The organism is Mycobacterium sp. E2699, from assembly GCF_001666745.1.
In the GTDB taxonomy this organism is placed as follows: domain Bacteria; phylum Actinomycetota; class Actinomycetes; order Mycobacteriales; family Mycobacteriaceae; genus Mycobacterium.
Genome location: NZ_LZJH01000084.1, coordinates 1 through 53,793 on the forward strand (window position 1 = coordinate 1; position 53,793 = coordinate 53,793).

General features: G+C 67.9%; 58 protein-coding genes, 1 tRNA gene and 2 pseudogenes (1 of these 61 only partly in view). 32 read left to right on the forward strand and 29 right to left on the reverse strand.

The annotated features are described in order from the left end of the window. The 3 genes from A5696_RS14185 to A5696_RS14195 form a co-directional block, all read right to left on the reverse strand. Window positions 1-592, reverse strand: a 592-nt coding sequence (locus A5696_RS14185; protein WP_197516978.1) for a protein adenylyltransferase SelO family protein, incomplete at its 3' end; no start/stop codon positions are given. A gap of 27 nt (window positions 593-619) precedes the next feature. Further along, a complete protein-coding gene (locus tag A5696_RS14190) occupies window positions 620-1,186 on the reverse strand; it encodes a hemerythrin domain-containing protein (RefSeq protein WP_067879716.1) in 567 nt (188 codons plus the stop codon). A gap of 114 nt (window positions 1,187-1,300) precedes the next feature. Continuing rightward, window positions 1,301-1,576 (reverse strand): WGxxGxxG family protein, encoded by a 276-nt coding sequence (locus A5696_RS14195; RefSeq protein ID WP_067879720.1) that lies wholly within the window; start codon window positions 1,574-1,576, stop codon window positions 1,301-1,303. A 211-nt stretch (window positions 1,577-1,787) separates the two neighbouring features. Here A5696_RS14195 and A5696_RS14200 point away from each other — a divergent pair, with 211 nt between their 5' ends. From A5696_RS14200 to A5696_RS14210, 3 genes are all read left to right on the forward strand, one after another. Beyond that, window positions 1,788-2,294, forward strand: a complete 507-nt coding sequence (locus tag A5696_RS14200) for a hypothetical protein (protein ID WP_067879723.1) — start codon at window positions 1,788-1,790, stop codon at window positions 2,292-2,294. Between the two features lie 75 nt (window positions 2,295-2,369). Then, complete coding sequence (locus tag A5696_RS14205) at window positions 2,370-3,290, forward strand: CoA ester lyase (RefSeq protein ID WP_067879978.1); 921 nt, start codon at window positions 2,370-2,372, stop codon at window positions 3,288-3,290. A 16-nt stretch (window positions 3,291-3,306) separates the two neighbouring features. Then, a complete protein-coding gene (locus A5696_RS14210; protein WP_067879726.1) occupies window positions 3,307-4,002 on the forward strand; it encodes a DsbA family protein in 696 nt (231 codons plus the stop codon). Window position 4,003: 1 nt separating this feature from the next. On the opposite strand, the gene A5696_RS14215 is transcribed toward A5696_RS14210, so the two are convergent. Then, window positions 4,004-5,254, reverse strand: coding sequence for an HNH endonuclease signature motif containing protein (locus tag A5696_RS14215; protein WP_067879729.1), 1,251 nt, complete (start codon window positions 5,252-5,254; stop codon window positions 4,004-4,006). A gap of 49 nt (window positions 5,255-5,303) precedes the next feature. On the opposite strand from A5696_RS14215, the gene A5696_RS14220 reads away from it, so the two are divergent. Next, entirely contained in the window at window positions 5,304-5,651 is a 348-nt protein-coding gene (locus A5696_RS14220; protein ID WP_067879732.1) for a DUF488 domain-containing protein, read from the forward strand. 33 nt (window positions 5,652-5,684) lie between these two features. Beyond that, window positions 5,685-6,314 carry a GNAT family N-acetyltransferase gene (locus A5696_RS14225; protein ID WP_067879735.1) on the forward strand — a complete coding sequence of 210 codons (630 nt, stop codon included), beginning with the start codon at window positions 5,685-5,687 and terminating at the stop codon, window positions 6,312-6,314. On the opposite strand, the gene crcB (A5696_RS14230) is transcribed toward A5696_RS14225, so the two are convergent. Beyond that, window positions 6,315-6,689, reverse strand: a complete 375-nt coding sequence (gene crcB, locus A5696_RS14230) for a fluoride efflux transporter CrcB (protein WP_067879738.1) — start codon at window positions 6,687-6,689, stop codon at window positions 6,315-6,317. Next, entirely contained in the window at window positions 6,686-7,081 is a 396-nt protein-coding gene (gene crcB / locus A5696_RS14235) for a fluoride efflux transporter CrcB (RefSeq protein WP_067879741.1), read from the reverse strand. The genes crcB (A5696_RS14230) and crcB (A5696_RS14235) overlap by 4 nt, the downstream gene beginning before the upstream one ends. Before the next feature lie 133 nt (window positions 7,082-7,214). On the opposite strand from crcB (A5696_RS14235), the gene pgm reads away from it, so the two are divergent. The 3 genes from pgm to A5696_RS14250 all read left to right on the forward strand — a co-directional run bounded on the left by pgm (window position 7,215) and on the right by A5696_RS14250 (window position 9,818). After that, a complete protein-coding gene (gene pgm / locus A5696_RS14240) occupies window positions 7,215-8,852 on the forward strand; it encodes a phosphoglucomutase (alpha-D-glucose-1,6-bisphosphate-dependent) (protein ID WP_067879743.1) in 1,638 nt (545 codons plus the stop codon). Between the two features lie 61 nt (window positions 8,853-8,913). Next, a tRNA-Ala gene (locus tag A5696_RS14245) sits at window positions 8,914-8,986 on the forward strand. Window positions 8,987-9,155: 169 nt separating this feature from the next. Then, window positions 9,156-9,818: a trimeric intracellular cation channel family protein gene (locus A5696_RS14250; RefSeq protein WP_067879745.1), complete on the forward strand. Its 663-nt coding sequence runs from the start codon at window positions 9,156-9,158 to the stop codon at window positions 9,816-9,818. 1 nt (window position 9,819) lies between these two features. Here A5696_RS14250 and A5696_RS14255 read toward each other — a convergent pair whose 3' ends face one another. The 3 genes from A5696_RS14255 to A5696_RS14265 all read right to left on the reverse strand — a co-directional run bounded on the left by A5696_RS14255 (window position 9,820) and on the right by A5696_RS14265 (window position 12,577). Next, window positions 9,820-11,085 (reverse strand): M20 family metallopeptidase, encoded by a 1,266-nt coding sequence (locus A5696_RS14255; protein ID WP_067879748.1) that lies wholly within the window; start codon window positions 11,083-11,085, stop codon window positions 9,820-9,822. Between the two features lie 60 nt (window positions 11,086-11,145). Further along, complete coding sequence (locus tag A5696_RS14260; RefSeq protein WP_067879751.1) at window positions 11,146-11,973, reverse strand: DUF1906 domain-containing protein; 828 nt, start codon at window positions 11,971-11,973, stop codon at window positions 11,146-11,148. A gap of 121 nt (window positions 11,974-12,094) precedes the next feature. Next, window positions 12,095-12,577, reverse strand: coding sequence for a MarR family winged helix-turn-helix transcriptional regulator (locus A5696_RS14265; RefSeq protein ID WP_067879754.1), 483 nt, complete (start codon window positions 12,575-12,577; stop codon window positions 12,095-12,097). A 97-nt stretch (window positions 12,578-12,674) separates the two neighbouring features. Here A5696_RS14265 and A5696_RS14270 point away from each other — a divergent pair, with 97 nt between their 5' ends. The 3 genes from A5696_RS14270 (at window position 12,675) to A5696_RS14280 (ending at window position 14,597) form a co-directional block, all read left to right on the forward strand. Then, on the forward strand, window positions 12,675-13,298 hold the full coding sequence (locus tag A5696_RS14270; RefSeq protein ID WP_067879757.1) for an NADPH-dependent F420 reductase: 624 nt from the start codon (window positions 12,675-12,677) through the stop codon (window positions 13,296-13,298). A 92-nt stretch (window positions 13,299-13,390) separates the two neighbouring features. After that, complete coding sequence (locus tag A5696_RS14275) at window positions 13,391-14,290, forward strand: TIGR03619 family F420-dependent LLM class oxidoreductase (protein ID WP_067879761.1); 900 nt, start codon at window positions 13,391-13,393, stop codon at window positions 14,288-14,290. Next, window positions 14,277-14,597, forward strand: a complete 321-nt coding sequence (locus tag A5696_RS14280) for an SDR family NAD(P)-dependent oxidoreductase (protein WP_231964331.1) — start codon at window positions 14,277-14,279, stop codon at window positions 14,595-14,597. The genes A5696_RS14275 and A5696_RS14280 overlap by 14 nt, the downstream gene beginning before the upstream one ends. 89 nt (window positions 14,598-14,686) lie before the next feature. Here the strand turns inward: A5696_RS14280 and A5696_RS14285 are convergent, their stop codons facing one another. After that, window positions 14,687-16,093 carry an adenylate/guanylate cyclase domain-containing protein gene (locus tag A5696_RS14285; RefSeq protein WP_067879765.1) on the reverse strand — a complete coding sequence of 469 codons (1,407 nt, stop codon included), beginning with the start codon at window positions 16,091-16,093 and terminating at the stop codon, window positions 14,687-14,689. A 95-nt stretch (window positions 16,094-16,188) separates the two neighbouring features. Here A5696_RS14285 and A5696_RS14290 point away from each other — a divergent pair, with 95 nt between their 5' ends. Further along, complete coding sequence (locus tag A5696_RS14290; RefSeq protein ID WP_067879769.1) at window positions 16,189-16,533, forward strand: hypothetical protein; 345 nt, start codon at window positions 16,189-16,191, stop codon at window positions 16,531-16,533. A 12-nt stretch (window positions 16,534-16,545) separates the two neighbouring features. On the opposite strand, the pseudogene A5696_RS14295 reads toward A5696_RS14290, so the two are convergent. Then, a pseudogene (locus A5696_RS14295) lies at window positions 16,546-17,434 on the reverse strand (TauD/TfdA dioxygenase family protein). Window positions 17,435-17,522: 88 nt separating this feature from the next. Between A5696_RS14295 and A5696_RS14300 the strand changes: the two are divergent. After that, the gene (locus tag A5696_RS14300) at window positions 17,523-18,794 is read left to right on the forward strand and encodes an amidohydrolase family protein (RefSeq protein ID WP_067879772.1); all 1,272 of its coding nucleotides are present in this window, start codon (window positions 17,523-17,525) and stop codon (window positions 18,792-18,794) included. Here the strand turns inward: A5696_RS14300 and A5696_RS14305 are convergent. Beyond that, window positions 18,791-19,684 carry an IclR family transcriptional regulator gene (locus A5696_RS14305; protein WP_067879775.1) on the reverse strand — a complete coding sequence of 298 codons (894 nt, stop codon included), beginning with the start codon at window positions 19,682-19,684 and terminating at the stop codon, window positions 18,791-18,793. The two genes, A5696_RS14300 and A5696_RS14305, sit on opposite strands and share 4 nt — an antisense overlap. Before the next feature lie 56 nt (window positions 19,685-19,740). Here A5696_RS14305 and A5696_RS14310 point away from each other — a divergent pair, with 56 nt between their 5' ends. The 5 genes from A5696_RS14310 (at window position 19,741) to A5696_RS14330 (ending at window position 25,369) form a co-directional block, all read left to right on the forward strand. After that, entirely contained in the window at window positions 19,741-20,691 is a 951-nt protein-coding gene (locus A5696_RS14310; RefSeq protein WP_156738392.1) for an SDR family NAD(P)-dependent oxidoreductase, read from the forward strand. Next, complete coding sequence (locus A5696_RS14315) at window positions 20,688-21,491, forward strand: acetoacetate decarboxylase family protein (RefSeq protein ID WP_067879782.1); 804 nt, start codon at window positions 20,688-20,690, stop codon at window positions 21,489-21,491. Before A5696_RS14310 ends, A5696_RS14315 begins: the two co-directional genes overlap by 4 nt. Window positions 21,492-21,495: 4 nt before the next feature. Next, complete coding sequence (locus tag A5696_RS14320) at window positions 21,496-22,710, forward strand: amidohydrolase family protein (RefSeq protein ID WP_067879785.1); 1,215 nt, start codon at window positions 21,496-21,498, stop codon at window positions 22,708-22,710. Between the two features lie 5 nt (window positions 22,711-22,715). Then, window positions 22,716-24,005, forward strand: a complete 1,290-nt coding sequence (locus A5696_RS14325) for an amidohydrolase family protein (RefSeq protein WP_197516979.1) — start codon at window positions 22,716-22,718, stop codon at window positions 24,003-24,005. Between the two features lie 77 nt (window positions 24,006-24,082). Further along, window positions 24,083-25,369 carry an MFS transporter gene (locus tag A5696_RS14330; RefSeq protein ID WP_067879791.1) on the forward strand — a complete coding sequence of 429 codons (1,287 nt, stop codon included), beginning with the start codon at window positions 24,083-24,085 and terminating at the stop codon, window positions 25,367-25,369. Window position 25,370: 1 nt separating this feature from the next. Here the strand turns inward: A5696_RS14330 and A5696_RS28015 are convergent, their stop codons facing one another. Beyond that, window positions 25,371-25,529, reverse strand: coding sequence for a hypothetical protein (locus A5696_RS28015; protein WP_197516980.1), 159 nt, complete (start codon window positions 25,527-25,529; stop codon window positions 25,371-25,373). A 29-nt stretch (window positions 25,530-25,558) separates the two neighbouring features. Between A5696_RS28015 and A5696_RS14335 the strand changes: the two genes are divergently transcribed. Continuing rightward, window positions 25,559-26,296 (forward strand): SDR family NAD(P)-dependent oxidoreductase, encoded by a 738-nt coding sequence (locus A5696_RS14335; RefSeq protein ID WP_067879795.1) that lies wholly within the window; start codon window positions 25,559-25,561, stop codon window positions 26,294-26,296. 219 nt (window positions 26,297-26,515) lie between these two features. After that, window positions 26,516-26,668, forward strand: a complete 153-nt coding sequence (locus A5696_RS27680) for a long chain fatty acid-CoA synthetase Faa4p (RefSeq protein ID WP_156738393.1) — start codon at window positions 26,516-26,518, stop codon at window positions 26,666-26,668. 8 nt (window positions 26,669-26,676) lie between these two features. Here the strand turns inward: A5696_RS27680 and A5696_RS14340 are convergent, their stop codons facing one another. The 4 genes from A5696_RS14340 to A5696_RS14355 all read right to left on the reverse strand — a co-directional run bounded on the left by A5696_RS14340 (window position 26,677) and on the right by A5696_RS14355 (window position 30,819). Continuing rightward, window positions 26,677-29,502 carry an RND family transporter gene (locus A5696_RS14340; RefSeq protein ID WP_067879798.1) on the reverse strand — a complete coding sequence of 942 codons (2,826 nt, stop codon included), beginning with the start codon at window positions 29,500-29,502 and terminating at the stop codon, window positions 26,677-26,679. After that, entirely contained in the window at window positions 29,499-29,897 is a 399-nt protein-coding gene (locus A5696_RS14345) for an MmpS family transport accessory protein (protein ID WP_067879801.1), read from the reverse strand. The genes A5696_RS14340 and A5696_RS14345 overlap by 4 nt, the downstream gene beginning before the upstream one ends. 198 nt (window positions 29,898-30,095) lie before the next feature. Beyond that, a complete protein-coding gene (locus tag A5696_RS14350; protein WP_067879804.1) occupies window positions 30,096-30,521 on the reverse strand; it encodes a hypothetical protein in 426 nt (141 codons plus the stop codon). A 13-nt stretch (window positions 30,522-30,534) separates the two neighbouring features. Next, a complete protein-coding gene (locus A5696_RS14355) occupies window positions 30,535-30,819 on the reverse strand; it encodes a hypothetical protein (RefSeq protein WP_067879807.1) in 285 nt (94 codons plus the stop codon). A 122-nt stretch (window positions 30,820-30,941) separates the two neighbouring features. On the opposite strand from A5696_RS14355, the gene A5696_RS14360 reads away from it, so the two are divergent. Further along, window positions 30,942-32,438, forward strand: coding sequence for a PE-PPE domain-containing protein (locus A5696_RS14360; RefSeq protein ID WP_067879981.1), 1,497 nt, complete (start codon window positions 30,942-30,944; stop codon window positions 32,436-32,438). Beyond that, window positions 32,438-33,241: an SDR family oxidoreductase gene (locus tag A5696_RS14365; RefSeq protein ID WP_067879810.1), complete on the forward strand. Its 804-nt coding sequence runs from the start codon at window positions 32,438-32,440 to the stop codon at window positions 33,239-33,241. Before A5696_RS14360 ends, A5696_RS14365 begins: the two co-directional genes overlap by 1 nt. A gap of 71 nt (window positions 33,242-33,312) precedes the next feature. On the opposite strand, the gene A5696_RS14370 is transcribed toward A5696_RS14365, so the two are convergent. Continuing rightward, the gene (locus A5696_RS14370; RefSeq protein ID WP_067879985.1) at window positions 33,313-35,748 is read right to left on the reverse strand and encodes a glycogen/starch/alpha-glucan phosphorylase; all 2,436 of its coding nucleotides are present in this window, start codon (window positions 35,746-35,748) and stop codon (window positions 33,313-33,315) included. Between the two features lie 229 nt (window positions 35,749-35,977). Further along, window positions 35,978-36,583: a hypothetical protein gene (locus tag A5696_RS14375; protein ID WP_067879813.1), complete on the reverse strand. Its 606-nt coding sequence runs from the start codon at window positions 36,581-36,583 to the stop codon at window positions 35,978-35,980. Between the two features lie 57 nt (window positions 36,584-36,640). On the opposite strand from A5696_RS14375, the gene A5696_RS14380 reads away from it, so the two are divergent. Further along, the gene (locus A5696_RS14380) at window positions 36,641-38,134 is read left to right on the forward strand and encodes an MFS transporter (RefSeq protein WP_067879816.1); all 1,494 of its coding nucleotides are present in this window, start codon (window positions 36,641-36,643) and stop codon (window positions 38,132-38,134) included. A 40-nt stretch (window positions 38,135-38,174) separates the two neighbouring features. Here A5696_RS14380 and A5696_RS14385 read toward each other — a convergent pair whose 3' ends face one another. Genes A5696_RS14385 through A5696_RS14395 form a run of 3 tightly spaced genes read right to left on the reverse strand, consistent with a single transcriptional unit; the run spans window position 38,175 to window position 39,629 of the window. Continuing rightward, window positions 38,175-38,870 carry a hypothetical protein gene (locus A5696_RS14385; protein ID WP_067879819.1) on the reverse strand — a complete coding sequence of 232 codons (696 nt, stop codon included), beginning with the start codon at window positions 38,868-38,870 and terminating at the stop codon, window positions 38,175-38,177. Between the two features lie 35 nt (window positions 38,871-38,905). After that, complete coding sequence (locus tag A5696_RS14390; RefSeq protein WP_067879822.1) at window positions 38,906-39,229, reverse strand: multidrug efflux SMR transporter; 324 nt, start codon at window positions 39,227-39,229, stop codon at window positions 38,906-38,908. A gap of 4 nt (window positions 39,230-39,233) precedes the next feature. Continuing rightward, on the reverse strand, window positions 39,234-39,629 hold the full coding sequence (locus A5696_RS14395) for a hypothetical protein (protein ID WP_067879825.1): 396 nt from the start codon (window positions 39,627-39,629) through the stop codon (window positions 39,234-39,236). A 106-nt stretch (window positions 39,630-39,735) separates the two neighbouring features. Here A5696_RS14395 and A5696_RS14400 point away from each other — a divergent pair, with 106 nt between their 5' ends. The 4 genes from A5696_RS14400 (at window position 39,736) to A5696_RS14415 (ending at window position 42,890) form a co-directional block, all read left to right on the forward strand. Beyond that, window positions 39,736-40,653 carry an alpha/beta hydrolase gene (locus A5696_RS14400; protein ID WP_067879988.1) on the forward strand — a complete coding sequence of 306 codons (918 nt, stop codon included), beginning with the start codon at window positions 39,736-39,738 and terminating at the stop codon, window positions 40,651-40,653. After that, window positions 40,653-41,093, forward strand: a complete 441-nt coding sequence (locus A5696_RS14405; protein WP_369803346.1) for a DoxX family protein — start codon at window positions 40,653-40,655, stop codon at window positions 41,091-41,093. Before A5696_RS14400 ends, A5696_RS14405 begins: the two co-directional genes overlap by 1 nt. A 72-nt stretch (window positions 41,094-41,165) precedes the next feature. Continuing rightward, window positions 41,166-41,930 (forward strand): SDR family NAD(P)-dependent oxidoreductase, encoded by a 765-nt coding sequence (locus A5696_RS14410; RefSeq protein WP_067879831.1) that lies wholly within the window; start codon window positions 41,166-41,168, stop codon window positions 41,928-41,930. Then, window positions 41,931-42,890: a phosphotransferase family protein gene (locus A5696_RS14415; protein ID WP_067879836.1), complete on the forward strand. Its 960-nt coding sequence runs from the start codon at window positions 41,931-41,933 to the stop codon at window positions 42,888-42,890. Between the two features lie 7 nt (window positions 42,891-42,897). Here the strand turns inward: A5696_RS14415 and A5696_RS14420 are convergent, their stop codons facing one another. Further along, window positions 42,898-43,128, reverse strand: a complete 231-nt coding sequence (locus tag A5696_RS14420; RefSeq protein WP_067879839.1) for a hypothetical protein — start codon at window positions 43,126-43,128, stop codon at window positions 42,898-42,900. Between the two features lie 186 nt (window positions 43,129-43,314). Here A5696_RS14420 and A5696_RS14425 point away from each other — a divergent pair, with 186 nt between their 5' ends. Then, on the forward strand, window positions 43,315-43,998 hold the full coding sequence (locus A5696_RS14425; RefSeq protein ID WP_067879991.1) for an MspA family porin: 684 nt from the start codon (window positions 43,315-43,317) through the stop codon (window positions 43,996-43,998). On the opposite strand, the gene A5696_RS14430 is transcribed toward A5696_RS14425, so the two are convergent. Then, window positions 43,995-45,344: an acyl-CoA dehydrogenase family protein gene (locus tag A5696_RS14430; protein WP_067879842.1), complete on the reverse strand. Its 1,350-nt coding sequence runs from the start codon at window positions 45,342-45,344 to the stop codon at window positions 43,995-43,997. The two genes, A5696_RS14425 and A5696_RS14430, sit on opposite strands and share 4 nt — an antisense overlap. Window positions 45,345-45,362: 18 nt before the next feature. Next, on the reverse strand, window positions 45,363-46,136 hold the full coding sequence (locus tag A5696_RS14435; protein WP_067879994.1) for an enoyl-CoA hydratase/isomerase family protein: 774 nt from the start codon (window positions 46,134-46,136) through the stop codon (window positions 45,363-45,365). Window positions 46,137-46,272: 136 nt separating this feature from the next. On the opposite strand from A5696_RS14435, the gene A5696_RS14440 reads away from it, so the two are divergent. Beyond that, the gene (locus A5696_RS14440; protein WP_067879845.1) at window positions 46,273-47,229 is read left to right on the forward strand and encodes an LLM class F420-dependent oxidoreductase; all 957 of its coding nucleotides are present in this window, start codon (window positions 46,273-46,275) and stop codon (window positions 47,227-47,229) included. On the opposite strand, the gene adhE is transcribed toward A5696_RS14440, so the two are convergent. The 3 genes and pseudogenes from adhE to A5696_RS27685 form a co-directional block, all read right to left on the reverse strand. Then, on the reverse strand, window positions 47,214-49,847 hold the full coding sequence (gene adhE, locus A5696_RS14445) for a bifunctional acetaldehyde-CoA/alcohol dehydrogenase (protein WP_067879848.1): 2,634 nt from the start codon (window positions 49,845-49,847) through the stop codon (window positions 47,214-47,216). The two genes, A5696_RS14440 and adhE, sit on opposite strands and share 16 nt — an antisense overlap. A 104-nt stretch (window positions 49,848-49,951) precedes the next feature. After that, the gene (locus tag A5696_RS14450) at window positions 49,952-50,782 is read right to left on the reverse strand and encodes an oxidoreductase (protein ID WP_067879850.1); all 831 of its coding nucleotides are present in this window, start codon (window positions 50,780-50,782) and stop codon (window positions 49,952-49,954) included. A gap of 27 nt (window positions 50,783-50,809) precedes the next feature. Next, window positions 50,810-50,914, reverse strand: a pseudogene (locus A5696_RS27685) (polyphosphate kinase 2); the annotation flags it as partial. 140 nt (window positions 50,915-51,054) lie between these two features. Between A5696_RS27685 and A5696_RS14455 the strand changes: the two are divergent. Further along, on the forward strand, window positions 51,055-51,519 hold the full coding sequence (locus A5696_RS14455; RefSeq protein ID WP_067879853.1) for a cyclic nucleotide-binding domain-containing protein: 465 nt from the start codon (window positions 51,055-51,057) through the stop codon (window positions 51,517-51,519). Between the two features lie 22 nt (window positions 51,520-51,541). Here A5696_RS14455 and A5696_RS14460 read toward each other — a convergent pair whose 3' ends face one another. Next, window positions 51,542-53,065, reverse strand: coding sequence for an Hsp70 family protein (locus A5696_RS14460; RefSeq protein WP_067879856.1), 1,524 nt, complete (start codon window positions 53,063-53,065; stop codon window positions 51,542-51,544). A 273-nt stretch (window positions 53,066-53,338) separates the two neighbouring features. Here A5696_RS14460 and A5696_RS28695 point away from each other — a divergent pair, with 273 nt between their 5' ends. Both A5696_RS28695 and A5696_RS14470 read left to right on the forward strand, forming a co-directional pair. After that, window positions 53,339-53,467 carry a hypothetical protein gene (locus A5696_RS28695; RefSeq protein ID WP_255381757.1) on the forward strand — a complete coding sequence of 43 codons (129 nt, stop codon included), beginning with the start codon at window positions 53,339-53,341 and terminating at the stop codon, window positions 53,465-53,467. A gap of 245 nt (window positions 53,468-53,712) precedes the next feature. Further along, a protein-coding gene (locus tag A5696_RS14470; RefSeq protein WP_231964334.1) for an STAS/SEC14 domain-containing protein crosses the window boundary here: on the forward strand, window positions 53,713-53,793 show its 5' portion. It continues 306 nt past the right edge of the window; 81 of the gene's 387 nt are visible here — the first part of the coding sequence; it begins with the start codon at window positions 53,713-53,715; its stop codon lies beyond the right edge, outside the window.

Genomic DNA, 53,793 nt, shown 5'->3' on the forward strand with positions numbered 1-53,793 from the left:
CGTCGCGAGCAGTCACCTGCGCGTCGGCAGCTTCCAGTACGCCGCGTCGCTCGCGACGCGGGCCTGCTGCGGCGCCGGGCAGCGGCGTCTCGCGCTGCACCGGGCGTCCGGTGGCCACCACGGCCAGCGATCGTGTCGTCGGGACGCCCAGGGCGTGCATCGCCTCGCTGACGATGTATTCGCGCAGCATCGGGCCGACCGCCGCCAGGCCGTCGCCGCCGCGCGCGAAGGGCGTGGGCCCCGACCCCTTCAGGTGCAGGTCGCGCAGGCTCCCGTCGTCGCCGACGAGTTCGCCGAGTAGCAGTGCCCGCCCGTCGCCCAGTCGGGGCACGTAGCCGCCGAACTGGTGTCCGGCGTAGGCCTGCGCCACCGGCGCGGCGCCGTCGGGCACCAGGTTGCCGACCAAAAACCGCAGCCCGTCGGCACTGCGCAGCCAGGCGCCGTCGAGGCCGAGCTGGCCGGCCAATCGGTCGTTGACCACGAGGGGCCGCAATTCGGGAGTCGCCTCGGCCTGCCAGCGCACGGCCAACTCCGGCAATTCGCGGAAGAACCGGTCGTGCAGGGCGACGGTTGTCTCCGGTGTGACGCTCACTCCACCGACACTACGGAACGCCCGGGCCTATCCGACGGCTTGCCGGATGAGGTCGCGGGCGCGGTCGAGCATTGAGGCGAACGGACCGACGGCGAAATTCAGCTTCGCCGATTCCACGCCCGGGTGCGGGCGGGTCGGCGCGATGGCCTCCGCCGCGCGCACCGCCGAACCCATCCGCTTGAGGTCGTCGGCGTCGACTTTGCGCTCCAGCACGGGAAATTCGTCATCCTCCTCATGCCGGGCGTGGTCGAGCACCGCGTCACGCAGCTTGGTGAGTTCGTCGATGAACTGTTGCGACGTGATGTCGAGTTTCTCGATCGCTGAGAGCAGCTCCTTGGCTTCGTGCTCCTCCTGCAGGCGGGCGTCGACGATGCCGTCGCCGGCGTCGGCCTCGCGGCGCACCCGGGGGTGCACCACCATCTCCTCAGCCGTCTCATGGACGGCCAGCAGCTGGCGCAACTCTACGAAGGGCTTCTCGCGCGCCTTGGGATCCGAAGCGTGCAGCACTTCTTCGAACATGTCCTCGATGAGGTTGTGTTGCGCTTTGAGGAATGCGACGACTTCCTCTGGTGATTGGACAATCATGTCGGCCATCGCCGATACCTCCAGTGATAGGGGAATGGAAGAAATACCCGGCGGGGGTCCGGGTAAACGCGGCGAGCCCCCGTCAGACGCCTGAGCATCCGACGGGGGCGTCGGCCTGGACCGCTAGACGCCGCGCCCGGGCGTCGTGGTTGTCCCGAGGCCGGTGACGGCGTCGGTGTCCTTGCGCCGCTTCAGCCCAACGAGTCCGCCCAGCCCGAGCAGGCCGAGCAGCCCCCACAAGCCGTTGTTGTTGTCACTGTGCTGGTCATTGTTGTTGTCCGCCAACGTCGTTGTGGTCGACGACGGCGCCGGTGCGGCCTGGGTGGTGGCGTTGGCGACGCCGGCTCCACCGAACAGCAGCGCCCCGGTGGCGGAAATGACTGCAATGGTCTTACGCATGTTTGCTCCTTGAGTGGTCGTCTCGACCGAGGGGTAACCGAGAACGCGTTGGGGACCAGTCGCCTCTAGCCCTTGCGACAAGCGACGCGAGACGAAGGTCCCTGGCGTCGCAACGGATGGGCTACCCGGCGCGCCGGCGATGAAACCTCGCCCGAGCACGCTTGGCGCGTGGCCTGGTGCGACCACGCTCCCCAACTGCCATCATTTGCTGATGGACGACCCCCGGCAGCGCATCGCCGACCTGGAACGCCGGCTGGCCGACGCCAGGGCGGCCGCCCGCGGCGAGAACCAACCCGTCGAGCAGCCGGTCTCCGCCGCGCAGCTGACGCCCGGTGTGCGCCCCGCCTACGCCGCGCCCCAGCGCAAGCGCCGCGGGGCCGATTTGATCGGGCCGGTCATCGCGGTGCTCGGCGGGGGGATCGGCCTCTGCGTCGGCGGAGCGGCGGCGGTGACCGCGCTGATCCCCTCGACGGCGCTGTGGATGAGTCCCATCGTCTGCCGCAGCGGATATGAAATGACCTACAACACCTCGCACTACAGCTACAAGCCGGGCCAGTCCGGGACCACTGTCAGCTTCCAGTGCGTCGGCGACGGCGACTATTACGACGTCAACGACTTCGCGGTCTTCGTGCTGCAGTCCCTGCTTGTCGCGGTCGTCCTGGTCGTCGCGCTCGCCCTGGGTCGACTGCTATGGCGCCGCTCGCACAAGCCCGCCTGATCGGCGGTTCGCCATGCGGCTACCGTTTAACAAACACCAGCTAGCACCCACGGAATGAAGATGGCGACAGATCAGATGCATGAACAGGTCGACGACCAGGCGCCGGATCCCTCGGACATCGGCTGGCGCATCGACCCCGTTCTCGCCCGCAGCTGGCTGCTGGTCAACGGCGCGCATGCCGACCGGTTCCAGGCGGCGGCGCATTCCCGCGCCGACATCGTCGTTCTCGACATCGAGGACGCGGTCGCGCCGAAAGGCAAGCAGGCGGCCCGCGAGAACGTCGTGCGCTGGCTCAGCTCGGAAAACACCGACTGGGTCCGCATCAACGGGTTCGGCACGCCGTGGTGGGCCGACGACCTGGCGGCGCTGGCCGAGACCCCGGTCGGCGGGGTGATGCTGGCGATGGTCGAATCGGTGGACCATGTCACCGAGACCGCCCAGCGACTGCCCAACGTGCCGATCGTGGCGCTGGTCGAAACCGCCCGGGGCCTGGAGCGCATCACCGAGATCGCCGCGGCCAAGGGCACCTTCCGGCTGGCCTTCGGCATCGGTGACTTCCGCCGCGACACCGGCTTCGGGGAAGACCCCACCACCCTGGCGTACGCCCGGTCGCGCTTCACGATCGCGGCCAAGGCGGCCAACCTGCCGAGCGCCATCGATGGGCCGACGATCGGCTCCAACGCCCTGAAGCTGATCGAGGCCACGGCGGTTTCCGTGGAGTTCGGCATGACGGGCAAGATCTGCCTCACCCCGGACCAGTGCGCGGTGGTCAACGAGGGGCTGTCCCCGTCGCAGGACGAGATCTCTTGGGCCAAAGAGTTTTTCGCTGAGTTCGAACGTGACGGCGGGGAGATTCGCAACGGCTCCGACCTACCGCGGATTGCGAGGGCCACGAAGATCCTCGAACTGGCCCGCGCCTACGGCATCGAAGTGTCGGAGTTCGACGACGAAGAACGCGTTCACTCGCCCGCCCCGTCGGACACCTATCACTACTAGGCAGGGAACAGGTTCGATGAGCGACGCCGTGGACTTTCACTTCGACCCGATGTGCCCGTTCGCCTACCAGACCTCGCTGTGGATCCGGGATGTTCGCGACCAGCTCGGCATCACCGTCGATTGGCGATTCTTCAGCCTCGAGGAGACCAACAGGTCCGAGGGCCAAAAGCACCCCTGGGAACGCCAGTGGTCCTACGGCTGGTCGCTGATGCGGATCGGGGCGCTGCTGCGCCGAACGGACATGGCGCTGCTGGACCGGTGGTACGCCGCGATCGGACGCGAGCTGCACACGTTGGGCGGCAAGCCACACGACCCCGCGATTGCGCGAAAACTGCTGGGCGACATCGGCGTCGACCCCGCGATTCTCGATGAGGCGTTGGAGGACTCCACCACCCACGACGACATTCGCCAGGACCACCAGCGCGTCGTCGATGCGGGCGGATTCGGTGTGCCGACGCTGTTCTTGGCGGGACAGTGCCTGTTCGGTCCGGTGTTGGTCAACCCGCCGACCGGTCAGCCCGCCCTGACGCTGTGGAGCGTCGTGACCGGCATGGCCGAGCTGCCGCACGTCTACGAACTGCAGCGGCCCAAGGCGCCGGCCGATCTCGACCTCATCGGGCGAAGCCTGCGTCCCTACCTCGATGGGCGGGATTGGGTCAGCATCAACCGCGGTGAAGTCGTCGACGTGGAGCGCCTCACCAATCAAGGCTGAGCTACGCCGCGTGCTTCGCGAGCGTGACGGCGATGCGCAGTTCGGTCTCGCTGACGTCGATTGCAGGTGCCCGCGGCGGGGCGGCCGATCGGTAGGTATGCCCGGTCGGTGTGGTGAATTCGGCTGTGTGCGTGTGCTTTTCGTCGACCATGGTGCGCACCCGCCAGCCGGCGGCTTCCTTGGTGTAGTTGCAGGCCGCGCAGGAGCCCAGGCCGTTGTCGGCGGTGGTGGGCCCGCCGCGGGCCCAGGGCTGCGCGTGGTCACGGTGGCGGATGGGCGCGTCGCAATAGGGCGTGCGGCAACGTTGATCTCGCAGCTCGATGAAGCTTGCCAGGCCGCGCGGGAAGAGCCGCGCCCGTGACTCCATGGTCACCAGCGCCCCGGCCGCCGGGTGGGCGTAGAGCCTGCGCAGGGTGGCCCGCGAGCGCCGGTCGCTGACGGCGCCGGCGACCAGCGATCGCGCGACCGCCGCCGGAATAGGCCCGTAGCCGCCGAGGTCGGCCGGTGTGTCGGCGCCGCCCAGCAGCGTTTCGTCGGTGAGGACCAAATTGACCGCGATGGGGGTCGGGACCGCCGCCGGGCGCCCGGTGACCCGTTCGACCAGCGTGTCGGCCATGACCTGTCCGCGCGAGCGGTCATCGAAGGTGGTGTCGGCGGACCGCTTGAGAGCCGCGAACACCGAAACGCCTTGTGTGACCGGCAACAACGCGGTCACGTACGTCATCGTGTCGGGTGCGGGCCGGATGGTGACCGTGCGCTCGTTCTCGGCCTTGGCCGCGCGCTCGACCACGGCGTGCGGGTCCAACCGGTAGGCGATCGCCTTGGCGGCGGCGGCCACCCGCGCGTCACCCATCCCGTCCAGGCCGGCCGGGTCGGCGCACATCTCGGCGTCCAGCCTGCGGCGGTCCTCGACGTCCAGGCAGGCGCTTTCGCGCACGATCAGGGTGGCCCGCCATTCCGAGAGCGCCCCGCACTCCAGCGCGGCCAGTGTGTGCGGCATCTCGTGCACCAGCGCCTTGGCGAAACCCAGGTGCCGCCCACCGCGGGCCGGGGAGTCCCGCCGCGCCAGGGCGATCTCGCTGGCCACACCGCGTCCGCGGCGCGCCGCGGGAACGCCTGCGGCCGCTTCGGCGGCCCTGCGCTCGATATCCAGGGCGACCGCCAGCCGGGCCTGATCCGCGGCCGCAGCGGACTTGACCCTCTCCAACTCGGCGATGCGCTCTATCAGCGCCGATTGTCGATCGTCGAACATGTGTTCGAGTATACCTGACCGGCCGACAAGATGCCGTTACGCTGGCTGCATGGGCCGAATCCGGGTCGCGCGCGTGTACGAGGAGGCCGATCCCGACGACGGCCAGCGCATCCTGGTGGACCGCATCTGGCCCCGCGGGTTCCGCAAGGACGATCCGCGGGTCGGCAAGTGGTGCAAGGACGTCGCGCCGTCGAAGGAACTTCGCGAGTGGTACCACCATGACCCTGGAAAGTTCGATCAATTCGCCGCGCGCTACGCCGACGAACTGCACGACAGCTCGGCGTTGGCGGAGCTGCGAAAGCTGACCAAGCGCGGCGCCGTGACCCTGGTGACGGCCACCCGCGAAGTCGACGGCAGTCACGCCGCGGTCCTGGCGGAGCTGCTCACGAGCCGGTGATCCGCGGGCGGCTCGGTAGGCTGGTCGGTGGATATGACCGAACCCGAAGTGATCTTGCCGCGGGAACTGGCCAACATCAGCGATGAGGTGCGTCAGGTGCCCCCGCCGCCCAGCACGGCTGAGGTTCCCGAGCCCTACGCTTTCCGGCTCGCCGACCCGGACGCCGACGCGGAGATGGTCGCCGAGTGGATGAGCCGGCCCGCGCTCGCCGAGGCCTGGGAATCCGCCTGGCCGGCCGAGCGCTGGCATCGCTACCTGGGCGCGCAACTGGACGGTGAGTATTCGCGACCGTTTTTCGCCAGTCTGGATGGGCAAGACCGCGCCTACATCGAATTGTACCGAGCCGCAAAGGATTCCATTGCCACCCGGTATGAAGCCGATCCCTACGACTTGGGGATCCACGCGGCCATCGCCGACGAAGGGCTGGTGAACCAGGGCATCGCCCGGTACGTGCTGCCGCATTTCGTGGCCAGCGTGCTGGGCCAGGAGCCGTTGTGCCGCCGGATCATGTTCGATCCCGACCACCGCAACAAGACGGCACGGCGATTCTGCGAGCGCGCCGGCTGCGCATTCCTCGGCGAGCACGACATGTCGAATCGGCGTATGGCGCTGTTCGCGCTGCCCCGCACACCCGGGGACGTGCCCAGGCTTCGCGCCACCTGATCACTGCTGGGCGACCCATTGCCCGAATGTCGCGGCGGCGATGCCGAGCGCGACGCTGACGACGATGTTGGCCAGCGCCGTCCAGGTTTGGCGCTCCTCGCCGAGGCGCTGCGTCTCCAGCATCCAGGTGGAAAAGGTGGTGTAGGCGCCGACGAACGCCGTCCCGGCCAGCAGCGCCGCGTCCCTGCTCAACACCAGGCCCCCGAGGAAACCGAGCAGCGCGGCGCCGCTGACGTTCACCGCGAGCGTCCCGAACGGAAAGGCCCGGGCCGCTCGCCGGGCCACCGCACCGTCGATCACGAAGCGCAGCACCGACCCGAAGCCGCCGACGAGCGCTACGCCGGTCCACAGCAAGGCCGTTGATATCCCGGTCATCGACGGACTCGTACCCGGCGAACCAAAGCGGTCGCCAGGTACACGGCCAGCAATCCCAACACGATGCTGCTGGTGGTGTATGCGGCGGCCTTGACCCAATGGCCGTGCTGAATCATGGTCACGGTCTCGACCTGCATCGTCGAGAAGGTGGTCAACCCGCCGCAGAGTCCGGTGCCGAGCAGGGGTCGCCGGTAGCTCGACAGCGGCAGCCGCTCGAGCAGGCGGGTCGTGAAGTAGCCGACCAGAAACGCGCCGACGATGTTGGCCGTGAAGGTGGACCACGGCCAGTGCTCCGCGTCGCGGATGACGAGGGTGTTCAACGCCGCGCGGGTTAGAGTACCGATCGCACCACCGACGAAAACCGCGGCCAACTCGCGATAGTCGTGTGCCACGGTCGGTTTCCCTTCGGTGTGCGAGTGCTGCGCTTAGCAGCGTAGGGGGTCGACTTACCAGAAGGTGAACCCGGGAAGTACCCGAGAAGTCCAAGGCGGCGGGGCGCGCCGGGCACGGGCAGAATTGGTGACCATGGCCCACCCGCGCGCCGGTCAGCCGGCCCAGCCCGAAGACCTCGTCGATCTGCCCCACCTGGTCACCGCGTACTACTCGATCGAACCCGACCCGGAGGACGTCGCCCAGCAGGTGGTGTTCGGCACGTCGGGTCACCGCGGGTCGGCGCTGGCCGGGGCGTTCAACGAGGCCCACATCCTGGCTATCACCCAGGCTATCGTCGAGTATCGCCGGACCCACGGCACCACCGGGCCGCTGTTCATCGGCCGTGACACGCATGGTCTTTCCGAGCCGGCGTGGGTGTCGGCGCTCGAGGTGCTGGCCGCCAACGACGTTGTGGCGATGATCGATTCGCGCGACCGTTACACCCCGACGCCGGCGGTCAGCCACGCCATCCTGACCTACAACCGAGGCCGCACCGACGCGCTTGCCGACGGCATCGTCGTCACGCCGTCGCACAACCCGCCGTCCGACGGCGGTTTCAAGTACAACCCGCCCAACGGCGGGCCCGCCGACACCGACGCAACCAACGCAATTGCCAAGCGCGCCAACGAGATTCTGCGCAGCGGGTCGGGCGTGCAGCGGGTGCCGCTGGCCCGCGCGCTGCAGGCCGTCCAGCGCTACGACTACCTGGGCACCTACGTCGACGACCTGCCCAACGTGGTCGACGTCGACGCGATCCGCGCGGCCGGGGTGCGGATCGGCGCCGACCCGCTCGGCGGCGCCAGCGTCGACTATTGGGGCGAGATCGCGCAGCGGCACGGGCTGGACCTGACCGTGGTCAATCCGCTGGTCGACGCGACGTGGCGGTTCATGACGCTCGACCACGACGGCAAGATCCGGATGGATTGCAGTTCGCCGGACGCGATGGCTGGGCTCATTAACGTGATCGCCACCTCGGACCGCTATCAGATCGCCACCGGCAACGACGCCGACTCCGACCGCCACGGCATCGTCACCCCCGATGCGGGCCTGCTGAACCCGAACCACTACCTGGCGGTGGCCATCGACTACCTCTATACGCACCGCCCGTCGTGGCCGGACGGCATCGCCGTCGGCAAGACGGCGGTCAGCTCGTCGATCATCGACCGCGTGGTCGCCGGCCTGGGCCGCAAGCTGGTCGAGGTGCCGGTCGGGTTCAAGTGGTTCGTCGACGGCCTGATCGGCGGCACGATCGGTTTCGGCGGCGAGGAGTCGGCCGGGGCGTCGTTCCTGCGGCGCGACGGCTCGGTGTGGACCACCGACAAGGACGGCATCATCCTGGCGCTGCTGGCTTCCGAGATCCTGGCCGTCACCGGCCTGAGCCCGTCGCAGCGATATGACGAGCTGACCGCGAAGTACGGCACGCAGTTCTACGCGCGGGTCGACGCGCCGGCCGATCGTGAGCAGAAGGCCCGGCTTTCCCGGCTGTCGGCCGAGCAGGTGACCGCGACCGAGGTGGCCGGGGAGCCGATCACCGCGAAATTGACCGCCGCCCCCGGCAACGGGGCCCCGCTCGGCGGGCTGAAGGTGACGACGGCCAACGCGTGGTTCGCCGCCCGTCCGTCCGGCACCGAGGACGTCTACAAGATCTATGCCGAGTCCTTCAACGGGCCCGAGCACCTGGCCGAGGTGCAGAAGGCCGCGCGCGATGTGGTCAATCAGGTGATCGGGTAATCGCCTGACCAGCGGCTTTGAACCCATCTTGCCAGTGGTGTAGCTTCGATTGGCACGACTTGGGGCTATGGCGCAGCTGGTAGCGCACCACACTGGCAGTGTGGGGGTCAGGGGTTCGAGTCCCCTTAGCTCCACTCATCGAAGTTTGAGGCAGATGTCTGGCTCTCGTTTGCCGCACTGCAACTGCCGCGAGCGGATTGTCCTATTTTTTGTGCTGTCCAGATGAACGGCTTTGGTTATCGAACTGCCCCGCGGTCGGCCAAGCAAGTGATCGAGTCAGACGGCCCGTGATAGGCACGGTACGTGACCGAGCCGCCGCTCCTCCTTGCACTGGACTTGACTGGCACGTTCGCTTTCGGACTGAACGGGGCGCTGACCGCGGTGCGCGCGGTGCGACTCGACATCGTCGGCGTGGTAACCCTCGGCTTGATCACAGCGGTGGGTGGCGGTGCGCTTCGAGATGTTCTCATCGGTGACATACCGCCAGCCACATTCAGGGATTGGCGGTACTTCACACTTGCCATTGGCGGTGGCTTGATTGCGTTTGCGCTGAGCAAGTGGCTCGATCGGCTGGAGACCCCGATCATCGTGCTGGATGCCATCGGGCTGAGTGTGTTTGCGGTCATCGGCGCGCGCAAGGCGCTGGAGTTTGGACTCGGCATCGCGCCGGCGATTCTGCTTGGCGCCGTCACCGGGGTAGGCGGAGGCACGATCCGCGACGTCATGGTGGGACAGATCCCTACTGTGCTGCGGAGCGAGCTATACGCAATTCCCGCCATAGTGGCGGCGGGCATCACGGTCGCGACTGTCCAGTCGGGTGTCTACGGCCTACCGGCCGCGCTGGCGGCAGCAGCGGTCTGCTTCGTCATCCGCATGCTCGGCGTGCGATTCGGCCTGAACGCCCCAAGCCCGCCAGGGGGCGATTCCGGGGCGGCGAGCTCGGAGCCAGGGCCGGATCATCGTTGAGTCAATTGCCTAACCAGGCAAGTGCGGCGACGACGATGGCTTGGGTCCCGGTGTCGAGCGTGGGTTGGATCACGGGCGCGAAGGTCGGCGAGTGGTTGACCGGGATGTCCTGGGCGACCCGGCCGGATTTGACCGCCTCGCGGTATTGCTGCTCGTCAATGCCGCCGATGCCCCAGTAGGTGTAAGGAATGCCGAGTGCGTTCGGGATATCGCTGAAATCCTCGCTTGCCGACTGCGGGGCCATCGGGGTGAACCGGTCGCCGAAGTAAACCGCGAACGCGTCGCTGACGCGGTCAGTGACCTCGTCGTCGTTCACGGTGAGCGGGAAGCGGTCATACAGCTCGAACTCGGGTTCCTGCGGCGAGTTTGACGCCTGGCATTCAGCGACGACGATGCGCCGGATGCTGTCGAGCACCGCTTTGCGGACAGATTCGTCATACGTTCGCAGATTGAGCTCAAGCACGGCATGATCGCCAATCACATTGCTCTTGGTGCCCGCGTGGATGCTTCCGACCGTCAGGACCACGGTGTCGGTCGGTGCGACCTCCCGGGACACGATCGTCTGCAGCCGAACCACGATCATCGATGCCAGCACGACGGGATCGATCGCTGCCTGCGGCATCGATCCATGCGCTCCCCGACCGTAAACCGTGATCCGCATACTGTCGGCGGCCGAGAGCACGGGCCCACGGTGCGTGCCGACGTGGCCGGCGGGTGCGGGAAGGACGTGCTGGGCAAGGGCGACGTCGACGGACGGAACAGCGTCAGAAAGCCCGTCATCGACCATGCCCCGTGCCCCGTCGGCGACCTCTTCGGCCGGCTGGAACAACGCCACGAGCGTCCCGTGCCAGTGCTGAGCTCCGTCGGCAAGCAACGAGGCCGCGCCGAGCAGACAGGCGACGTGCACGTCGTGGCCGCAGGCGTGCATGACTGGCACCTCATCGCCGGCGGCGTCCGTAGCGCGGACCGTACTGGCATACGCAAGGCCGGTCGCCTCCTCGACGGGCAGCGCGTCCATGTCGGCGCGCACCAGCACGGTAGGTCCACCGCCGTTCCGCAGGATTCCGACGACGCCCGTGCCGCCGACGTTGTCGCGGACGTCGTAGCCCCATGCGCGCAACCTCTCGGCCGCCAGCTCCGCGGTGCGGTGTTCCTGATGCGACAGTTCGGGGTGCCGGTGGATATCGCGATAGAGATCCTCCTGCCATTCCCGGATCTCGGGCAGGCGTTCCAAAATCGCGGCGGACGGGCTAGTCGCGGTGCTCATCTATTGCCCTCCAATACCCTTCGTGATCGGCGCTTCCGCACACCCCCACGAGTCACAGGCTCAGGGATGTAGGTTCCACTGACCGCAATCCTCGGCAAGGACGTCGTTGACGTCGACCTCGAGTCCCCCGACCACCGGGCCAGGATTCGACGCCGTACTCACCACGCGTTGGTAGAGAACCGCGGCAGGGTCGACTTGGCCGCGGGACCAGGACCGGGTCTGCCAAGCCCACCGGCGGCCGGGGGTGCGCGAACTTCCGATGACGCCGTCGGCGGCGGCCCATCGGCATACATCGATACCGCCGTAGACGCCGGTGCGCTGGACTCCGAGTACCGAATTGATTCCGCGAAACCACTTGAGTGCCAGATTGTTCCAGGTGTCGTGGTTTATGTCCTCGTCGACGCTGAAGAAGATCGGGGCACTCTGACCGCCGCCCGCCGCGGTATGCAGCTGCCAGGCGGTGCGAGCATCGGCGACGCCGCCCTCGAACCCGCGCCTGAAGTCCGATGGTGCTGTCCCGCCGGGCTTTCCGTATTGGTAATTGCTGACGATCATCAGCCCGGCAGCGGTCAGCTGCTCGGCGTAAGGCCGGGTGATCGGCTTGGCGCCCATGGACGAGCCGGGACGCGATAGCGACACGTAGTTGATGACCCCGGCGTAGCCGGCAGCTCGGATGTGCTCCGCCGGAATTTGGCGCATGGCGAAGTCGATCAGTTTGGGGGTGGCGGCAGGCGCCGTAGGGATGGCAGCCGCCGTAGGGACGGCGATATTTGCCGATGCCGCAAACAGCCCCGGCAGTGCGGACATAGCGACGGCGCAGCGCAATACGTCGCGCCGGGGAATGGCGCGCGATCGCCGGAGGCGCGCATTCACCGACAAGTCCTGCATCGCGTGATGGTAAATATTTGACTTTTGTCAACAGAAGTAGCGTGCGGTAGTCGATATCAAATCGGTCTTTGTGGTTCACCGGCCTGAGTCAATGGCTGGGTCAGGACCCCGCGGCCGCGGGCTATGAGGGCTCGTCTTCGGCGGGGGAGTCGTCGTTTTTGGCCAGGTGGCGCAGGACGCGTTCGTTGAGCGCGGCGAGCATGTCGAGCTCGGCCGGGCTGAGCAGGTCGATAAAGTTCCGGCGGACGTCCTCCACGTGCCCGGGCGCCGCCTTCTCGATGGCGGCGCGGCCGGCCGGCAGCAGGCAGACCATCGTGCTGCGGGCGTCGTCGGGGTTGGGCTCGCGACAGATCAGCCCGTCCTTTTCCATGCGCCGCACCTGGTGGGAGACGCGGCTCTTCTCCCAGCCCAGTGTGTTGCACAGCTCGTGGGCGGGCATGCGGTCGCCGTCGTGACCCGAGAGCACCGCCAAGATCTCGTAGTCGGCGCCGGACAGGCCCGATTCCTGCAACCCGCGGTTCAGGTGCACATCAAGCTGGTGATGCGCGTGCTGGAAGGCCCGCCAGGCGCGGTCTTCACGCGGGTTCAGCCAATTCGGTTCCATCAGCGTCCATGCTACCCGATTGGTTGACGCATCAACAAACATAGGCCTAAGGTGGACACGTCAACTTTTTCGGCCTCAATCCAAGAACGGACACCTCATGAGCAACATCAGCATCATCGGCACCGGGAACATGGCTCGCGCCATCGGCGCGCTGGCGGTAGCGGGCGGCAACAGCGTCGAGGTCATCGGGCGCGATCAGACCAAGGCCGCCGGCCTGGCCAAGGCTCTCGGGGGCAACGCTACGACGGCAGAGTTCGGCGCCGTCCCGGCCGGGGACATCGTGATCGTTTCCGTGGTGTACGCCAACGTCGTTCCGATCGTCACCCGCTATGGAGACGCCCTCGCGGGCAAGATCATCGTCGACATCAGCAACCCGTTCAATGCCGCGGCCGACGGGCTAGCCATCCCTGACGACACCTCGATCGCGCAGGAAGTTGCCAAGGCCGCCCCGGCCAGCGCGAGCGTGGTGAAGGCGTTCAACACCATCTTCGGTGTCGTCTTGGCCCAGGGGCGGCCGCTCGACGTCTTCTTCGCCGGCGACGACGCGCGCGGCAAGGCGCGCGTGGCGGAGTTCATCGACAGCCTCGGGCTGCGCCCGCTGGACGTCGGCGGCCTGAACATGGCCCACTGGCTGGAGGGAACGGGCCTGGTCATGATGGGTCTCGCCCGCCACGGCGTGGGGAACTTCGACTTCGCCCTCGGCGCCGCCGTTCCCGGCTGAGCCGCACCCCCGACGGTCAAAGCAGTGAACGAACGAGGGCACCATCCGCCCAAATAATTGTTGATGGATCACCAAAGGGGAGGATTCTCGCAATGAAGCTTGGCTTCGCACTTCCCATCGTCGGGCCCGCAATCAGCAGCGCCGCTGGTCTCAGCGCGTTCTGCCGCGGACTCGAGGACCTCGGCTACGACACGCTGTGGGTCGGCGACCGCCTGGTCACGCCGGTCGACATGCACAGCACCTATCCGGGCAAAGAGCAGCCGTATCCGCCGCAGATGACCCGTTACCTCGATACGGTGCTGCTGTGGACCGTCGCCGCGACGGCGACCAGCCGGGTGCGGCTGAACTCCAGCACCCTCAGCACGTTCTACTACGAGCCGGTGCACCTGGCCCGGCTGCTGACCACGCTCGACGTGCTCAGCGACGGCCGCCTCGACGTCGGCGTGGGCATCGGGTGGATGAAGGACGAGCACGACATCGCCCGCGGCGCGGACTGGCACCGGCGCGGGCGGATGCTCGACGACCTGCTGGCGTTTCTGCGCGAGTGGTGGACGACCAGCCCGGTGTCCTGGGAGAGCGAATTCTTCTCCCTGCCGCCGGTCCATGCCGACCTGCGCCCGGTCCGGGCCGGCGGTCCGCCCATCTGGATCGGCGGCGCCAGCGAGGCCGCGATGCGCCGGGTCGGACGCAGCGGCATCGGCTGGCTCGGGGTCGAGGGGCTGCAGGACGAGGTCACCGACCACCTGTGGTCGATTGCGCGCCGCGCGGCGAAGGACGCCGGCCGCGATCCTGACGCGTTGAAGACGGCCATGCGGATCAACCTCGAACCGGGCACGTCCGTTGACTCGGTTGTCGGCAGGCTCGAGCGCCTCGCGGGATCCGGTGCTGATGAGGCGATCGTGGATGCCTTCGCAATGTTCCCCAGCCTTGACCAGATGCTTGACTTCGCCGGCCGGGTAATTGCCCGATGGGGTGATCATGGGAAGGCTTGACGGCAAGGTGGCGGTGATCACGGGCGGATCAAGTGGTCTCGCGCTGGCCGGTGCCGAGTTGTTCGTCGACGAGGGAGCTCACGTTTTCATCTCGGGTCGGCGGCAGAAAGCGCTGGATGAAGCCGTCAAGCTCATCGGCCGGAACGTGACCGGCCTGCAGGCCGATTCGGCCAACCTGGACGATCTGGACCGGTTGGTCGACGCGGTCAAGCAGGAAAAGGGCGCCGTCGACGTGTTGTGGACAAGTGCGAGGAGCGCAAGCTCGGCGAGATCACGGAGCAGCACTTCGATGCCACCTTCGGGCTGAACGCGCGCGGCACGCTCTTCACGGTGCGGAAGGCACTGCCACTGCTCAACGACGGTGGCTCGATCTTGGGCCTGTCGTGCGGTGGACAGTTATGGAATCTCGTACACGACGATCTTGTCGGCGATGCCGCGCAGCGCGGCCTCCTTCCGAATCGGCCGGATCGCCTCCTTCTCCAGGATGGCGGCGACGCCGGGCGCGTCGATCACGGGACCGGTGATGTGGATCTCCTGCGCGGTCGACAGGCTCTGCACCCGTGCCGCGATGTTCACGGTCTGGCCGAAATAGTCCTGCCGCTCGTTGAGCATCACCGCGAGACACGGCCCCTCATGGATGCCGATCTTTACGATCAGGTCGCACTTGCCGCGCTCGGCATTGAGCTTGTCCATCGCGGCCCGCATCCGCAGGCCCGCGACGAGCGCGTGGTCCGGCTGGACAAAGGTCGCCATCACGGCGTCCCCGATGGTCTTGACCACGGCGCCCTTTTCGGCCGCGATGATCTCCAGCAGCGCCCGAAAGTGCGCGCGCACCAAGTCGAACGCGGCGAGGTCGCCCACTCGCTCGTAAAGCGCGGTCGACCCCTTGAGGTCGGTGAACAGAAACGTCAGCGAGGTGATTTTCAGACGCTGATCGATGTTGAGATTGTCGGCCTTGAACACCTCGCGGAACGTCTGGTTCGACAGCATCCGCTTGGCGGTGAGGAACGGCCTGCGTTTGCCCAGCAGATGGTGGAGCGCGTCGGCGACAAAGACGGTGGGCAGCGTACGCAGGGGGCACTCGTTGTCGAGTGCGAGCCGCAACGGACCCGGACGCAATGTGATGGACCCGGTCGGCGGATGCGCTTTGTTGAAGATCAGCCGGAGCTCCTGAGGTTCCGCGGTCGGCTCGCCCTGGACGTCGATGAAATGAGCGGAATGCGTCACCGGCTCGAAAACGATGATGAATTGGGGTGGAAGCTGCAGCGAGCGCACCGTCTTTTCCCCTGAGGGCAGCGCAAGCGCATCCAGGGTCACTTCCCCGGTCAGCGAGGCGAAGGATTCCTTGCCGAGGTCGATGCCCGAACTCCAGAACACCTGCTTGTAGTAGTCCCAGAGCGGCAGGGTGTTGGGATCGTGGGCGGCAATCCGCCTGACCTTGGGACTGACCGTGAAGGCCACCTCGACCTGCTCGTCGACGGAAGGCTCATAGCCGCAGGCGCATAATCCGCAGCGATAGTCGTCATCACGCAGCGATTTCAGCGTGTCATGCGCGTCCAGGACGCCGCTACAACCGGGACAAAGCACGTTCCAGCTCAGATCGAACAGGCCAAGCCGCGAGGCATGCAGGAGGCCGGAAATCACCTTTTCTTCGTCGAGGCCGGCGCGTTTGGAAAAGTCCAGGGCGTTGATTCGATTGAGCTCATGATCTTCACCGTCCTCGATCAGCCGTGCAATGGCATCCGCGACGGCCGAATCGGCGGTTCGCTTCATGGCCGAAACCTGCGACTGGATGTCGCTCATGACTCCAACCTAAATGCCGGCACCGACAGCCGGCACTTGCGGCTTCGCCGAATTTTGTCTGACACAGACCTCGATCAATTCATTAGGGTTGATTCATGGGTGGCGAGTTCGTCGAGATCCGGATAACTCACCCGTGGGAATCTCTGCAGTCCACGCCCGAGGCAATCCTTCCGCGGCTACTGGACTGGCGGGTTGACGCCATGGGCAGGCACGTAGCCTGGCGTTACCGGATAACCCGTTACAAGCAGGACGGCCAACCGAGGTGGTGGTTGGACGGGACCGGCCAGCACCCGTGGACCAGCGACGACGTCGAGTACCTGAAGGATGTTGCCGAGCACCACGCCGGTCGACTGTTGCGCAGGCAGCGATGGCAGCCCGGGAGCATGTACAGCGGCCAGGAGCCGCCCCTGTGGATAGGTGGCCAAGGGTTGTCGTCATGACGACGCTCGAGATCAGCCGCTGATCTCCGCGGCGCGTCGACGCATCGCCTCCAGCCCGTCCGATTCCGTCGCGGAGATCGTGGTGCGCACCATGTGCCGCGGCTCCGACGCCGGCCAGGGCCGGCCGCGATGCATGGTCGCGCGGTTGTCCCACATCACCACGTCGCCCTCGCGCCACGTGTGCAGGTAGCTGCGACCGGGGGAGGTCGCCGCGTCGATCAGCTGGGCCAGCAGTTCCTGCGCCGCCTTTCGCTCCATGCCCTCGATCGCGTAGGCGTGCGAGGCGACGTAGAGCGCCTTGCGGCCGTTGACCGGGTTCGTCCACACGAGACGCCAGCATTGCGGCGGCAGCGCCGCACGCTCCGCCGGGGTGGCGAGGTCGGGCGCGATTTTGCCGCGCGAATAGGCGTACTCGTGCCAGGCGAAGGAGTTTTCCAACCGCGACTGCAGCGCCGGATCGAGGCGCTCGAACGCGAGCCGGGTGGAGACGTATTCCGTCTCGCCGCCCCGGCCCGGAATGGTGCGCGATGACAGCACCGAAGCCAGCGCCGGCACCTTCTTGAACGTGCTGTCGGTGTGCCAGAGCTGGTTCGCCTTGTTTTCCAAGGCGATCCGGTGATCGCCGGGCACGACGTTGCCCTCCTCGTCGAGGGTTTTGAGGATCACGAGGTTGCCGCCGTGGCCCGCCGAACCCACCTTGGTGACCTCGAGCGGACCAAAGCGGCGCGAGAAAGCGAGCTGCGCGTCATCGGTGACGTCCTGGTCGCGCAGGACGAGCACCGAGTGCTCCTCGAACGCCGCGCGCACCGCCCGCGTACGCGGACTCGCTTGCCGCAACGTCGTGGATGGTCACGCCGCGGAGTTCGGCGGCAAAGCCCGGGCCCAACGGCACGATTTCCATCGATGCACTCCGTGCGTTCCGCTCAATGGGTCGCACCCTACGCCGGCCGATGCGTTGCTCCTATACTCCACATACCGCTGGAGGTGCGATGGCTGCTTGGGACACGCTGGACCGTTACGTCGTCATTTCGACCGACACTCATGCCGGGGCGGATCTGCTCGACTACAAACCGTATCTGCCGGCACGGCTGCACGATGACTTCGATGCGTGGGCCAAGTCGTACGCCAGCCCGTTCGACGACCTGGTCATCGCCACCGCCAACCGGAACTGGGACCACGAGCTTCGCATCGCGGAGATGGACGCCGACGGGGTGGCCGCGGAGGTGCTGCTGCCCAACACGATTCCGCCGTTCTTCCCGACCACCCCGAACATCACCATCAGCCTGCCCCGCACCCGTGACGAGTTCGAGAAGCGTTGGGCCGGCGTGCAGGCCCACAACCGGTGGCAGATCGACTTCTGCTCGCTGGCCCCGGCCCGACGCCGTGGCTTGATTCAGATCTTTCCCAACGACGTCGAGTTGGCGCTGGAGGAAATCCGCTGGGGCGCCGAGCAGGACTGCTTTGGCGGTGTGCTGATTCCCGCGGTCTCGCCCGGTGACCCGCAGGTGGCCCCGCTTTTCCACACCCGCTACGAACCGATCTGGGCGTTGTGCGCGGAACTGGACCTCACGGTGGTGCAGCACGCGGGCGCCGGCAGCCCCGAGATGCCGATGGACCAGCCGGCGTCGAACGCGGTGTTGATCACCGAGATGGCGATCTGGGCCCAGCGCACACTCGGCCACCTCATCCTGGCCGGGGTGTTCGAGCGGTATCCGACGCTGCGATTCGTGCCGACCGAGCAGGGCACGCTTTGGGTGCCCGGGCAACTCGGCATCCTCGACGCCATGGTGCCCACCATGAAGTCCGAGGCCCACAACCGCACCTACGGGATGTTCGGCGGATCGTCGGTCGACGAGCTGACCCTGACCCCGAGCGAATACGTCAAGCGGAACTGCTATTTGGCCAGTGAGCTGATGCCTTTCGACGGCGCGATGATCGATTTCATGGGCCCGGATCACATCATGTGGGGCAGTGACTATCCCCACGAGGAGGGCTTTGCGCCGCACTCCAAGTTGGCCATTCGTTGGGCCCTGCACGACAGGCCGGAGGACGCCTGCCGAAAGATCTTGGGCGGCAACGCCGGTCGCCTGTACCGCTTCGACCTCGATGCGCTGACGCCGATCGCCGTCAGGATCGGGCCCACCGTCGCCGAGGTTCGTAATCCGTTGGAGGACACGGGCTATCGCGCCCCGGCCGCTTTTGGCTTCCGGCCGTTCGAAGGGGGCCTCGCCCTCAAGCGGCTGGCTCCGGAGCGGGGCTAGGACTCGTCGGCCAACGCGGCGCTGAGCCGGCGGGTCGCAGCGGTGAGCTGTTTCCCCAGGCGGGTGACGGCCGCGCCGCTCATCGGCTCGGCGCTGGGAACCAGGCTGAGCATCAGGGCGATGCCGGACCCCGGCTCCAGGATGGGGGAGTCGATGTGGCTCACCTCGTACGTGCGATCGGGGTCCAGGCTGATCGGGAACCACTCCTCCTGATGGATCAGTTCGTCGGTCAATTCCTGCGCCAGCCGGCTCAGCCGGGTGGACCGCACCTCGGCGCTCCGCACGATCTGCGCCAGTTCCCGCAGGCGCAGATCGGGCAGGATGTGCAGACCTACCGCGTAGCCACGCCGCTTGGCCGTGGTGAGGGCCCGGCGATAGCGATCGCGGACGTCCCCGGGCAGGGTGGCCAGCCAGCGCTCGCGGGCGTCCGGCCCGGCCCAGGCGACGACCGACGCCCCGTACGGCGGGCGGTGCGGAAACTGGGTGCCGACGGGCATCGGGTGACCGCCGCCGTGCCGGCTTCGGATCTGATCGACGACGGTCGAGGAGTCGTCGCTCACCGAGAAGGCAACGCAGTGTGCGCCCGTCGCGGCCGACAGCTCCGCCATCGCCGAGCGCGCCAACACGAGCGCCGGATAGCGGGCCGCCGCCTCCCGGCCGAGCCGGACCAGGGCGGGACCCAGGTGGTAGGTCTTGCGGACCGGGTCGCGCAGCAGCCAGCCCGCCCGGAGCAGTTCGGACAGCATCGAGTGGCAGCTGGCCTTGTGCACGCTCAACTCGCGCGACACCTCGGCCAGGGTCATGCCCGCCATCCCCCGGCTTCCATCGGCCGCCAGCTGCTCGAACAGGTTCACGACCCGCTCGGTCTGTGGGGAGGGGCGCGGAGCCATGCAGCCAATGGTCGCATAATGCGACTCCTTGCGGTGCCATGCGCGACCATGTGACGATGGCCACGGTGATTGCCAGGAAGACGGACCTTGAGGGCAAGGTGGCGGTCGTGACCGGGGGAGCCGGCGGCATCGGCCAAGCCTTGGGCAGGCGCTTCGGCCGCGAAGGCATGAAGGTGGTGCTTGCCGACGTCCTCGCCGAACCGCTGGAGGAGGCGACCCGGGCACTCGCGGACGAGGGCATCGACGTGGCGGGGGTACGCACCGACGTCACCGACTATTCCTCGGTCTCCTCGCTCGCCAAGGAAGCGCTCGACCGCTTCGGCGCGGTGCACGTGCTGTGCAACAACGCCGGCACCGGCGGGGTGTCCGAGGGATACATGTGGGAACACGACCTGGCCGACTGGTGCTGGGGCATCGACGTCAACGTGCTCGGTGTCATCCACGGCATCAAGGCTTTCGTGCCCATCCTGCTCGAGCAGGGCGAGGGACACGTCGTCAACACCTGCTCGGGCAACGGCGGGTTCGCGCCCATCGCGCGGGGGGCCATGGGCGGGCCGGCCACGGCGGTCTATCCGATGACCAAGGCCGCGGTGCTGTGCCTGACCGAAAGCCTGTACACCCACCTGGAGATGACCGGGACGGGGGTGCGGGCGCACGTCCTTTTCCCCGGCGGCTTCCTGAACACCGGGATCTGGGAGTCGTGGCGGCACCGCCCGGAGCGCTACGCCGCGACGCAGGAACGCCGCACACCGGAGGCGACACTGGAAAAGGTGGTGGCCCGTTTCGAGGCCGCCGGCGCGCGCGTCGAGTTCACCCCGCTCGAGACGGTCGCCGACCTGGTCGTGGACGGAATCCGGGCGGACCGGTTCTGGATGATGGGGCCACCCACGCCGGCCGATCAAGTCGTGAGCAAGAAGGCTGCGTCGATCCTCGGCCGCGGCGAGCCCGACTACCTGGTCGACGTCCTCGGCCGGCATGCCGAGAAAACCGAAGGAGGAACACGTTGAGCACCAACGAAATTCGCTACGGTCCTCGCGCGCCCGAGGCGCAGGTCGACCACGAGATCGACGCTACCAAGGCGCCCATCGCCACCGAGGCGATCACCGTCACCTACCTCACCGATCCGCAGATCGTCGCGGCCGTGCTGCCCAAGCCGCTGGAGCCGGCGGCCGAACCACTGGTACGCGTTCAGCTTCAGCGCGTCCGGATAGAAGGCAGGCCGCCGTTCGGGTCGGCGGTGTTCTCGGTGACCGCGCGGCACGGCGACCTCGCGGGCGACTATCCGCTCTTCATGCCCCAGTCGACCGAACAGTCGGTCACGGGCGGGCGCGAAACATTCGGCGAGCCAAAGAAACTGGCCCACATCGAGGTCGAGCGGGAAGGCGATCGCGTCACCGCCACCGTCGACCGGCTGGGCTATCCGCTCATCAAGGTGAACGGCCGGATCACAGGCCCGGCGGAGCTGCCGCCCGACCAGGTGAACACCGAGTTCTACTTCAAGTTCCTGCGTGCCCCCGACGGCAGCGGCATCACCGACCCCCACCTGGTCTACGGCGAATACCACCGGCACTACGAAGTGCTGGAAAACATCGACGGCACCGTCGAATTGGGGGAGTCACCGCTGGACCCGGTGGCCGACATCGTGATCCGCGAAATCAGGTCGATGACCTGGTGTCGCCGCCGCACCATCCAGGTGGGGCGGATCGCGCAGCGGGTGCCGCAGGAGTGGCTGCTGCCGTATGTGCACCAGCGTTACGACGATGTGGCGTTGCTCGCCGCCCCCAGGCCCGAGCCGGCGCGGGCCTAGCGCCATGGACCGGTACACGGTCATTTCGGCCGACTGCCACGCCGGAGCTGACCTGCTCGACTACCGCGAGTACCTCGATCGGCAGTACCGGGACGAATTCGACTGCTGGGCAAGGGCATACGTCAACCCGTTCGGAGACCTGACGGAGGCCGACGCCGAGCGCAACTGGAACAGCGACCGGCGCAACGCGGACCTGGATGCCGAAGGGGTCGCGGGCGAAGTCATCTTCCCCAACACCGTGCCACCGTTCTTCCCTCAGGCGAGCCTGGCCGCCCCCCAACCGGTGGACGCCCGCGAGCTCGAGCTGCGCTGGGCCGGCCTGCGCGCGCACAATCGCTGGCTGGCCGACTTCTGCTCTTCGTCGCCCGAGCGGCGCGCCGGGGTGGGCCAGATCCTGCTGGGGGACCTGGACGAAGCCGTCGCCGAGGTACCGCAGATCGCCAAGTTGGGCCTGCGCGGCGGTGTGCTGCTGCCCGGGATTCCCCCGGGCGCCGGCATCCCCCAGCTCTACGCCGAGCACTGGGAGCCGCTGTGGGCGGCGTGCGACGACGCCGGCGTGGTGGTCAACCACCACGGCGGCAACGCCGGACCCAACCCGACGGACGGGTGGGGCAGCTCGTTCGCGGTGTGGGTGTACGAGACACACTGGTTCGCGCACCGGGCGCTGTGGCACCTGATCTTCAGCGGCGCGCTGGATCGCCATCCGGACCTCACCGTGGTGTTCACCGAGCAGGGCTCCGGGTGGATACCGGCCACTCTCGACTCGCTCGACGTGGCGGCGGCCCGTTACGGGCGGGCGAATTCCGCGATCGCCCGCTTCGCCGGGCCCACCGCCGGCTCGCTCAGCCTCAAGCCCAGTGAGTACTGGACCCGCCAGTGTTACGTCGGTGCCAGCTTCATGCGACCCGTCGAATGCGCCGAACGCCACCGGATCGGCGTCGAGAAGATCATGTGGGGCAGCGACTACCCACACCTGGAGGGCACCGCGCCCTACACCCGGGAGGCGTTGCGCCACACCTTCAGCGGCGTCCCGGCCGACGAGGTGGCGGCCATTGTCGGGGGGAACGCGGCGGCGGTGTACGGCTTCGACCTCGAGGCCCTCGCGCCCCTGGTCAGCCGAATCGGCCCGACCGTCGCCGAGGTTGCCGAGCCACTGGCCGTCGTGCCGGCCGACGCGAGCAGCACCGTCTTCGAGCCCGACCCCATCCGTGCCTGGTAAGCGCCATGGGACCTGAAAGGAGCACAGTGGACCCGTATCTCATCATCTCGGCGGACTGCCACGCCGAGCTGCCGACCGAGCGGTACCGCGAATACGTCGACCCGGAATACCGGGACGACTTCGAGGTCTACCTGGCCGAGAAGACCGCCGCGGCCCAGGCGGGCGGATTCATCGACGAGGAGTTCGCCGAACAATGGTTCGCCGAGCATGGCGACGGCATCGCCGGCGGATGGGATGTGGGCCTGCGGGACAAGGAGTTGGACGGTGACGGTGTCGTCGGCGAGGTCATCTTCCCCGACGCGGACGCCGTGACGGGGGTGGCCGGGGCCCCGTTCGGCGCCGGCCTGGGCCAGTCCGGCGACCTCGACCCGGGGCGTGCCATGGCCGGGGCGCGGGCCCACAACCGATGGCTGGCCGAGCTGTGCAGCCACAGCCCCGAGCGACGGGCCGGGGTCGCGGTCGTGCCGATACTGGCGGACGTCGACGCGGCGGTCGCCGAGATCACCCGAGCGGCGGAATCCGGACTGCGGGGCGGGATCCTGATCCCGGCGCGCTGGGTCGGCTACCCGCCCTACCACGACCGTCGCTACGACAAGGTCTGGGCCGTCTGCCAGGACCTGCAGATGCCGGTGCACACCCACTCCGGTCCCGCCCCGCAGGAGGAGTACGGCGGGCACCTGGGCATCTATGTCACCGAGGTGCGCTGGTGGGGCGCCCGGCCCCTGTGGTTCGCGTTGTGGTCCGGTGTGTTCGAGCGCTTCCCCCGGCTGCGCTGGGGGGTCACCGAGTGCGGCGCGTTCTGGGCCAACGACCTGCTGTGGCTGATGGACACGCGGTACCTGCGTGAGCACTCGGCCAAGAAGATGAGCCATCAGATGGAGGGCGACCTGACGATGCCGCCCTCGGCGTACTTCGACCGGAACTGCTTCATCGGGGCCACCACCACCGAGCGCAGGGAGCTGGCCCGGCGCTACGAGATCGGCGTGTCGAACATGCTGTGGGGCAACGACTTTCCCCACCCTGAGGGGACTTGGCCGCACACCCGCGACTGGCTGCACCGCTCCTTCTGGGACATCCCGGTGGAGGAGACGCGACAAATGCTGGGCCTGGCCGCGGCCGAGGTGTACAACTTCGACCTGGATGCCCTCGCCCCGCTGGCCGCGCGCATCGGCCCGACCCCGGAGGACCTGGGCCAGGACGATGCGGTGAGCATCCCCAAGTGGGAGGCGGCCCGCCGGACCGGGCGCCACTGGCTGACGGACGCGGAACCCCTTCCCGACCTGGTGGAGAACTGAGTAGGGCAAAAATTCCGTTCCGATCAAGCGGATCCTGATCCTTCCGCGCCGGGAGCCCGTCCGCATACGTTTCCGGGATGACTTCCAGCGTGGGCAGCGTCCCCACCCGGATACCCCGGGCCACCCCCGCAACGTTCAAGCAGGCCCTCTTCGTCGCGGTGACGGCCGGGCTGGGCTATGGCTTCGATTCCTATGCGGTCAACATCTACGGCCTGGTGCTGCCGGACATCAAACGAACGCTGCACATCACCGACGCCGAGGCCGGATACATCGGCTCGATCTTCCTCTTGGGCTACACCATCGGCACCATCGGGTTCGGGTACGCGGCGGACAGGTGGGGGCGTAAGGCCACGCTCGGGGCGTCGATCCTGCTCTACGGCATCACCACCTCGGTGGCCGGACTCACGACGAACATCGCCGCCTTCACCGGACTCCGTTTCCTCACCGGTGTGGGCGGTGCCGGTGAGCTCGCGGTCGGGGCGCCGTACACGGCCGAGGTGTGGCCCGCCAAGACCCGTGCCCTCGGTGTGGGCGGCGTGATCTTCTCGCTGTTCTCCCTGGGCTATGTGCTGGCCGCGGCCGTCGCCCTCGCCCTGGTGCCGCACTTCGGCTGGCAATCGGCGTTCATCGTGGCGATCGTCCCGGCCGTCGTCCTGTTCCTGGTCCGGCGAGGCATCACCGAATCGCACCGCTACACCGACGTGCAGACGAAGATCGTGCGCGGGGTCGCCAAGCCGCGGCTGTGGAAACTGCCCGGGGTGCGGCGACGGCTCGTCGCCGGCTGGCTCATCTACACCGCCAACGCGGTCGGCTACTGGGGCGTGACAGTCTTTTTGACGACCTACATCGTGAAGAGGTTCCACGCATCCCCGATCGACGCGATCCGGTACGCACTGCTGTTCTTCTTGCTGCAGGTGGTTTTCGTGTACCTGGGCACCGCGCTCGCCGATTGGGTGGGCCGGCGTCCCTCGGCGATCCTTGCCGCGGTCATCGAGTTCCTCTCGACGATTCTGGCGGCCACCTCTCACTCGTTGGACCGATACCTGGTCTTCGGGGCGATCGCCATCGCCACCCTCGGCTGGCTGTGGGGCGTCGGTGACACCTATGTCTCCGAGCTCTTCCCAACGGTCTTGCGCGGCACCGGTTTCGGAATCGCGGTCGGCGGTGGCCGCATCGTCTCCATCGCGGCCCCGGCCGTGGTCGGGTGGGGCATCACGCATTACGGGCTGCAGACGCCGTACCTGGCGCTCGCCGGCCTGTGGGTGCTGACGCTGGGCGGCTACCTGCTCGGACCCGAGACGAAAGGCAAAGAACTCGAAGACCTGGCCGACGAGGCGCTCACGGAAGACCTGGTGCGCACATAGGCTAGCGGTGGTGCGGGGGTCGCTCGTCGCGGAGCCGCCGCTCGTCGTCCGCCGCGCGTGCCTGCTCCTCGTCGCCGAACCTTTCCAAGTCCTCGGGCGCGAGTTGCTCCCGCGACGGTTTTGGCGCGGGGCGCTGGGGAGGTGGGGGTTCGTTGGACATCAGCTGATTGTCTCGTAGCCTTGCGCGGTATGTCACCACTACAGGGCAAGGTCATCCTGGTCACCGGGGCGTCGTCGGGCCTGGGCGCGGAGACGGCGCGGCTGCTATCCCGGCGGGGCGCAACGGTTTTCGGCATCGGACGGGATGTCGGGCGCCTGGCCGAGGTGTTCGCCGACATCAAGGGCTCGTACGCATCGGTGGACGTTGCTTCGGCGCAGGCCTGCCGGGACGCGGTGCGGCAGTGCGTCCAACAGTTCGGCGGGCTCGACGTCCTGATCAACGTCGCCGGAAAGCACCAGATGCGCCGCACGGAGTCGATGACCGACGACGACTGGGCCCAAGACCTCGCGGTCAACCTGAACGGGCCGTTCTACCTGTGCCGGGCCGCGCTGCCCCATCTGCTGGAGCGCGGCGGCAACATCGTCAACGTCAGCTCCATCGCGGGCGTCGAGGGCCAGGCCTACTCGGCCGGGTACTGCGCCGGCAAGCACGGGCTGATCGGCCTCACCCGTGCCCTTGCGGTGGAGTACACCGCGGATCGGCTGCGGGTCAACGCGGTGTGCCCGGGCGGCATGCTGACACCGCAGATCGAACAGTTCAGCGCGCCGGAGAACCCGAACTACGACCTGATCATGCGGACGGCCTCGCCGCGCGGCATGATGCAGCCCCTCGACGTGGCGAATGTCATCGCGTTCCTTGCCAGCGACGACGCCGCCGCCGTCCACGGCGCCGTCTACCGCGTCGACAACGGCAAGGGCGCCGGCTAGCGCGGGATCAGTCGGCCGATTAGGTTTTGGGCGCGAATCGGATTACTCTTGCGCGCGGCCCGTTTCTGACCCAGGAAAGCAGACATGCCCATTCAGCCCAGTCTGCGGCACCCAAACGCATTGCGCCGCAGCCGTACGCGACGCGCGGCCCCGCGGGTGAACTGCCCCACGGTCGGTCAGTGCTTTGACATCGAAGTCGCGCGAGATGCCGGCGGGTGGATGATCCGGATTCCCGAGATTGGTGGCCTCGTCCGCGTGGGCCGCCGGGCCGAGGTGGACGTGGCGGCGCGGCGGTGCATCGCCAACCGCACCGGCATCCCGATCGGTTATGTCTCGGTGTTCGTCGCCCGCGAGACCGCCCGCACCACTTGATCGACGCCCTAACCCTGCGGTAGCGGGCGGGAACGCACCAGCGTCGGCCACCAGAACCAGGGGCCGAGGATCCTGATGATGCACGGCACCACGAACGAACGCACGATCAGCGTGTCGAGCAACAGGCCGATGCACACGGTCGAACCCACCTGACCGATCGTGCGCAGATCGCTGGTGAGCATCGCCAGCATGGTGAACGCGAACACCAGACCGGCCGACGTCACCACGCCGCCCGTGCTCCCCAGCGCGCGGATGAGGCCGGTGTGGATCCCCGCGTGCAGTTCCTCTCTGACGCGGATGATCAACAGCAGGTTGTAGTCCGAACCCACCGCCACCAGGATGATGAACGTCAGCGGCAATATCAGCCAGTGCAGGGGCAGGCCGATGAGGTGCTGCCAGACGAGTATGGAGAGCCCGAACGCTCCGGCATACGAGAAAGCCACGGTACCGGGGATGACCAAGGCGGCCATCAGGCTCCGGGTCAGGAACAACATGATCAAGAAGATCAGCACGAAGGCGGCGATCGCCACGATGAGCAGGTCGGACGCGGCGTATTCCTTGATGTCCTTGTTGGTCGAGCCCGAGCCGCCGATGTAGACACGCGCGCCCGCCAGCGAGGTCTCCTTGAGCGCCACGGTGATCGCGGTCGGGAACTGTTCGACGTGCTGCACGCCTTCCGGCCCGTTGGCGTCCCCCTCGTGCGTGACGATGATGCGGGCGGCCTTGCCGTCCGGCGACATCAGCAGCTGCATGCCCGTCTTGACGTCGTCGTTCTCGAAACCTTCATGGGGGATGTAGAAGAAGTCGTCGCTGCGCGACTGGTCGAAGTCCAGCCCCACGTTGACCTGGTCGTCGAAGGTCTGGGCGGTCTGCGTGGACTGCAGCGCGGACTGACCGTAGCTGCTGACCAACAGGCCGGCCAGCGACTCCGAGTCGTCGGCGGTGAGTTTCAGTTGCGTGATCACCTGCGGCAGGATCTTGTCTATTGCCTCGAGGGACGTTTTGGCGTCGGTGATGTCGTCGGCCAGCTTGTCGATGTTGTCGAGCGCATCGAACAGCGACCTGAAGGTCCAGCAAATGGGAATGTCGAAACAGTGCCTCTCCCAATAGAAATAGCTCTTGATCGGCCGGAAGAAATCGTCGACGTTTGAGATTTCCTGGTTCATCTCGGCGGTGATCCTCTGCAGGTCCTCCACGGTGAGAACCGTCTTGTGCAGCTCATCCGACATGTTCTGGAAATAGACGATCTCTTGCCGCAGGACCTCGACGGAGTGCGTGGTGATCTGCGCCTGCTGGCTCGTATTCGAGTTCTGCTGCTTGTTGAACGGGAGCTGCTGACCGCTGCCGCTGCCCTGCGTGGTGAACAAGTAGGGGATGGTGGCGTGTTCCAGGGGCCGGCCCAGGGGGCGGGTGATGCTCTGCACCATCGCGACGCCGGGAAGGCGGATGAGGGCCTTGGCCACCCGGTCCAACGAGATGAAGTCGGCCGAGTTGCGCATGTCGTGATCCGTCTCGATCATCAGCATCTCGGAGAACAGCTTGCTCTTCGGGAAGTGCCGGTCCGCCGCCGCGAAACCCAGGTTGGCGGGGGCATTGTGCGGCTGGTATTGGCGGTCGTCGTAGTTCTGCTTGTACGTCGGCACGAAGACCGCCCCGAACACGACGGCACCGGCGCTGGCCACCAGGATCGGCACCGGCCACCGCACCACGCTCGTGCCGATCCGCCGATACAGAGTCGCCTTGGCCTTGCTTTTCGGGTCGAAGAGCCCGAACAGGCTGCCCACGGTCAGGAAAGCCGGGCCGAGCGTCAGCGCCGCCGCGATGGTGAACAGCATGGAGATGGCGACGGCCGGCCCCATGGTGTGGAAGTAGTTGAGTCGCGCGAAGGTCAGGCAGTAGCACGCGCCCGCGATCGTCAGCCCCGAGCCGAGGATGACCGGCGTGACACTCTTGTAGGCGGTGTAGAACGCCTCCTCCCTGGTCTCGCCGGCCTGCCGTGCCTCGTGATAGCGGCCCATCAGGAAGATGCCGTAGTCGGTCCCCGCTCCCAGGGTCAGCGCGACGACGATGTTCACCGCGAACGACGAGAGCTCGATGTATCCGAAATGCCCGAGGAACGAGATGACCCCCTTGGCGACCAGCATCTCGAACAGCACCCCCGCCAACGGCACAAAGAGGGTGACGATCGAGCGGTACACCAGCAGCAACATCCCGATGATGAGGAAGATCGTCACGATCGTGATGTCGTTCAGGCTCGAATTCGCGATGGCCACCGTGTCCGACGCGAGCGGGGCCGCGCCGCTGACATAGACCTTGAGCCCGGGCGGCGGCGTGTCCTTCGCGACGATGTCCCGAACGGCGGCGACGGACTCGTTCGCCTGCATCTGGCCGATATCGCCCGCAAGGCGCAGCAGCACATACGAGCATTTGCCGTCGAGGCTTTGCGCCCCTGCCGCGGTGATCGGCTTGCCCCACAGGTCCATCACGTACTGCACATGCCTGGGGTCCTGCTTGAGCCGGCGGACCAAGTCGTCGTAGTAGTGGTGGTCCGCGTCGCCCAACGGCCGGTCGGCTTCGAACACGAGCATCGCCAGGCTGGTCGAATCGGACTCGTGGAACTTCGCGCCGATGGACAGCAGGGCCCGCTGCGACGGCGCGTAGTGGGGAACCACCGGCCCCGCGAGTTCCTCTGCGACCCGCTCCACCTGTGGCATGAAGGTGTTCGTCGACACGGCGAGAAGGGCCCAGAAGGCGATGATCGGTATCGCGAAGATCCGAACCATTCTGGGGACGAAGGGCCGCCTCGGCCGTTGCTCCGCCAAATGCTCGCTCATGCGGATTTGACCAGACAGAAGACGTGCGCATCCTGGTGGTCATCGGAGTGCTCGTCGCGGACGACGCCATTCACCAGCAGTCGGCAGCCGACTTGACCGCCGCGAACCTGCGCCGAGATGCTGCCCGACACCACGGTGAGTGTGGTCGCCTCCGTGTGCGACCACGGCAAAGTCGTGAGATTGACCTGATGCGGATGCCCGTCGACGTCCACCCAGACGAGCATCCCGCCTTCCCCGATCGAGCCGGTCAACTCGTACGTGAGGCGCTTGAGGTTGAACTCCGGCGGTGCCGCCGGGCCGTTGACGGTGACCACGGGCGGCGGAGCCGAGAACTGGTGCACCTTCCACATGCCGACCGCGCCGGCGGCGATCGCGACGACGGCCACCAGGGGCATCCAGACCCGCGCCAGGACGGTCCTGCCGACTGAACGAGGGCTCACTCGGTCACCTTCTCCCCCCGCTCCCGGCTCCCGGCCCACGCGGATAGTAGACGGTCATGTACCCAATGGACATCGTGCAAAGAGTATCGGTACCGGGGCCGGAAAGCGACCGGGGGGGTTGCGGCATGCCCGCGGCCGGGGGATTCGGCCGCGTCAGGCCATCTTCCGCAGTCGCCGCTTCAAGCGTGCGCTGCGCAGAATCTGGGTCGTGAAATTGAGGGAGGCCAACATGGGGAACACCCCGAGAAACGTCCGCTCGGAGGGCGTCGCGCCGTGCAGGTGGTAAAGGCTGCCGAACACATAAAAGCAGCCCACCGAGAACAGCGCGGCGGGGATGCAGAACGTCATCGGGGAGCTGCGGACGGCCGTGATCTGCTTCGCATAGTCCAACTCCTCGCGCGATATCGGTTGGCCCTTGCGCACTTTGGCCAGCACCGTCTTGGCGGCCCCGATTTGCTCGCTTACCGGAGTGGTCGCTCGATCGCCCAGCCGCCGGACGTACACGCCGGCAATGGCGGCGAACACCAGCGCCAACGCGAGCGCAAGCACGGTCAGGAAGCCAAACAAAGCCGTACTCATATTCCCGTCCTCCTTACCGCCAGCCCGCCGGCAGGTCGGTGATGTGATTGGGACAGTAGTCGTGTGCCCCCTCGGACATGAGATTGCGCGCTTCCTCGGCCGACACCTTGGCGCGCAACACCATGAAAGCGTATTCGGCTGGTAGGTAACCCGATTCGGGGCCCGCCGGATCGTCCATCAGCCGGCACGCTTCCTTCTCCTGGCTGCTGTCGGCTCGCGCCATGCCCAAGCCGATCCCCGAGCCGAACAGTGCGGCCAGACCGACGAGCCCGCCGGCGGCGATTTTCGTGATCCCCACTGGTGTTCACCTTCACTCGCGCACCTTGCCGGCCCAGTGTAAGGCCCCGCGTTCGCCGCGCGACGGCACGAGCTTCGCCAAACGGGTCGCGGCCCCCCGCGTCATTGCCGAGAATGGTCCCGATGGCGCTGATCCAGGTTGTTCCTGAGGCGCTGGCGTCGGCCGCGGAGGACGTCGGCAACATCGGCGCGATGCTCGACCGGGCCAACGCCTACGCGGCGTTGCCGGCGAGCGGCATCGTGCCCGCCGGGGCCGACGAGGTCAGCGCGGCGATCACGCCGCTGTTCAACGACCAGGCGGGGATCTACCGGGAGCTTGCCACCCAGGTCACCGCGTTCCAGCGGCAATTCGCGCGACTGCTGAGCGCGGCGTGGATCGCCTATGCCGGGACCGAACAGGCCGCGCAGCAGGCGCTGCGCGACGCGGTCGGCGAGTTGGAATCACCCCTGATCTCGTTCGCCGCGCAGGCCGAAAACCCCGCTCCGACCAGCATCCCGCCGCTGATCGTGCCGCACAACGGGTCGGTGGCGCTGATCGTCGGCGGCACCACGTTCCCGCTGCCGGACGCCAAGTACGTCGGCAACATCATGGCCAACTTCCTGAACAACCCGGCGCTGTCGCCGCTCACCGGGGCGCTCGGGCAGTCGATCTACACGCCGGAGCAGTTCTGGCCGCTCACACCGCAACTCGGCAACCTGACGCTGGGCCAGTCGGTGGCCCGGGGCGTGCAGCTGCTCGACACCGCCATCAACACCGAACTCGCGGCGGGCAACAACGTGGTCGTGTACGGCACCTCGCAGAGTTCGCTCGTGGCCACCGACGAGATCCGCAACCTGATGGCCATGGCCAATCCGCCCGACCCGAGCCGGCTTTCGTTCTTTTTGACCGGTGACCCCGGCAACCCCAATGGTGGGTTCTTCGAACGCTTTCCCGGGCTGTACATCCCGCTGTTCGACGTCCTGATGAACGGCGCGACGCCCCCCGATTCGCCGTACCCCACCGTGATCTTCACCAACCAGTACGACATGGTGACCAACCTGCCCCGGTACGTGCTCAACCCGGTCAGCGACCTGAACGCGTTCATGGGGTTCGCGCTCTACCACGGCACCCACGACTACGTCGACCCGACACCAGGACAGATCGGGGGCGCGATCCAACTGCCGACCTCGCCCGGTTACACCGGTTCCACCCGCTATTACGAGTTGTTGACCCAGAACCTGCCGCTCGTCTCGCCGCTGCGGCTGTACGTGCCGGCGCCCTACGGCAACGCCCTGGCCGACCTGCTGCAGCCGGATCTGCGGGTGATCGTCGACATGGGCTACGGATCGGGGGAGTACGCCAACATCCCCACCCCGGCCAGCCTGTTCGAACTGCCGGACCCGTTCACCATCGTCCCGGACCTCGCGCACGGCGCGGTGCAGGGACCACAGGCGGCCCTGGTCGATCTCGGGTTCCTGCCGCAGTCGATGATGCCGACGGGCTATCCGTTCAATCCGGCGCTCGATCCCGGCCTGAACTTCCCGCTGCCGCAATCGCCGGTCACCGGGGTCTCGCTGCTGAGCGGGTTCGAGGGCCACCTGATGCGCGCGCTGGGCCTGGTCTCGAGCTGGGACAGCTGATGGCCCGCCCCAGCCCCTTCCGGGCCGACCTGCTGCACGGGAGGGTCGCCCTGGTCACCGGCGGCGCCACCGGTCTCGGCCTGGAGACCGCCCGCGTGCTGGGCGGCCACGGCGCCCGCGTCGCCATCTGCAGCCGCAAGGAAGCCAACCTGCAATCCGCGGTGACGGAGTTGCAGGGTGCCGGGATCGAGGCGATCTACGGCGTGTGCGATGTCCGCCGTTACGAGGAGGTCATGACGGTCGTCGCGGACGTGGTGCAAACGTTCGGTCGCCTCGACATCGTCGTCAACAATGCCGCCGGAAACTTCCCCGCGCCGATCAGCGACCTGAGCCCGAACGGGTTCAAAGCGGTGGTCGACATCGACCTGCTGGGGACCTTCAACGTGTCGAAGGCGGCCTACGAGCTATGGCTGCACGAGCACGGCGGCGCCGTGATCAACATCAGCGCGGCGACCCAATATCGCGGCATGGCCCTGCAGGCGCACGTGGTGTCGGCCAAGGCCGGCATCGACGCGCTGACCCGCAGCTGCGCCATCGAATGGGGGCCCGCCGGGGTGCGCGTAAATATCGTTGCGCCGGGCGCGATGTCGGGCACCGAGGGCGTGCGGCGCATCGCCGGCGATGACCAGCACCGCACGATTCAGAACCCGCTGCGGCGCCGCGGTTCGACCACGGAGGTCGCCGAAGCCGTGCTGTTCCTCGCCAGCGACGCGGCCTCGTACGTCACCGGCGCCACGCTCGTCGTCGACGGCGGTGGTTGGCTGACCGCCAGCGGCGTGCCGGACCTGCCGGGCTACCGCTGACCGGCCATGCTGCCGTCGCGCCGAACGTGCACGTGGTGCGAAAAATCGCTCGACCGAGGCGCCCCACGGCCTCACATCTTGACGGTCAGCGGCCACACGTTCCAGATCTCGTCGCAGTACTCGGCGATGGCGCGATCCGACGAGAACTTGCCGCTGCGTGCGGTGTTCAGGATGGACATCTTCGTCCACGACTCCGTGTCCTGCCAGGCCGAGCTCACCTGCTCCTGGCACTTGACGTAGGACGCATAGTCGGCACAGACCAGGAACGGGTCGTCGTAGCGCAGGTTGTCCACCAGCGGCTTGAACACCTCGGTGTCGCCGTGCGAAAAGGTCCCGCCCGCAATGAGATCCAGCACCGCGCGCAGCTCGTCGTCGCCGTCTATGTAGTCCGCCGGGCGGTACCCGCCCGCCTTGACCGCCTCGACCTCCTGCTCCGTCAGCCCGAACAGGAAGAAGTTCTCCGGCCCGACCTCCTCGCGCATCTCGACGTTGGCCCCGTCGAGCGTGCCGATGGTCAGCGCGCCGTTGATCATGAACTTCATGTTGCCGGTCCCCGACGCCTCCTTGCCCGCGGTGGAGATCTGCTCGGACAGGTCGGCCGCCGGATAGATCATGTGCGCGTTCTGCACGTTGAAGTTCGGCACGAACGCCACCTTCATGAAGCGATTGACGTCCGGGTCGGCGTTGACGGTCTCGCCGACCGCGTTGATCAGCTTGATGATCCGCTTGGCCATGAAGTAGCCCGGCGCGGCCTTGCCGCCGAAGATGAACGCCCGCTGAGGAATCGACAACCCCGGGTTCTGCTTGATCCGGTGGTACAGCGCCACCATGTGCAGGACGTTGAGGTGCTGGCGCTTGTACTCGTGGATGCGCTTGACCTGGACGTCGAACATCCAGTCCGGGTTGAGCTCGACGCCCGCCACCGAGCGGATGTACTTGGCCAGCCGCGCCTTGTTGGTGCGCTTGATGTCGCGCCACTCCCGGCGGAAGGCCGCGTCCTCGACGAACGGCTCCAGTCCGCGCAGGCGGCCCAGGTCGGTCAGCCAGCCGTCGCCGACGGTCCGGTCCAGCAGCTCCCGCAGCCCGGGGTTGGCCAGCGCAAGGAAGCGGCGCGGCGTCACGCCGTTGGTCTTGTTGCTGAACCGTTCCGGCCACATCTCGTAAAAGTCTTTCAGCACACTGGTTTTCAGCAGCTCCGAGTGCAGCGCGGCGACGCCGTTGATGGCGTGGCTGCCGACGGTGGCCAGATGTGCCATCCGGACGTTCTTGCCGCCGTTCTCGCCGATCAGCGACATCCGGCGGACCCGGTCCTCGTCGCCGGGGAACCGGGCGCGCACCTCGTCGAGGAATCGCCGGTTGATCTCATAGATGAGCTCGAGGTGGCGGGGTAGCGACTCGGCGAACAACTCCAGCGGCCAGGTCTCCAGCGCCTCGGGCAGCAGCGTGTGGTTGGTGTAGCCGAACGTCGCGACCGTGATCTCCCAGGCCTCGTCCCAGTCCAGGTGGCGCTCGTCGATCAGCAACCGCATCAGCTCGGCGACCCCGATCGAGGGATGAGTGTCGTTGAGCTGCAAGGCGAATCGCTGGGGGAGCTCGCGCACGCCGGCGTCGGCGAGGTCGTCCATGATGTGCAGCACGTGCTGCAGCGAGCAGGACACGAAGAAGTACTGCTGCAGCAGGCGCAGCTGCTTGCCCGCCTCGGGCTCGTCGTTGGGGTACAGCACCTTCGTGACCGTCTCCGACATCACCTCGTCCTCGACCGCCCCGTAGTAGTCGCCGGTGTTGAAGGCCTCCAGCGCGAACGACTTCACGGCCCGCGCACTCCACAGCGTCAGCACGTTGCACGTGTTGACGCCGTAGCCCTGGATGGGCGTGTCGTAGGCGACGCCCTTCAGCAGCCGGCCCGGCACCCACCGGACGCGGTCATGGCCGTCGTCGTCGGTGTAGTGCGCTGCGTAGCCGCCCCACTTGACCAGGTAGGTGACGTCCGGTTTGGCGATCTCCCAGGGGTTTCCGTGGTCGAGCCAGTTGTCGGTCTGCTCGACCTGCCAGCCGTCGCGGATCTCCTGGTCGAAGATGCCGAACTCGTAGCGGATCCCGTAACCGATCGCCGGCCGCTCCAGGGTGGCCAGCGAGTCCAGGTAGCACGCGGCGAGCCGGCCGAGGCCGCCGTTGCCCAGGCCGGGTTCCTCCTCGCAGGCCAGGACCGTGTCGAGGTTCTGGCCCATCGCCGACAGCGCCTCCCGCGCCGCGCGCTCCATGTTCAGGTTCAGCAGGTTGTTGCCCAGCTGCGGGCCCATCAGGAACTCGGCCGACAGGTAGCAGGTCACCTTGCGGCCGAGGTCCAGTGAGGTCTGCGTCGACGCCACCCGGCGGTCCTGCATGCGGTCGCGCACGGCCAGGGCGAGCGCCCGGTAGTAGTGCTCGGGCCGTCGCGCGGCGGCCGGACGGCCGATCGAGTAGCGCAGGTGGTCGTTGATCGCCCGTTGCAGCGCGGCCGCGCTCATCCCGGTGCGGGAGTGCTCGACGAGGTCGGCCCGGGTGGGGCTGGGGGAGCTTCCGTCGGGGGGTGTCTGATCGAGATCGGTCATCGTGAGTCCTACTCCCTTGGGCATGCCGGCGGCGCGCAGGTGAGTCAGTGTGGCAGCGGTGTTTGCACACCAGGCGCGCAATGGGCATCCGCCACGTGAACGCGAGCCCACCTGCGGGCGACGAAACGGCTTCCGGGGCAGGGACTTACGCGATGTAGCCGCGGGGCAGCACGGAGAAGTCGACGCAGGCCGCGGCCAGCATGTCGCCCAGCCAGGCGTTGACCGGCGCGCGGAGTCTGAGCATCGCACCGGCCGACGGCGCTTTCAGCGTGGCGACGTTGCGGTTGGTCAGCAATTGGATTGCCTCGGTTTCGATGTCGCTCCAGCCGGTGTGCACCGTCATCAGGGTCAGGACGCCCAGTTCGTCGCCGGCGGGGGACAGGATCGGGTGATGCCAGGCGCCGTCGGCCTTGGACCCGGTGTGCGGCCGGACGACCGCCAGGACGGTGCCGCCGCCGTCCTCCAGCCGCGCCGCGCCGTCGGCCGGGACGATCCGTCCCACGGTGCTGTCCGGGTTGGTGACTGTGGTCGTTCCGGCGACCGCCAGCCTCAGTTCGTCGCCCGCCGCGCCGGACAGCGTGTAGTCGGCTTTGCCGCCGTTCTTGAATCCGAGCAGAACGCCGACGCCGCCCTTCTGCTGGGCGCGGGCCAATTCGGTGCCGTCGGCCGCGGTGAGCTCGATCCGCAACGCGTTAGAGGTCGCCCTCGACACCCGCGCGGCCACGACGGTCTGGTTTCCGAGAATCGGCATGCGGGAAATCGTAGGCCCGATGTCAACCCGACGAACGCCGGCGCAGAATTCTCGACGATGAATCAGCCCACGAGCGGGAAATCGGCCGAGCAAAGCCGACTGCCGCTGGCGTCGTCCGGTGCGCGCTGGCTGATTGCGGCGGCCGTACTCGGTTCGGGCATCGCGCTGCTGGACGGCACCGTCGTCAACGTGGCGCTGCCGGCCGTCGGGCGCGACCTGGGTGGGGGCCTGACCGGTCAACAGTGGGTCCTCGACGGCTACCTGCTGACCCTCACCGCGCTGCTGCTCTCCGGAGGCGCCGCAGGCGACCGTTACGGCCGCCGACGGGTGTTCATCGCCGGGCTGGTCGTCTTCACCGCGGCCTCTGTCGTCTGCGGTCTTGCGCCGACCGTCGGCTGGCTGGTCGGGGCCCGGCTGGTGCAGGGCGTCGGCGCGGCGGCGCTGGTTCCCGGCAGCCTCGCGTTGATCGACGCCGGCATCATCGACGACGACCGGGGCCGGGCCGTCGGGATCTGGGCGGGGATGTCCGGCGTGACGACGGCGTTGGGTCCGTTCGTCGGCGGCTGGCTCGTCGACGCGGCGTCGTGGCGCTGGGTGTTCTTCTTGAACCTTCCGCTCGCCGCGGCGGTGGTGTGGATCGCCGCTCGGCACATCCCCGAATCGCGCGATCCGACCGCGCGGGGCCGCCCGGACGTCCTGGGGACCGCCGCTGTCACAATCGGGTTGTCCGGGGCGATCTATGCGCTCATCGAGGCGCCTTCGCGCGGTTGGACGTTCGTCACAGCGGCCGCCGGGATCGTGGGAACGGTGGCCCTGCTTGCCTTTCCGGCGATCGAACGACGCGCGCGATCGCCACTTCTGCCGCTGAGGCTGTTGGGATCCCGGCAATTCACCGGCGCCAACCTCACGACCCTGGCCGTCTACACCGCCGTCGGCGGCGCGTTGTTTCTGTTGGCGCTGCAGCTGCAACAAAGCCTGCACTACTCTGCGCTCGCGGCGGGGCTGGCGATGTCGCCGATGACGATCATCATGTTGATCGGCTCGCCGTGGGCCGGCGCGCTCGGGCAGAGCGCGGGGCCGCGGCTGCCCATGACGGTCGGCCCGATGGTCGCCGCGGCGGGGCTGGCGTTGATGGCCCGGATCGTGCCCGGGGCGACCTATCTCGGCGCGGTGCTGCCCGCCGTGGTCGTCTTCGGTGTCGGGTTGGCGATCACCGTGGCGCCGCTGACCGCGGCCGTTCTCTCCGCCGTGCCCGCCGCCTACGCGGGCACCGCCTCCGGCGTCAACAACGCCCTTGCCCGCCTCGCCGGCCTGCTTGCCGTCGCGGTGCTGCCGGTCGCGTCCGGCATCACCGCCGGACCGGGGCATCCGCTCGGGCCCGGCTTCTCAGTGGCGATGATCATCACCGCCACGGTCTGCCTGTTCGGCGCGTTCGTAGCGGTGCTGTCCGTCCGCACCGGGGCGCACTTCGCCCGGCAGATGCTGCCCGGAATCAGCCACGATTGCGCGGCGCCGACCACTACGTCATGGAGGAGCGGCCCCGCGAGGTGACCGACGCGCTGGTGCGCCTGTTGAGCGTGGCTCCCGTCGGCTAATCCGTGACGGTCATCTGGTCGTCGCTGCTGGCCCACGATTGCGCGAAGACGTCGATCGGCACCTGCTCGTCGCGGCCCTGCTCGCTGCCGCTGTCGTTGAGGTGCACGATGCCGGCCGCGGTGTCGACGCCGGTCACCACGACGGCGTGGTCGGCCTCCGGTTGCCCGTCCGGGGTCTTGTCCTCGACGGGCTCGCGCCAGATGAGTTCGGAGTTGACCCCGACGATGACCTTGCGGCCCTTGGCCAAATCCTGCTCCAGCGCCGTCATGCCCGTGGGGACGCCCTTCTTCGCGGCGCCGGCCTTGTCGGTGGACACCGCGTGGATGCCGTAGTGGGCGAGCAGCGCCGGCTCGTCGTCGAACGAGGTGCCGGCGCCGGGCCGGCGCTTCTTCGGCTTGGTGTAGACCGGCCCGGAATGGACGGTGCTGGGCGTGGATTGGGCCAGCTTGACGATCGCCTGTTCGGAGGGCGCCCGGCCGGTCAGCTCACCGATCACGTCGGCGACGGCCATTTCCACGCAGTCGTCGTCGTAGCCCTGGTAGCGCCAGAACGCGGCGGCCGCCGCGGGGTCTCCGTAGACCGTGCCCTGCCCGCGGGGCGGGTTGGGCGTGGCGTGCGCGGTGCCCACGGCGAGGACCAGCGCGGCGGCGCCGCCCAGCGCTGCGAGACCGGCGGCCCGGGTGACGATCATGCTGTGAATGTCTGCGCTGGGGGCCCCCGCGTTACCTAATGCGCGCCGGCCAGGTTGAGCGTGACCACACCGGCGATGATCAACGCGACGCCGACGACCTTCGCCACCGACACCGGGGAGCCCAGGAACAGCACCGCGATCAGCACGATGGCGGCCGTCCCGATCGCCGACCACAGCGCGTAGGCGACGTCAGTCCGCATGCCCCGCGAGATGGACAGCGCCAGCAGCGCGAAGGAAACGGCGTAGCCGACCAGGCAGGTGACCGTCGGCCACAGCCGGGTGAATCCCTCGGTGCTCTTGAGCAAGCTGGTCGCGACGACCTCGGCGAAGATCGCGCACAGCAGGAACAGGTACGTCAACGCGCTAGTCCGACGACGATTTCTTGGGGTTTTCGGCCTGCGCCTCGTCCGCGACGGCGTCCAGGTGACTGTCGTGCGCGGCCTGCCAGTGCTCGTCGGCCGCCCGCTGCAGCTGGGCGGACGAGCCCAGTCCGTCCATGGCGGCTCGCTGATAGGTGTTCGCCGTCTGCTCGTGGACGCGCGCCAGTTCCTCGTGCCGTTGGGCGGCGGCGTGGTGGGCGGCCGCCGCGGCTTGCAGAGATTCCTCCGCCCGGTGTCGCGCCAGGCTGACCGACTCGGGGGACGGCCGTTGGCCGGCGGCCAACTCCGCCCTGCGGTTGCGCAGTTCTTTCACTCGCTGCTCCACCTGTGCCGCGCGTTCCGCCGGGCGCGATTGCCCGTCGACGGGCCGTTCACTCATGACCAACTCCCCACCGCACCGTGCCGTCGAGGCTGAGCACACCTGTTTCAATCAACTATCACGCTACGACGGTGAAAACGATGACGGCTACGACGGAAGGCCAGCCATGACCGTCTCCCCGCGACCGGTGCGCTTCGATGTCGGCGACGTGGTCGGCGAGCAGGCCTTTTTGGCGGCGACCTATTACCCGGCCGCGAGCCCCGCCGACGCGGTGCTCGTGTGCCTGCCGGGCGGCACCTACAGCCGCGAATATTGGGACCTGAAGATCCCCGGCCGTAGCGGCTACAGCTTCGCCGAGTTCGCGACCGGGAACGGCTACGACGTCGTCACGATCGACCCCCTGGGTACGGGCGAAAGTTCGAAGCCCGCAAGGGATTTCGGTTTCACCGACATCGCCGCCGCGCTCGCGCGGGCGGTCTCGGAGTTGCCGGCGCTGACAGGTGGCCACGCACCCGCGGTGGCCGTCGCGCACTCGCTGGGTGCCTATCTGGCGATCGTTCAGCAATCGCTGTTTCCCGGCTACGCCGGATTGGCGGCCCTCGGGTGCACCAATCGACACGTCGCGCCGCTGAACCTGGATGCGGCATTCATCGCCCGGGCCGCGACCCCGCAGGGCCGCGACGAGCTGGCGCGCCAGATCCTTTCCGCCCTTGCCGAGCCCTATGCCGAGGCCCCCCGCGAATACCTGCAGAGCTGGTTTCACCTCCCCGACGTGCCTGCCGACGTGGTCGCGGCCGACTGCGTCACGGCAAAGTCGGTGGTGCCGCGGGTGTTCGGCACCGCGATGATCCCCGGCGTCGTCGCCGAGCACGCCGCGCGGATCGATGTCCCGGTGCTGCTGGGCTATGGCGCGGTCGACGTCTCGCCGGACCCGCGGGCGGAGGCCGGCCTGTTCCGCAGCAGCCCCGACATCACGACCGTGGTCCTGGCCGACAGCGCGCACTGCCACAACATGGCGTCGAGCCGCCGGCGGCTCTGGAGGCGCCTGCTCGGCTGGGCGGCGACCGTAACGTCGGCGATGTGATGAAGACGCTCGAGGAACGCCTCGCCGGGCATGCGCCGGCCGTGCTGAGCCTCTTTCGCCTGGTTTACGGTTTGCTCTTCGCGGCCTCCGGCTCGGTGGTCCTGTTCGGCTGGCCCGCCCGTCCCAGCTATCCCGCCGCGTTCGGGGCCTGGCCCGGCTGGTACGCCGCCCTGATCGAGCTGGTGACCGGACTTCTGATCGCGGCTGGCCTGTTCACCCGCGCTGCGGCGTTTTTCGCCTCGGGGCACATGGCGGTCGCCTATTTCTGGATGCATCAACCGCGGGGGCTCTGGCCCGTCGGGGAGCCTCCGGACGGCAACGGCGGCGCCATGGCGATCCTTTATTGCTTCGCCTTCTTCCTGCTGGTCTTCACCGGCGGCGGACGATATTCGGTCGACGCCCTCCGCGGTGGGGTGACACTTCCTATCTCCTGGCGATAATGGCATTCTCTTGAGCGGAGAAGCCATTTCCGGAGGAGGTCGTCGGTGGGCACGGAGCAACGATGCGACGGGATGGTGGCCCTGGTCACCGGAAGCAGCCGGGGCCTGGGCAAGGCGATCGCGGCGCGGCTTGCCGCGCGCGGTGCCACGGTGGCGCTGACCGCCCGCACGATGGACCCCGACCCCAAATACCAGGGATCGCTCCGCCAGACCCGCGAAGAGATCGTCGCCGCCGGTGGCCGGGCGGTCGCCATCCCGGCGGACCTGTCGCACCCCGAGGAACGCGAACGGCTTTTCGGCGAGGTCGTGCGCGCCGTCGGTGCACCGGACATCTTGGTCAACAACGCCGCGGTCACCTTCCTGCGGCCGCTCGACGGGTTCCCGGAACGGCGGGCCCGGCTGATGATCGAGATGCACGTGCTGGGGCCGCTGCACCTGAGCCAGCTGGCGATTCCCGCGATGCGCGAGCGCGGGCGGGGCTGGATCCTGAATCTGACGTCGGTGGGCGGCGACCTGCCGCCCGGACCGCCGTTCTCCGAATTCGACCGGACCGCGGGCTTCGGGATCTACGGAACCGCCAAGGCCGCGCTCAACCGGCTCACCAAAAGCCTTGCCGCCGAACTGTATGACGACGGCATCGCCGTCAACGCCGCGGCTCCGTCCAACCCGGTGGCGACGCCGGGGGCCGGCGCCCTGGATCTGGCCAAGACCGACACCGAGGACATCGAACTGATCACCGAGACCGCCCTGCGGCTGTGCACCTGCGATCCGAGGACCATGACCGGGCGCATCGCGCACACCCAGTCCTTCCTGGCCGAGGTCGGCCGGGCCGGCTGAATGCCCGAGCTCGATCTCGAGGGGCTGCGCCGGCGGCTCGCGGCCGCCGGGGTGGTCGACGTCGCCGCGCTCGCCGGGGGCGCGTCCAGCCTCACGTTCCGCGGCGCGCGCGACGCCCGGCCGGTGGTGATCAAGGTTGCCCCGCCGGGCGTGGAGCCGGTCGCGCACCGCGACGTGTTGCGCCAGGCCCGGATCATGAAAGCGCTTGCCGGGACGCGAGTTCCGGTGCCCGAGGTGGTGTGGCAGGATCCGGGCGACCCGCCCGACACCCCGCCGCTGTTCGTGATGTCCCACGCCTCAGGACAGTGCGTGGAGCCGCTGTTCGACTGCTGCCCGCCGGCTGCCGGGCTGTTCGAGCGCTACCGCAACGCGTGCCGGGTGATGGCCGCCCTGCACAGCCTGTCGCCGTCCGAGTTGGGTCTGGCCGGCGAGCCGGTCGTCGATGCGGCCGCCGAGGTCCAGCGCTGGTGCGACACGCTGCGGACCGTGGATGCGGAGCTGGTGCCGGACTGGCGCGGTGTGCGGGACGCGCTGCTTGCCTGCGCGCCAAGGGCTTTGCGGCCCAGCGTGGTGCACGGTGACTTCCGGCTGGGCAACCTGATGGCCGTCGGCGCCAGGATCACCGCCGTGATCGACTGGGAGATCTGGTCGATCGGCGACCCGCGCATCGATCTGGGCTGGTTGCTGATCAACTGCGACCCCGAGACGTACCAACGGGTTCCGTCCTCCGCCGGTGTCGCGCCCCCAGCCGGCGAACTGGCCGAGATCTATCAACGCGAATCAGGTTGGGAAGTCACCGACTTGGGCTGGTTCGGCGCGCTGGCGTGCTTCAAGTCGGCCGCGACGTGGTCGCTGATCGTCAAGCACAACCGCCGAAGGCGCTCTCCCCGGGCCGAATTGGAGGCCATGGCCGCGACGCCGCCGCGGTTGCTGGAGCGGGCGCGGTCGATGCTGGGCTAACGGTGGATCAGCGGCACCGCACGAACATGTTTTCGCAGTACATCCCGGCGCCGCCCCAGGCGAGCGACGGGCCGCCCTCGTCGGCCGGGTCGACGAACAGCGCCGGACTCTCCGTCGTGATCAGATCGACAACCCCGGGCGCCGGCGGTGAGAAAGGGTCGGGATCGGCGTTGGCCACGGCCGAACTGGCGGCGAGAGCCATCGCGCTCATCGCGCCGGCCACCAAAACCCGCTTCATTCCCGCCCTCTCTGTCGCCCGCCTATTGTAGCCCCCTGGCAAACAAACCGATACAGGATCGGCGCAACGTTCCGGGGCCATATCGCGGATGTGTTACGAACGCACAACGACTTCGACCGGTTGCCCAGCAAATTCCCTGACGCGTTTCGCGCCGCGCCTACGGTGTCGCGCGTGGGGCCGGTAACCGTGGTCGTTCGCCGCGCCGCGGTTATCGCGGTTTGTCTGTTCGTGGCCGTGGCCGCGGCGCCGTCGACAAGCGCGGATCCCGACGTCGACCCCGCCGCCGTAACAGTGCCCGCGCCGGACGGTGGCGTGCCCTCGAACGCGCCGGCAATCCTCAAGACCCCGGACGGCTGGACCCTGGGCCTCGGCGCCAAGGACGAGTCGCAGATTCCGGTGGCGCCGCTGACCACCGCCGTCTCGTCCCGTGAATACCTGGCGAGCGGGACGTTCGTCGGCTCGCTCATAGGGCCTGAGCAGCCGCGGGGCACCCTCGAGGTGGGTTACGAGATCGGCTGCGGGATCGACATGAGCACTTCCAACGGCGTCACGATGGGCGGGAGTGCAGGCGTCACCCCGGGTCTTGGCCTGGCGGGCGCGTTCACCGGCGTGGTGACCCCCGTGCCGTTGATCACGGTTCCTGTCAACGGTGTGATCACCGTGGGCCTCAAGCCGGGGCTCGTGATCGTGGTGCCGGTGGTCAAGAAGCAGTTCAAGGGGCCGAGTCCCTGGGTGATGGTCAGCAACTTCCACGTCAAGATCGACGGCTGCGTGGGGCAGTCGTTCATCCGCTCCTACGCGACGCTGACCCGGGAGACCGATCAATCCGACGTGGTGCTGTCCTACGTCGGCGTCACCAAAGCCGTCTAAGGCCGATGGTGGCGACCCGCTTCGCCCGGCTCCGCCGCGCTAGCCATCGCCACGCCGCGGGGTATGCCCGCCAGCCGGTCGGCGAACTTCGCCTCGGCGGCCGCGCGCAGGCGCAGCAGGTGTTCGGAGGGAAACAGATCGGGCGCGGGTGAGCGGTCCTTGAGCAGGAGCCGGGCCAGCGTCACCTTGTGCACCTCGGTGGGACCGTCGGCCAGGCCGAGCACGAACGACTCCACCAGGTACTGCACGAACGGCATCTCGTGGGTGGTGCCCAGTGACCCGTGCAGCTGGAGCGCCCGCGCCGACACGTCGTGCAACACCTTCTGCATCATCGCCTTGACCGCCGAAATGTCCGCCCGCACCGCGTGATAGTCGTTGAATTGGTCGATCTTCCAAGCGGTTTGCAGCGTCAGCAGCCGGAAGGCCTCGATCTCCATCCACGAGTCGGCGACCATCTCCTGGACCAGTTGCTTGTTGGCCAGGACCTCGCCCTGGGTGTAGCGTGACACCGCCCGCTCGCAGATCATGTCGAAGATGCGGCGGACCAGGCCCACCGTGCGCATCGCGTGGTGAATTCGCCCGCCGCCCAGGCGGGTTTGGGCGACGGCGAACGCCCCGCCGCGCGGGCCCAGCATGTGGTCGGCGGGCACCCGCACGTTCTCGTAACGGACGTACCCCTCGCGACCGCCGCCCGGCGGCTGATACCCCAACCCGACATCGCGCAGCACGTTGATGCCCGGGGTGCCGCCCGGTACGACGAACATCGAATAGCGTTGATATGGCGGCGCTTCGGGGTCGGTCATGGCCATCACGATGAGGAAAGAAGCCATCGAGGCGAACGAGGAAAACCACTTCTCCCCGTTGATGATCCAGTGATCGCCGTCGGGCACCGCGGTGGTGCGGAACACCTTGGGGTCCGCGCCGCCCTGCGGCTCGGTCATCGAGAAGCAGGACACGATGCGGTTGTCCAGCAACGGCTCGAGGTAGCGCGCCTTGAGCTCGGGAGTGCCGTAATGCGCGAGGATCTCGCTGTTGCCCGAATCGGGGGCCTGCGAACCGAAGACGATGGGCGCACATTCCGAACGGCCCAGGATCTCGTTGAGCAGAGCGAGTTTCACCTGGCCGTAGCCCGGGCCGCCCAGGTGCGGCCCGAGGTGGGTGGCCCACAGGCCGCGCTCCTTGACGATCTCCTGCAGCGGCGGGATCAGGGCCTGCCGCACCGGATCGCTGAGGTCGTGGGATTCCTTGACGATCAGGTCGATCGGCTCGCACTCGTTGCGCACAAACTCCTCGACCCATTTCAGTTGTTCGGCCCACTGCGGCTCGGTGGAGAAGTCCCACGACATCCGTTGTCCCTTCTCGGGTCATTGCCACTTTTTGCGGCGCTCGGCCGCGTCCTCGGTCGCATGCGCGATCACCTGGTTGCGGTTCTCCAGTTCCAGCGCCGCCGGCAGGCTCGCCGCGTCGGTGTTCACCTGCAGCGCGCGCTTCGTCAGTTGCACGCCGAGCGGCGCCAGGCCGGCGATCAGCGACGCCAACTCGACGGCGCGATCGACCAACCGATCGGGCCCGACGACCTCGCTGACCAGCCCCCGCCGCTCGGCCTCGCCGGCCGAGACCGTGCGCCCGGTGAGCATCCAGTCGGCCGCGACGCTGGTGCCGACGATGCGGGGCAGGTGATAGCTCATGCCCATCTCGGCGCCCGACAGCCCGAGCAGGATGGCGGCGTTGCCGAACGAGGCTTGCGCCGAACAGATTCGGATGTCGGCGGCGAGGCACAGCGCGAAACCCGCCCCGACGCAGGGGCCGTTGACCGCGGCGATGACGGGCTGCGGCACCTCGCGGACGCGTTGGGCGAGCGCGGCCATGCTCTCCTGGAAGCGCATGCGGTCCAGCGCCGGCGCCGTCGCCTCGGGCACGTCGGGCCCGAAGTCGCGCATGTCGATGCCGGCGCAAAAGCCGCGACCGGCTCCGGTGAGCACGATGGCACGCGTCGACCGGTCGGCCCCCAAATCGGCCAGGGCCGCGGCCAATTCGGCTTGCATGGCCGCGTTGATGGCGTTGAGCCGCTCCGGACGGCTCAGGCGCACGACGACGACGCCGTCGGCGGGCCGGTCGAGTTCCAGCGTGTGGGACACCCACCGATCGTAAAGCGTCTCTCGGATGAGGAGAATAATCTTCTCCAAAATGGCGAAGCGATTCTCGACGTTGCGCGGGGCGGCCCCGCGGCCGATCGCTGTGTTAGGCCGGGGCTGAGCGGGGTAGCCCGCCGCCATGACCAAGATCGGATACTTCCTTTCCAGTGAGCAGTTCGGCCCGAAGGAACTGGTCGACCAGGCCAAGCGCGCGGAGGCCGCCGGGTTCGACGCGCTGTGGATCTCGGACCACTTCCATCCGTGGAACGACGAGCAGGGTCAGAGCCCGTTCGTGTGGGGCGTGCTCGGCGCACTGTCGGAGGCGACGTCACTGCCGGTCAGCACGGCCGTCACCTGCCCCACCGTGCGGACGCATCCGGCCATCATCGCCCACGCGTCGGCCACCGCCGCGGTGCAGCTCGACGGCCGCTTCGTGCTCGGGGTGGGCAGCGGCGAGGCGCTCAACGAGCACATCCTCGGCGACAGCTGGCCGTCCGTGGGTGTGCGGCAGGAGATGCTGGAGGAAGCCGTCGACGTCATCCGATTGCTGCACCGCGGCGACGAGGTGAGCCACCACGGCAAGCACTACACCGTTTCCGAGGCGCGAATCTACACGCGGCCGGAGCAGCCGGTGCCGATCTACGTCTCCGGGTTCGGACCGCAGGGCGCCGAGCTGGCCGGGCGCATCGGTGACGGCTACGTGCTGGCGATGCCGGAGGCCGAGCTGGTCAAGGCTTTCCGGGACGCCGGCGGCGGCGACAAGCCGGTGCAGGGAGGCACCAAGGTCAGCTGGGATCGGGACGCCGACGCCGCGCTGAAGGTGGCGCACCGGTTGTGGGGCAACGAGGGGCTGCCGGGGCAGACCGCACAGATCCTGCCGCGGCCGAAGGACTTTGCCGCGCTGATGTCGCTGGTGCCGCCGGAGACGGTCGCGGAAAGCGTTGCGTGCGGGCCGGATCCGGACAAACACGTGGCGCAGGTGCGCCGGTACGTCGACGCCGACATCGACGAGGTGTACGTCCAGCAGATCGGCCCCGACATGGACGGGTTCTTCGCGGCGTGGGAACGCGACGTGCTGCCTCAACTGCGCGGCTGAGCTTCAGCTTCGGCGTCGCCGTAGTAGCCCACCCGAAGCAGGGCGGTGATCTCGCTGACCAAGGGCATCCGCGGATTTGTGCGGTTGCTGAGATCCTCGAATGCCGTCATCGCCAACGCGGGCAGCGCCGTAAGGAATTGTTCCTCCTCGACGCCGTACTCCCGCAGCGATCGCGGCATGTCCAGTCGCTTCAGCAGATCGTCAACTCCGTGGAACAACCGGCCGCGGCATTCGTCGGGCTCATGCCCGCCGAAGATCAGTTGGCCGAGCTGCGCGTATTTGTCCGGCGCCACGTAGGCGGAATATCCCGGGGCGGGCATGAACTTGCTTGGCAGACTTGCGTTGTAGCGCAGCACATGAGGCAGGAAGATGCCGTTGGCTCGGCCATGCGAGATCCCGAATCTCGCGCCGACGGCATGGGCGAGCGCATGGTTCGTCCCGACGAACGCATTCGAAAAGGCAAGCCCGGCAAGGGTTGCCGCGTTGGACATGTCGGTTCGCGCGGATAGCTCGCCGGGGTCATCGTAGGCCCTGGGCAACGCGTCGAAGATCAATCGTGCCGCTTGGGCGCACAGCGCGTCCGTGTACGGCGACGCGAAGATCGAAACGATCGCTTCCAGAGCGTGGGTGAGCGCGTCGATGCCGGTGTCGGCGGTCAATTTCGGTGGCATGGACGAGGTCAGGACGGGGTCAACGATCGCGAGGTCAGGCACCAGGCTGTAGTCGACCAGCGTTTCCTTCTTCCCGCGCACCGTCAGCACCGCCGCCGGCGAGACTTCGGAACCGGTCCCCGACGTCGTCGGAACAGCGACCAATTGGACGCGATGGCGGTCGGTCGGATAGTCGGCCACGCGCTTGCGCGGGTCGAGGAACGGCATCGTCAACTCGTCGAGGCTCTTCTCCGGGTGTTCGTAGAACAGCCGGATCGCCTTGCCGGCATCCAGCACCGAGCCGCCGCCGACGGCGAGCAGCAGATCGGGTTGGACCCGCTGCAGCAGCGCGACGCCACGGCGGATGGTCGCCTCGTCGGGCTCCGGTGTCACCTCGCTGAACACCTGCACGTGTTGGGTGCGTAACTTGCCGCGCAACTGGTCGACCACGCCGCGCTCATCGGTCAGGGCATCGGTGATCACCACGACGATTTCGCAGTCGAGTTCGCGCAGGTTGTCCAGTGCGCCTTCGTTGAAGTAGGTGTTGGAGGGGACGCGGAACCATTGCGGCGGGGTGCGGCGCCGCGAGACGGTCTTGATGTTCAGCAGTTGGCGGTAGTTGACGTTCTCCGTTGTGCTCGACCCGCCCCAGGTGCCGCAACCCAACGAGAACGTGGGTGTGAGGTTGTTGTAGACGCCGCCGAGGGCTCCGACCGCGGTGGGCGCGTTGACCAGGATGCGCCCGGTGCGAACCGCCAGACCGTATGCCTCGATGACGTCCTCGTCGCTGGCGTACACCGCCGAGGTGTGACCGAGCCCCCCATGCTCGGTGACCAGGACGGCCACGTCGATGGCGTGCTGGACGCCTCTTGCGCGCACCACCCCGAGCACCGGCATCAGCTTCTCCCGCAACAGGGGGTGGGACGCGAGTTCGTCCAGGTCGGCGGGAAGCTGTGCCAGCAGCACTTTGACGGTCGGTGACACGCTGAAGCCGGCTCGGGCGGCCAGCTCCGAAGCCTTCTTCCCGACCGCCTCGAGCGAGATCTTGTCGCCGCACCCGAACGCGAACTCCGCCACCGCGTCGGCCTCGGCGGGCGTGAGCAGTTGGGCGCCCATCCGCTCGAACTCGGCCATCACCTCGTCGTATATCTCGTCGTCGATGATGCAGGTTTGCTCGGCCGGGCAAATAACGGACGAGTCAAAGGTTTTCGAGATCAGGATGTCAACGACCGCGCCCTTCAGGTCCGCGGTCTTGTGAACGTAGATCGGCGCGTTGCCCGGACCGACGGACAGACCCGGCTTTCCGGCCGAATTCGCCAGCGCCACGATCTTCGGTCCGCCCGTGACCCAGATGAAGTCGACCTCGGGATGCTTGAACAGGTAGTGCGTCACCTCGTGCGCGGCGTCCGGAATGACCTGCAGCGCTCCGGGCGGCATCCCGGCCGCTTCGGCCGCCGGGCGGAGGACTTCCAGGCTGCGTTCGCAACAGCGCACCGCATACGGTGACGGCCGAAAAAGGATCGCGTTGCGCGTCTTGGCGGCCACGATCGCCTTGAACAGCACCGTCGAGGTCGGATTGGTCACGGGGGTGATGCCCAGCACGACCCCGATCGGCTCGGCCACATAGGCGATGTTGTGTTCGACGTCCTCGTCGATGACACCAACGGATTTCTTGCCACGCAGGTAGTCGTGCAGGAACTCGGTGGCGACATAGTTCTTGACGACCTTGTCCTCGAAGACACCGAAGCCCGTCTCCTCGATCGCCACGCTGGCCAATTCGCCCGCCGCGCGGACCCCGGCGCGCACCATCGCCTCGACGATCGCGTCGACCTGCTCCTGGTCGAGCCTGCGGAATGCCCGGGCCGCCTCGGCCGCCACGTCGACGATCGCGTCGACCTCGCGTCTGCGCTCTTCGGCAAGCGCGGGTGCTTCGAGACCGGAGGCGGGCTGGCTTTGCGTCGTGGTCATGGTCGCGTTTCGGCTCGGGAAGGGGACGCTGAGCGTCCCCGGAATGAGCAGATGCTACGTCGGCCGCCTCGATCGAAAGAAGGGCTGAAAGGCCCTCGGCCCGGTTACGGCCCGAAGTTGGTGCCGCAGGTGAGCTCTTGCCACTTCGCGATCTCGGCCGCGCGCGCGTCCGCGACGTGGCGATAGAGACCCAGCGCGTCGGGGCCGAGCAGCAGGAACCCCGGCGGCTCGCTCGACTCGACGGCCGTGATGATCGCGGTGGCCGCCTTGGCGGGGTCGCCGGCCTGGGTGCCGTGCATGGTGTCGTTCTCCTTGCGCCGCTGCCCCGCGGTGGCCGCGTAGTCGTCGATGACCGCGGCCGACTGTACGAGCGAGCGACCGGCGAAGTCCGTGCGGAACGCGCCGGGCTCCACGACCGTCACCGAAATGCCCAGCGGCGCAAGCTCACCGCGCAGGGCCCCGCTCATCCCCTCGATCGCGGCCTTCGCCGCCGCGTAGTACCCGGATCCCACCGGGGTCACCGTCGCGCCGATCGAGGAGATGTTGACGATCGCGCCGGTGCGGCGCGCGCGCATGCCGGGCAGCACGGCCTTGATCGTCGCGACGGTGCCGAAGAAGTGCGTCTCGAACAACTCGCGGACCTCGGCGTCGTCGCCCTCCTCGACGGCGGCGCGGTAGCCGTAGCCGGCGTTGTTGACCAGGACGTCGACGCCGCCGAACCGCTCGTGCGCGTCCCGCACGGCGGCGGTGACCTGCGCGGGCTCGGTGACGTCGAGCGCCACCGCGAGCACCCGCTCCGGTGCGGCCTGCGCCAGGTCGGCGACCTTGGTGACGTCGCGCGCGGTGACGACGGCATGGTGGCCGGCCGCGATGACGGCCTCGGCGAGCGCGCGGCCGAGCCCGGTCGAGCAGCCGGTGATGAGCCAGGTGGACATGCGGTGTCTCCTTCGGTCGGGCGGAACTCAGTCGGTCAGCGCGCGGCCCACGATCCGCGGGTCCGGCTCGCCCACGACCTCGTCGTCCTTATCGTCGTAGTCGGATTTGGCGAGCACGTGACGCATGGCGTTTCCAAATCGATCTGTGCCATAGTCCGACGCTAGCCCCGTCGGCGCCGGCGATCGGGACGGCGGGCGCATCGTGCTGGTCGCCCCGCCGGCCGCGTTCTACGCTTCAGGAAAGCGTTGACGAAGAGCGAAGGAAGGACACAGTGAGGACGCTCGAAGGCCTGCTGGCCGGGCATTCTTTCTTCCGCGGCATCGACCCGCGCTACCTGCAGTTGGCCGTCGGGTGCGCGGCCAACGTGCGCTTCGGCGCGGGTGAGTTGATCTTCCGCGAGGGCCGCCCGGCCGATCACTTCTATCTCATCCGCGCCGGCAGGATCGCGCTCGAGACTCGCGCGCCGGGCCATGGCAGCCTGACCGTGCAGACGCTCGGCGACGGCGAGATCCTCGGCTGGTCGTGGCTGGTGCCGCCCTACAACTCGCGGTTCGACGCACGCGCGGTGGAGACGACGCGGGCCATCGTCTTCGACGGCAAGTGCCTGCGCGAGAAGTGCGAAGAGGATCACGAACTCGGCTACGAGTTGCAGAAGCGCGTGATCGCGGTGCTCGGCGAATATCTCGATGCGACGAGGTTCCGGCTCTTGGACATCTACGCCGACGCCATCGAATGAGGCCGGCCCGGCGAGCGTTTCGCTAACTCGCCGCCGCGCACCGCTCCAGCCGGAAGGTGCGCTCGAAGCCGGTCGGGCGCGTCGTCAGCGTCACCTCCACCGCGCCGCTGGGGGCCACCACGTAGCGCTCCTCGACGTCGGGGCCGTCACTCCAGCGGCCGACCGGTTGCCGCCCGAGGTCATCCCGGTCGTAGAGCGCCGGGTCGAACGGGAAGAGGACCGGGTCGTAGGGCGTCACGTCGCCGTCGGGACGACCGTCGACGAGGCGGCTGCACTCGACGAATCGGAAGTGCCCGATGTTGTGCGCGGCCCGGTAGGTCCGCCGCACCACCAGCGGGGTATGCCCATCCGCCGGAAGCGAGGCATCCTTGGGGACGATCGGGTCGAAGACCACGTCGGTGCCGGCGTGCGCCTCGCGGAAGACCCCGAAGTGCCGCGAAAAGCGTTCGGACAGGGCGAAACCCGCCTCCTGGTCGAGGAAGACCGCCAGCCCGATCGCCGTCGCGGCGAACGGGTGCGGGGAGCGCTTCACCCGCTTCTCGCCGAAGGCCGTACGCAGCATCCGGGAGACCAGCGGGAAGCCCCCGGCCCCGCCCACGACGTAGATGCCCGCCACCTCCGACCAGGTCACGTCCGGGCCGCCCGCCGGATCGTGCAGGACGCGGTGCAGCAGTTCGGTCGTCTGGTCGACCATGGGCGCGCACACGGCGTAGACGTCGTCGATCCGGCAGGAGAACGGGGGCCGGTCCACCTCGTCGATCCCGGTCAGGTCGACCAGGAAACGGCGTGTCTGCGGCCCGACGGCCTCCTTGCGGGCGGCGCACTCCTCCCTGAGCAGGTCGCGGGCGGCCGGGGTCACCTCGGGAAGGTTCAGGCGGCCCAGGATGAGGTCGACGATCGCCTCGTCGAAGTCGTCACCGCCGAGGCGCTGAATGCCTTCGCTGACGACCACCTCGTTCTCGTGCCCGGTCATCCTCAGCAGCGACGCGTCGAAGGTGCCGCCGCCGAGGTCGTAAACGAGGACGTACTCGCGCCTGGCGGTGATGGTGGAGCGGTATCGATGCGCGTACTCCAGGCTGGCGGCCGACGGCTCGTTCAGCAGCGCGACGACGTGAAAACCCGCCGCGACGAACGCGTCCAGCGTCAGCAGGCGCTGGGCGCTGGAGGCGTTGGCGGGCACGCTGATCGCGGCCTCGATGGTCTCGCCCGGCGCCAGGCTGGCATTCGAGCGGCGCTGCAGGTCGCTCTTCAGCTGGGCCAGAAAGCCGGTGAGGAGGTCGGCGAGACGATGGCTGCGGCCGGCCAGGGTCACCTCAGTCTGCGGTCCGGCCTCGTTGAGGAGGCGTTTGAAGGATCGCAGCACCGACCAGCCCGGCTCGTGGCGGACGGCTGCCGCGGCCACCCCGAATCTCAGGTCCCCGTCGGCATTGGCGGCGATGACCGACGGCCAGGCGTCCAGTCCGTCGAATGAGATGACCGGATAGTTACCGCGGTCGACGGCCGCAACGACGGTGTGGGTGGTGCCAAAGTCGATGCCGACCCTCATTCCGCAGAATTCTAGGACCGTGTCACCGTCTTGGGCACCACCTTTGACCGCGCGTGCCGGTCAATCCTCGAAGTGACGGTTGTAGTCGGTACGCTCGAGCCACCATTGCAGGCTGTACAGCCCCTTCGCGATCATCACCATCAGCATCGCGGACGCGAGTGCCAGGACGACGTTCATAGCCTGTGCATCTCCCGCGCCATGAGGGCGTTCTCGAGAAATTCGTACCGCTTCGGGCAATGCCTTTGCTGCGGGGCTGATTCACCGAATGTGGTCGTGAGCATTCGCCGTGCGACGGCGACCAGCCGGACGCCGATGCTCCTGCGGCGCACCACCCCCAAGGCGGCCGCGCTGCCGAAAACCACCTGCTGGGTGCTGATCACAACCTCGGTGGATGACACCTGAACCGGGGGAGGCGGTTGATGGGTGGGCTTGTCGACGGGATCGGTCGTGCTCGCGACTCCCGGTGGGGATACCAACATCGTCTACCTCTTCTCCGATGTGGCGCTTGGTGCACTCACCGTACGGTCGGCGACCGCCCAGGGCATGCGTAGTCGACTACCTCAACCGTTGCGGGCGCTGGTTTGTATCGATGACTTTCGCCCCTAGGCCCGCACGCTCGGTGCGCCGACGATGACTTCGTGATCGAGATGCTCAAGGGTTTCCCCGACGACGTCGCCGCGTTCGCTTTGCATGGGCACGTGACCAAGAGCGATTACGACACGGTGCTC

What these genes read in the sequence shown, in the direction of transcription:
- A5696_RS14280 (WP_231964331.1), top strand. Translation starts at nt 14,277, where the DNA reads ATGGGAAGGCTTGACGGCAAGGTGGCGGTGATCACGGGCGGATCAAGT.
- A5696_RS27680 (WP_156738393.1), top strand. Translation starts at nt 26,516, where the DNA reads ATGATCCGGATTCCCGAGATTGGTGGCCTCGTCCGCGTGGGCCGCCGG.
- A5696_RS14405 (WP_369803346.1), top strand. Translation starts at nt 40,653, where the DNA reads ATGAAGACGCTCGAGGAACGCCTCGCCGGGCATGCGCCGGCCGTGCTG.
- pgm (WP_067879743.1), top strand. Translation starts at nt 7,215, where the DNA reads ATGGCCCACCCGCGCGCCGGTCAGCCGGCCCAGCCCGAAGACCTCGTC.
- A5696_RS14415 (WP_067879836.1), top strand. Translation starts at nt 41,931, where the DNA reads ATGCCCGAGCTCGATCTCGAGGGGCTGCGCCGGCGGCTCGCGGCCGCC.
- A5696_RS14305 (WP_067879775.1), bottom strand. Translation starts at nt 19,684, where the DNA reads ATGGCTCCGCGCCCCTCCCCACAGACCGAGCGGGTCGTGAACCTGTTC.
- adhE (WP_067879848.1), bottom strand. Translation starts at nt 49,847, where the DNA reads ATGACCACGACGCAAAGCCAGCCCGCCTCCGGTCTCGAAGCACCCGCG.
- A5696_RS28015 (WP_197516980.1), bottom strand. Translation starts at nt 25,529, where the DNA reads ATGTCCAACGAACCCCCACCTCCCCAGCGCCCCGCGCCAAAACCGTCG.
- A5696_RS14345 (WP_067879801.1), bottom strand. Translation starts at nt 29,897, where the DNA reads ATGCCCCTGGTGGCCGTCGTCGCGATCGCCGCCGGCGCGGTCGGCATG.
- A5696_RS14265 (WP_067879754.1), bottom strand. Translation starts at nt 12,577, where the DNA reads ATGGAACCGAATTGGCTGAACCCGCGTGAAGACCGCGCCTGGCGGGCC.
- A5696_RS14365 (WP_067879810.1), top strand. Translation starts at nt 32,438, where the DNA reads ATGGCCCGCCCCAGCCCCTTCCGGGCCGACCTGCTGCACGGGAGGGTC.
- A5696_RS14275 (WP_067879761.1), top strand. Translation starts at nt 13,391, where the DNA reads ATGAAGCTTGGCTTCGCACTTCCCATCGTCGGGCCCGCAATCAGCAGC.
- A5696_RS14450 (WP_067879850.1), bottom strand. Translation starts at nt 50,782, where the DNA reads ATGTCCACCTGGCTCATCACCGGCTGCTCGACCGGGCTCGGCCGCGCG.
- A5696_RS14375 (WP_067879813.1), bottom strand. Translation starts at nt 36,583, where the DNA reads ATGCCGATTCTCGGAAACCAGACCGTCGTGGCCGCGCGGGTGTCGAGG.
- A5696_RS14400 (WP_067879988.1), top strand. Translation starts at nt 39,736, where the DNA reads ATGACCGTCTCCCCGCGACCGGTGCGCTTCGATGTCGGCGACGTGGTC.
- A5696_RS14360 (WP_067879981.1), top strand. Translation starts at nt 30,942, where the DNA reads ATGGCGCTGATCCAGGTTGTTCCTGAGGCGCTGGCGTCGGCCGCGGAG.
- A5696_RS14255 (WP_067879748.1), bottom strand. Translation starts at nt 11,085, where the DNA reads ATGAGCACCGCGACTAGCCCGTCCGCCGCGATTTTGGAACGCCTGCCC.
- A5696_RS14380 (WP_067879816.1), top strand. Translation starts at nt 36,641, where the DNA reads ATGAATCAGCCCACGAGCGGGAAATCGGCCGAGCAAAGCCGACTGCCG.
- A5696_RS14210 (WP_067879726.1), top strand. Translation starts at nt 3,307, where the DNA reads ATGAGCGACGCCGTGGACTTTCACTTCGACCCGATGTGCCCGTTCGCC.
- A5696_RS14430 (WP_067879842.1), bottom strand. Translation starts at nt 45,344, where the DNA reads ATGTCGTGGGACTTCTCCACCGAGCCGCAGTGGGCCGAACAACTGAAA.
- A5696_RS14350 (WP_067879804.1), bottom strand. Translation starts at nt 30,521, where the DNA reads ATGAGTACGGCTTTGTTTGGCTTCCTGACCGTGCTTGCGCTCGCGTTG.
- A5696_RS14420 (WP_067879839.1), bottom strand. Translation starts at nt 43,128, where the DNA reads ATGAAGCGGGTTTTGGTGGCCGGCGCGATGAGCGCGATGGCTCTCGCC.
- A5696_RS14195 (WP_067879720.1), bottom strand. Translation starts at nt 1,576, where the DNA reads ATGCGTAAGACCATTGCAGTCATTTCCGCCACCGGGGCGCTGCTGTTC.
- A5696_RS14385 (WP_067879819.1), bottom strand. Translation starts at nt 38,870, where the DNA reads ATGATCGTCACCCGGGCCGCCGGTCTCGCAGCGCTGGGCGGCGCCGCC.
- A5696_RS14190 (WP_067879716.1), bottom strand. Translation starts at nt 1,186, where the DNA reads ATGGCCGACATGATTGTCCAATCACCAGAGGAAGTCGTCGCATTCCTC.
- A5696_RS14340 (WP_067879798.1), bottom strand. Translation starts at nt 29,502, where the DNA reads ATGAGCGAGCATTTGGCGGAGCAACGGCCGAGGCGGCCCTTCGTCCCC.
- A5696_RS14225 (WP_067879735.1), top strand. Translation starts at nt 5,685, where the DNA reads ATGACCGAACCCGAAGTGATCTTGCCGCGGGAACTGGCCAACATCAGC.
- A5696_RS14440 (WP_067879845.1), top strand. Translation starts at nt 46,273, where the DNA reads ATGACCAAGATCGGATACTTCCTTTCCAGTGAGCAGTTCGGCCCGAAG.
- A5696_RS14410 (WP_067879831.1), top strand. Translation starts at nt 41,166, where the DNA reads ATGGTGGCCCTGGTCACCGGAAGCAGCCGGGGCCTGGGCAAGGCGATC.
- crcB (WP_067879738.1), bottom strand. Translation starts at nt 6,689, where the DNA reads ATGACCGGGATATCAACGGCCTTGCTGTGGACCGGCGTAGCGCTCGTC.
- A5696_RS14215 (WP_067879729.1), bottom strand. Translation starts at nt 5,254, where the DNA reads ATGTTCGACGATCGACAATCGGCGCTGATAGAGCGCATCGCCGAGTTG.
- A5696_RS14260 (WP_067879751.1), bottom strand. Translation starts at nt 11,973, where the DNA reads ATGCAGGACTTGTCGGTGAATGCGCGCCTCCGGCGATCGCGCGCCATT.
- A5696_RS14200 (WP_067879723.1), top strand. Translation starts at nt 1,788, where the DNA reads ATGGACGACCCCCGGCAGCGCATCGCCGACCTGGAACGCCGGCTGGCC.
- A5696_RS14205 (WP_067879978.1), top strand. Translation starts at nt 2,370, where the DNA reads ATGCATGAACAGGTCGACGACCAGGCGCCGGATCCCTCGGACATCGGC.
- A5696_RS14220 (WP_067879732.1), top strand. Translation starts at nt 5,304, where the DNA reads ATGGGCCGAATCCGGGTCGCGCGCGTGTACGAGGAGGCCGATCCCGAC.
- A5696_RS14335 (WP_067879795.1), top strand. Translation starts at nt 25,559, where the DNA reads ATGTCACCACTACAGGGCAAGGTCATCCTGGTCACCGGGGCGTCGTCG.
- A5696_RS14325 (WP_197516979.1), top strand. Translation starts at nt 22,716, where the DNA reads ATGGGACCTGAAAGGAGCACAGTGGACCCGTATCTCATCATCTCGGCG.
- A5696_RS14285 (WP_067879765.1), bottom strand. Translation starts at nt 16,093, where the DNA reads ATGAGCGACATCCAGTCGCAGGTTTCGGCCATGAAGCGAACCGCCGAT.
- A5696_RS14460 (WP_067879856.1), bottom strand. Translation starts at nt 53,065, where the DNA reads ATGAGGGTCGGCATCGACTTTGGCACCACCCACACCGTCGTTGCGGCC.
- A5696_RS14270 (WP_067879757.1), top strand. Translation starts at nt 12,675, where the DNA reads ATGAGCAACATCAGCATCATCGGCACCGGGAACATGGCTCGCGCCATC.
- A5696_RS14370 (WP_067879985.1), bottom strand. Translation starts at nt 35,748, where the DNA reads ATGAGCGCGGCCGCGCTGCAACGGGCGATCAACGACCACCTGCGCTAC.
- A5696_RS14395 (WP_067879825.1), bottom strand. Translation starts at nt 39,629, where the DNA reads ATGAGTGAACGGCCCGTCGACGGGCAATCGCGCCCGGCGGAACGCGCG.
- A5696_RS14290 (WP_067879769.1), top strand. Translation starts at nt 16,189, where the DNA reads ATGGGTGGCGAGTTCGTCGAGATCCGGATAACTCACCCGTGGGAATCT.
- A5696_RS14300 (WP_067879772.1), top strand. Translation starts at nt 17,523, where the DNA reads ATGGCTGCTTGGGACACGCTGGACCGTTACGTCGTCATTTCGACCGAC.
- A5696_RS14310 (WP_156738392.1), top strand. Translation starts at nt 19,741, where the DNA reads ATGGCCACGGTGATTGCCAGGAAGACGGACCTTGAGGGCAAGGTGGCG.
- A5696_RS14320 (WP_067879785.1), top strand. Translation starts at nt 21,496, where the DNA reads ATGGACCGGTACACGGTCATTTCGGCCGACTGCCACGCCGGAGCTGAC.
- A5696_RS14330 (WP_067879791.1), top strand. Translation starts at nt 24,083, where the DNA reads ATGACTTCCAGCGTGGGCAGCGTCCCCACCCGGATACCCCGGGCCACC.